The sequence below is a fragment of the Kitasatospora sp. NPDC004531 genome (genome assembly GCF_053602195.1).
Genome location: NZ_JBSGDD010000018.1, coordinates 1 through 57,671, shown reverse-complemented (window position 1 = coordinate 57,671; position 57,671 = coordinate 1). Strand labels below are relative to the sequence as shown.

Below are 57,671 nucleotides of genomic sequence, written 5' to 3'. Positions count from 1 at the left end.
TAGCCGACGCACAGGCAGTCGCCGCCGATGTACAGGTCGCCCTCCACCCCGACCGGGCACGGCTCCATGTCCTCGTCGAGGACGTAGTAGCGGGCGTTGTCGATGGGCTTGCCGTACGGGATGCTGCGCCACGCCGGGTCGATCTCCCGGACCCGGTAGTAGTTGGACCACACCGTGGCCTCGGTGGCGCCGCCCAGGCTGACGATCTCCGCGCCGGTGAACACCCGGCGGACCTCGTCCGGCAGCGACAGCGGCGTGTAGTCGCCGGACAGGAACACCAGCCGCAGCCGGTCGGCGCCCGGGAACTCGCGGTCCTCGCCGAGCAGCGAGGCGACCTGGTTGAGGGTGGTCGGCACCGAGTCCCAGTAGGTGATCGGCTCGGTGAGCAGCAGGTCCAGCAGCAGCTGCGGGTCGCGCTGCTGGACGGCGTCGGCGATGTACACGCCGCCGCCGCAGCCGAGCAGCCCGAAGATGTCGAAGACGGACAGGTCGAAGCCGAGCGAGGTGACGCACAGCACGACGTCGTCGGGGCCGAACGCGAAGGTCCGGTAGCACCAGTCGAGCAGGTTGTGCACCGGCCGGTGGGTGACGGCGACGCCCTTGGGCTTCCCGGTGCTGCCGGAGGTGAAGATGATGTACGCCGTGCTGTCGGGGCCGGCCACCGGCTGCGGGTCGTGGTCGGGGCCGGGCGCGTCGGCGTCGGCGAGCTCGACCGGGGCGACGCCGTCCGGCAGCGCCCAGCGCTCGGTGTCGGGGACGGTCACCACCAGCGAGCAGCCGGCGTCGGCGAGCATGCCGGCCACCCGGTCGGCGGGCAGCGCGAGCTCCAGCGGCAGGTAGGCGCCGCCCGCCTTGAGCACGCCCAGGACGGCGGCGACCATGACCGGGCCGCGCGGGACGCCGACGCCCACCACGGTCTCCGGGCCGACGCCGCGGTCCTTCAGGTCCCAGGCGATGCGGTTCGCCCACCGGTTCAGCTCGCCGTAGCTCATGGTGCCGCCGGCCCAGCGCAGCGCCGTGGCCCCGGGGCGGAGCGCGGCCTGCCGCTCGAACAGCAGGTGGACCGGGCCGGGGCAGTCGACCTGGCGGGCGGTGTCGTTCCACTCGACCAGGATCTTCCGGCGTTCGGCGGCGTCCGGGGCGGCGCCGGACGCCGCCGCGTCCGCGCCGCCGACGGTGGTCGCCGGGTCGGTGACGACCTCCTCGACGACGGCCGCGAAGCGGGCCGCGATGTCCTCCACCGTGGCGCGGTCGAACAGCTCGGTGGCGTACTCGATCTCGCCGACGACCGTCCCGGCGTCGTCGTCCGGCGCCAGGTTGAAGAACAGGTCGAACTTGGCGCTGTTGGTGGGCAGCGGCTCCATCGTCACGGTCACACCCGGCAGGTCCAGCCGCGGCGGGGTGTTGTTCTGCCAGGCCAGCACGGTCTGGAACAGCGGGTGGTGCGCGGTCGAGCGCTCCGGCCGCAGCAGCTCCACCAGCCGTTCGAACGGCACGTCCTGGTGGTCGTAGGCGGCGAGCGCCTTCTTGCGGACCTGCTCCAGCACCCAGTCGAAGGACCGGTCGGCGGTCAGGTCGACCCGCAGCGTCCAGGTGTTGACGAAGAACCCGACCAGGTCGCCGAGGGCCTCCTCGGTGCGGCCGGCGATCGGCGAGCCGACCGTCACGTCCTTGGCGCCGCTCAGCCGGTGCAGCAGCACCACCAGGGCGGCCTGCAGCACCATCGCGGTGGTGGCGCCGGTGGCGTGCGTCAGACTCTCCACCCGGGCGCGCAGCTCGGCGGGCAGGCCGACCGGGACGGATCCGCCGCGGAAGCTCGCCACCGCGGGGCGGGGCCGGTCCAGCGGCAGCGGGAGGGGCTTGGCGATGCCCTCCAACTCCGCGCGCCAGTAGGCGCTCTGCACCGACACGACGCTGTCCGGGTCGGTCTCGTCGCCGAGCATCTCCTGCTGCCACAGGGCGTAGTCGGCGTACTGGACGGGCAGTTCGGGCCAGTCCGGCGCGGCGCCGGCGACCCGGGCCCGGTACGCCGTCGAGACGTCGCGGGCCAGCGGGTCCAGCGAGCCGCCGTCGCCGGCGATGTGGTGGATCACCAGGACGACGAGGTACTCCTCGTCGCCGGTCTGCAGGACGCAGCCGCGCAGCGGCACGTCCGTCGACAGGTCGAACCAGCTGCCGGTCACCGACGCGATCACGCCGGGCACCCGGTCGGCGGCGACCCGGCCCCACTCCTTCCAGGGCAGTCGGATCCCGGCCGGGTCGAGGACCCGCTGGTAGGGCTGGCCGTCGCTCTCGCCGAAGACCGTCCGCAGGACTTCGTGGCGGACCATCACGTCGTGGAACGCCGCCCGCAGCGCGGCCAGGTCGAGCGGGCCGCGGCACCGCAGCAGCAGCGGGATGTTGTAGGTGGCGGAGGGGCCTTCGAAGCGGTTGATGAACCACATCCGCCGCTGCGCGTACGACAGGGGGAGCACGTGTCCTACCTTTCGGTCATTCTCCGCAGGGGCTTTCGGGTGGAGGCCGCCATCTCGTGCCAGCGATCGGTCAGCTCGGCGACGGTGGGGGCGGTGAACAGCAGTTGCATCGGGATGTCCACGCCCAGTTCGGCGCGGGCCCGGGCGACCAGGCGGGTGGCCGTCAGCGAGTGCCCGCCCAGGGCGAAGAAGTCGTCGTCGACACCGACCCGCTCGACGTCCAGCACTTCGGCGAACAGCTCGCACAGCGTCCGCTCGCGGGGCGAACGGGGCGCCCGGTACTCGTCGCCGCCGTAGTCCGGGGGGCGCAGCGCGGAGCGGTCGAGTTTGCCGTTGGGGGTCAGGGGGAGTTCCGTGAGCGTCACGAACGCGGCCGGGACCATGTAGGCCGGCAGCCGGTCCCTGACCGTCTCGCGCAGCAGCTCCGCGGTGGGCGGCTCGGCGCCGTCGGCGGGGACCACGTAGGCCACCAGCCGCAGGTCGCCGGGCACGTCCTCGCGGGCGATCACGGCGGCCCGGTGGACCGCCGGGTGGCGGGTCAGGACGTGCTCGATCTCGCCGGGCTCGATCCGGAAGCCGCGCAGCTTGACCTGGTGGTCGGAGCGGCCGAGGTACTCGACCTCGCCGTCGGCGGTCCACCGGGCGAGGTCGCCGCTGCGGTACATCCGGCTGCCCGGCGGCCCGTACGGGCAGGCCGTGAAGCGTTCCGCGGTCAGGCCGGGCCGGTCGTGGTAGCCGCGGGCCAGGCCCTCGCCGGCGATCCACAGGTCGCCGGTCGCGCCGGGCGGCACCGGGCGCAGCGCGTGGTCGAGCAGCAGGATCCGGGTGCCGGCGACCGGGCGGCCGACCGCGGGCGGCATGCCGGAGCGGCCGGGGACCGGCCGGGCGGCGGTGGCGTAGACGGTGGTCTCGGTCGGGCCGTAGAGGTTGGTGACCTCCGCGGCGTGCTTGCACAGGGTCTCGGCGAGGGCCGGCGGCAGGGCCTCGCCGGTGGAGATCACCCGCAGTCCGGTCAGGCAGCTCGGCGCGTGGGCGACCAGGCTCTGCCAGAGCGCGGGGGTGGCCTGCATGACGGTGATCCCGTGCTGTTCGACCAGGTCGAGCAGGGCGGCGGGCCGCACCAGGTCGTCCTTGCCGGCCAGCACCACCCGGCCGCCGGCGAGCAGCGGCAGGAAGAGCTCCAGCGCGGCGATGTCGAACGCGACGGTGGCGCAGGCCAGCAGCCGGTCCGCCGGCGTCAGGGCGAACCGTTCCCGCAGGCCGGTCAGCAGGACCGCCAGCGCGCCGTGCCGGACCACCACGCCCTTGGGCGTGCCGGTCGAGCCCGAGGTGTAGATGACGTACGCGGCGTGCTCGGCGCCCACCACCGCGCCCGGCCCGGCGGCAGGGTGTTCGGACGCGTCGGACAGGTCCACCCCCGCCAGCCGCTCCGCGTCCAGGACCAGCACCGGAGCGCTGTCCTCGACCACCGCCCGCACCCGGGCCGCCGGGTACTCCGGGTCCACCGGCACGTACGCGCCGCCGGCCTTCCACACCGCCAGCAGCGCCACCAGCAGATCGGTCGAGCGCGGCAGCAGCACCACCACCCGCGACTCCGGGCCGACACCCTGCCCGGCCAGCCAGTGCGCCAGCCGGCCCGAGCGCTCGTCCAGCTCCCGGTACGTCAACCGGTGGCCGCGGAACTCGACGCCGACCGCGTCCGGCGTCGCCGCCAGGCACTCGGCCAGCAGCTCGGGGACGGTCCGCCCGGGCGGCGGGACGGCCGTGTCGTTCCAGCCGTGCAGCACCTGCTCGCGCTCCGCGTCGGACAGCACGTCGAGCGCGGCGACGGTGGGCCGCCCGCCCGCCGCGAACTGCCGCAGCACCCGCGCCAGCCGGTCGGCGAGCGCCGCCACGGCGCTCCGCTCGAACACCTCGCGCCGGTACTGGAAGGAGATCCGCAGCAGCGGGTCGGCCGCCGCGATCACCGTCAGCGGGTAGTGCGGCGGGGCGTACGGGCGGATGCCCGTCACCACCGGGCCCGCGGCCGGGCGGTGCGAGCGGTCCACCGGGAAGGACTCGAAGACCACCAGCGTGTCGAACAGCGCGCCGAGCCCGGTCGTCCGCCGGATGTCGGCGAGCCCCAGGTGGTCGTGGTCCAGCAGCCGCGCCCGGGCGTCCTGCAGCCGGCCGAGCACCTCCGGGACGGCCTCGCCGACGGCGCACCGCACCCGCACCGGCAGCGTGTTGATGAACAGGCCGACCATGCCGTCCGCGCCGTCCAGCGTCGCGGGCCGGCCCGACACCGTGGCGCCGAACAGCACGTCGTCGCGGCCGGTGAGCTGCGCCAGCACCATCGCCCACGCGCCCTGCACCAGGGTGTTCGGGGTGACGCCCCACTCCGCGGCGCGGCGCGCCAGCCGGGTGGCGTCCTCGCCGTCGAGCGGCACGTCGAGCTGACCGCTGCCGGCCCCGGGCGCCTCGGGCACCGCGGCGGCCAGCAGGGTCGGCTCCGCGACCCCGGCCAGCTCCTCGGCCCAGGCGCCGGCGGACCGCGCCGCGTCCTGCTCCGACAGCCAGGCCAGGAAGTCCCGGTAGCCGTGCGGGCGCGCCGGCAGCGGGCCGTCGGCCGCGTACAGCTCCAGCAGCTCGCGTGCGATCAGCGGCACCGACCAGCCGTCGAGCAGCACGTGGTGGGCGGTGAGCGCCAGTTCGCCGCGGTCGGGGCCGAGGGTGACCAGGGTCAGCCGCAGCAGCGGCGGCCGGTCGGTGGCGAAGCGGGTCTCCCGTTCCTCGACCAGCAGCTCCTCCAGCCGGGCGGCGCGGTCCACCTCGCCGGTCAGGTCCAGGTGCCGCCAGGGCAGCACGACGTCCTCGACCACGACCTGCCGGGGCTCGCCGTTCGCGCCCGCGGCGAACGCCACCCGCAGGTTCGGGTGCCGGTCGAGCAGCGCCTGGCCCGCGGCCCGCAGCCGGGACGGGTCGAGGGGGCCGTCGAGCCGGAACACGAACTGGGTCTGGTAGTCCTCGGACGCGCTGCGCGCCAGCATCGTGTGGTACAGCAGGCCGTGCTGCAGCGGAGTGAGCGGCCACACGTCGCCGATGGGCCCGAACTGCCGCTGCCAGCCGTCCAGTTCGGCCTGCGAGACGGAGACCAGCGGCACGTCGGAGGGCGTCGGTCCGCGCCCGCCCGCCGCGATCAGGTCGCGCAGGCCGCGCAGCGCGGCGCACCAGCTGTCGGCCAGCGCGCGGACCTGGTCGGCCGTCAGCACGCCGGTGGCGAAGGTGAACAGGGCGGTCAGCCGGGCGTCCTCGCCGGCGCCCGTCACCAGGGCGTTCAGTTCGAGCGCGCTGGGCGCCGGCATGTCCGGGGCGGGCGCGGCGACCAGCTCGGGCCACTCGGGCGCGGGTGTCCAGCCGTCGCCCCGGCCGTCGAAGGAGAACCGGCCGAGGAAGTTGAAGCCGATGTCCTCCGCCGGGAAGGGCCGCAGCCGCGCCGCGGTGTCCTCGTTGAGGTAGCGCAGCAGGGTGTAGCCGATCCCCCGGTCGGGCAGGGCGCGCCGCTGCTCCTTCACCCGTTTCAGGGCGTCGCCGGCGGCCGGGCCGCCGGCGAGGGCGGCGTCGACGTCCACTCCGGCGAGGTCGAGGCGGACGGGGGCGACGGTGGTGAACCAGCCGGCCGTGCGGGACAGGTCCGCGCCCGGCACCAGCTCCTCCTGCCGGCCGTGCCCCTCCACCCGGACCACGGTCGCGCCGTCCGTGACGCCGCGCCGCCGGTGGGCCAGGGCGAGGACGAGCGCGGTGAGCAGGACGTCGTCGGCGCCGCTGCGGTAGGCCGCCGGGACGGCCGTCAGGATCGCGTCGGTGAGGTCGGCGGGGAGCTCGACGCGGACGGTGTCGGTGCCGGAGGCGAGGTCCCGCGCGGGGTCGAGCGGCCGGGAGCCGACCGGGGCGACGGGGGACGCCAGCAGCTCCTGCCAGAGCGTCACCTCCGCCGCCCGCCCGGGGCGGGCCGCCTCGTCGCCGAGCGCGCGCAGCCAGCGGCGCAGCGAGGTCCCGACCGGCGGCAGTTCGGGCGTGCGGCCCTCCCGGACCCGGCCCCAGGCGTCGGCCAGGTCGGAGAGCAGCACCCGCCAGGACAGCCCGTCGACGACCAGGTGGTGGGCGGCGACCAGCAGCCGCCCGGGCGCGTCCCCGGCGGCGCGGAACCAGACCGGCCGGAGCATCCGCCCGGCCCGGGCGTCGATCAGCCCGGTGGCGGCGGCGGCCTCGGCGCGCAGCAGGTCCTGCCAGGCCTCGCCGTCCAGGTCGCCGGGGCGGTCGACGACGCGGTCGAGGAGGGCGGCGGCGTCGACGCTGCCGGCCGGCAGCACCAGCAGGCCGTCGTCGGTCAGCCGGGAGCGCAGCACGTCGTGCCGGTCCAGGACGGCGCCCAGGGTGGCGGTGAGGCCGGGGAGGTCGATCCCGGCGGGCAGTTCCAGCACCAGCCACTGGGCGAGGCGGTCCAGGCCGGGGCCCCGCTCCGCGTACACCCGGGCCATCGGCGGCAGCGGCAGCAGGCCGACGCCCCCGCCCGCGAGCTCCTCGACGGCCGCCGGGGCGGTGTCGCGGGCCGCGGCCCGGGCGAGCGCGGCGACGGTGCGGCACTCGAACACGGTGCGCGGGCCGAGCAGCAGGCCGCCGGCCCGGGCCCGGGCCACCACCTGGATCGCCCGGATGCTGTCGCCGCCCAGGGCGAAGAAGTCGTCGTCGACGCCGATCCGCCGCACGCCGAGCACCTCGGCGAACGCGGCCGCCAGCAGGCGCTCCTCGGCGGTCCGGGGCGGCCGGTGGGCGCGGCCGGTGAGCTCCGGCTCCGGCAGCGCGGCCCGGTCGAGCTTGCCGTTGGCGGACAGCGGCAGCCGGTCCAGCGCGACGAAGACGGCGGGCACCAGGTGGGCGGGCAGCCGGGTCGCGGCGAAGCCGCGCAGTTCGGCGATGTCCAGGCCGGCGTGCAGGTCCCACTCGCCGGAGCGGTCCGGGACGACGTAGGCGACCAGCTGCGCGGCCGCGTCGGCGCCCCGGCCGGGCCGGGCGAGGACGGCCGCCCGGAGCACCCCGGGGTGCTCGGTCAGGGTGTCCTCGATCTCCTGGGGTTCGACCCGGAAGCCGCGGATCTTCACCTGCTGGTCGGCGCGCCCGGCGAACTCCAGTTCGCCCTCGGCGTTCCAGCGGGCCAGGTCGCCGGTGCGGTACATGCGTTGTCCGGGCTCCCCGAACGGGCAGGCCACGAAGCGCTCCGCGGTCAGCGCGGGGCGGCCGTGGTAGCCGCGGGCGAGCCCGGTGCCCGCGATGTACAGGTCGCCGAGGACGCCGGGCGGCACCGGCCGCAGCCGCTCGTCCAGGACGTACAGCTGCGTGTTCCGGATGGGCCTGCCGATCGGGACGGTCCGCGTGCCGGGCCGGTACTGCCAGGCGGTGACGTCGACGGCGGCCTCGGTCGGCCCGTACAGGTTGTGCAGCGGCACGCCGAAGACGCGGTGGAACCGGGCGGCCAGCTCCGCGGGGAGCGCCTCGCCGCTGCACACGACGCGGCGCAGCGCCGTGCAGGCGGCGGCCCGCCGCTCGGTGACGAACTCGGCCAGCATCGACGGGACGAAGTGCGCGGTGGTGACGCCGGCCCGCTCGATCAGCTCCGCCAGGTAGTCCGGGTCGCGGTGCCCGTCGGGCCGGGCGACGACCAGGGTGGCGCCGGTGATCAGCGGCCAGAAGAACTCCCAGACGGACACGTCGAAGGAGGCGGAGGTCTTCTGCAGGACCCGGTCGGAGCCGTCCAGCCGGAGGTGGTCCTGCATCCAGCGCAGCCGGTTGACGATCGCCTCGTGGGTGATGACCGTGCCCTTGGGGCGTCCGGTCGAGCCCGAGGTGTAGATCATGTACGCGGGGTGCTCGGGCCGGTGCGGGGCGAGCAGCACGGGCCCCTCGCCGAGCGGGAGTTCGTCGACCAGCAGCCGCGGGAGGTCGGTCGGGGGCAGCCGGTCGGCGGTGCCCCCGACGGTCAGCAGCAGGGCCGGCGCGGCGTCGGCGAGCATGAAGGCGGTCCGGGCGGCGGGGTAGTCCGGGTCGACGGGGACGTACGCCGCGCCCGCCCGCAGCACGGCGACCAGGGCGACGACCAGCTCCGGCGAGCGCGGCACCGCGACGGCGACCAGGCGTTCCGGACCGGCGCCGTGCCCGGCCAGCAGGTGGGCCAGCCGGCCGGAGCGCTCGGCCAGTTCGCGGTAGGTCAGCGCGGTGTCCTCGAAGGTCACCGCGACGGCGTCGGGGGTGGCGAGGGCCTGCCGGTCGAGCAGGTCGGTCAGGGTGGCGGGCGGCGCGTCGACGGCGTCCCCGGCGCAGTGCGCGAGCAGCGTGCGGCGCTCGTCCGGGTCGAGGGCGGAGACCGTGCCGACGGGGGTGCGCGGGTCGGCCATGGCCGTCCGCAGGAAGGTGGTGAAGCGGGCGGCGAGCCCGGCGAGGTCCTGCTCGTCGTAGTCCGCGCGCGGCGCGTCGAAGCGCACGTACAGGTCGCTGTCGGGGGTGCCGTCGGTGTAGACGCACACCATCACCTCGTCGATCATGCCGAAGGTGCCGCCGGCGAAGCGGCCGGTGGCGCCCGCCAGGTCGAGCGCCCGCACGGCGGGCAGCACGTTGACGACGGCGCCGAACGGGCTGCGGGTGTCGGCGGTGCGGCCGCCGGCCCGCTTGATCAGGGAGATGTCGTGCCGGGCGTGCCGCAGCACCCGGCGGCGGTCCTCGGCGAGCGACGCGGCGAGCCGCACGAAGTCCGCGTCGGGGTCGACCCGGACGCGCAGCGGCACCCGGTTGGAGAGCAGCCCGAGGGAGTGCCGCAGCGCGCCGACGCGGTGGTTGACGGTGATGGTCAGCAGCTGCTCGGACCGGCCGCACATGTGCCGCAGGAACGCGGTCGCGGCGGCGGTGATCAGATCGGGCACCGAGGTCCCGGTCGCGGCGGACGTCAGGTCCCAGGCGGCGCGTTCGGCGGCGGGGACGGTCACCGTGCGGGTGACCAGGTGCTGCGGCGCGGTGAGGCCGTCCCAGTACCCGGCCTCGGCGGCGGGCGCGCCGGCGGCCGGGCGGACGCCGGTGGGCAGCGCGGCGGCGGGCAGGTCGCCGGCCAGGTAGTCGCGCCAGAACCGTTCGGCGTCGGCGAACCGGGCCGACGCCCGGTAGGCGGCGTCCTTCGCCGCCGCGGTCCGCGGCGGGTTCAGCCGGGCCGCCGGCACCGGGGCGCCGGCGGCCAGCGCGCGGTGGATCTCGGCGATCCGCCCGGACAGCAGGGTGAGGACGCCGAACGCGTCGGTCAGGACGTGGTGGAAGACCAGCACGAGCAGGTGGCGGCGGGGGGCGAGCCGGATCGTGCCGATCCGCAGCAGCGGCTCCCGCGCCGGGTCGAAGGGGCGGCGCACCAGGTCGGCGACGATCGCGCGGGCCGCGTCGGCGGGGTCGGCGCGGTGGCCGACGTCCGCCCGGAACGGCTCCCACGCCGAGAGGTCCCGGGCGAGGGGCCGCAGCCCGTCCTCGTCGCGGAGGAAGGCCACCTGCAGGGCCTCGGCCTCCGCGACCGCGGTCCTGAGGGCGGTGGCGAGCAGGCCGGTGTCCAGGTCGCCGTCGATGTCCCACAGAGTGGCCACGTTGTTCGGTGCGTCCGGAGTGAATTCCTGCGCGAGCCACATGGCTTCCTGCGCGGATGTGACGTCGGTACAACCCATCCCGAAGCCCCCCACAATGACGGTCTCCCAGCAACACGGTCTTTCGCCGCATCCCTGCCGATACTTGTCGCGGCCATGTAGGCAATCAAGCGGGGTGAAAGATGTTGGCTAGAGATCGTGCGGCTCGCCGGGGCGTCGATTCGCGGCGTTTTCGCCACCCTTGCGCCCGGCTGCGCACCGGACGAGGGCCGCAACACGGGGTTAACACGCCCGAAATACTCAGGTCACAGCGCCCGGCGGGCCACCCGCCGGCGGGACGGTTCGCGGGCGGCGGTGGCACGATCCGGCCGCCCCGCGGCAGTTTTGTCATATTCCGGCGGCATATGTTTTCGGACAGATTTTCGGCCAGCGGGCTCCGGAACCCGTCCGGGACCCGCCGCCCGCCGCTACGCCCGGTGCACGTTCCCGCGCAGCCGGCGGAGCTCCGGGAACGGCCGGGTGAGCCGGCGGGCGAGGAAGTCCGCGCCGCTCGACCCGCCGGTGCCGCTCTGCTCGCCGACCATCTTCGACACCAGCGCCAGGTGCGCGACCTTCCAGTGCCAGTACGCGTTCCCGATGTCCACCAGGGCTTCGGCGAGCCGGTGCGGCACTCCGGCCTCCACGCCGAGCCGGCACACCTCGGGCACCGTGCGCCCGTGGTACTCGGCCGCCGCCGCGAACGCCTCGTACAGGCTGCCCCGGTGGTGGTCGCCGCCCAGCAGCGCGGTCAGCCGCCGGAACTGCGTGGACTGGGCGCCGCTCGCCGTGTCCAGATAGGGCCGGAACTCCGCGAAATACCGCAGCGGAAGTCTCTCCAGCACCAGCAATTGCTGCTGCAGCACCCGCAGCACCTCGCCGGCCCGCAGCAGGAATTCCAGCCCGATTTCCAGGTCGTGCGCGTCGCAGGGCGGCATCAGCGCCTCCGCGGCGGCGTCCAGGTCGGACCCCAGCTGCTTGAGCCAGAGTTCACTGGCCTGGTGGGTGATGATGAAGAACTGCTCCGCCAGGACGACCGAGCGGCTGGAGGCCGGTGGGGTGCGCGGTTCCTGGAGCGAAAGCAGAGTTTCCATCCGGAGATAGTCCGCATACGTCAAAGGACTCATGTGCGCCCTCCTCGGGAAAGGTGATCGACCGACCGCCGCCGGCCCTGTCACAACGTGCGGCGACGTGCATTCCCGAGCATCTCACGGAACTTTTCTCCGCCCGCCGGGGAGAAAGACCTGGGCAATAAATCCCCGGCGCCGGCGGCGCCGTTGTCACGATTCCGGCATGACCACCACGACCGAACCGGACCTGACCGACCCGACCACCTTCGTACGGCACGACGTGCACGCGTTCTGGCGCGAGGTGCGGGCCACCCGGCCCGTGTACTGGCACCCGGGAGACCCCGGGTTCTGGGTCGTCGCCCGGCACGCGGACGTGCTGGCGTGCTACTCCGACGCGCGTGCGCTGAGCTCCGGCCGCGGGACGGTGCTGGACGTGCTGCTGAGCGGCGGCGACTCGGCGGGCGGCCAGATGCTCGCGGTCACCGACCGGCCGCGCCACCGCGAGCTGCGCAGCCTGATGCTGCGGGCGTTCTCCCCGCAGGTCCTGGGCCCGGTCCGGCAGAAGGTGCGGGAGCGGACCGCGCGCCTGATCGGCGCCGTCGCCGGCCGGGGCGAGTTCGACTTCGCGGCGGAGGTCGCCGAGCACGTTCCGATGCAGACCATCTGCGACCTGCTGTCCGTCCCGGCGGCGGACCGCGAGAGCCTGCTGGGCTGGAACAAGCTGGCGCTGTCCGCCGAGGACGCCGACTCCGACCGGCTGGACTCGCTGGAGGCCCGCAACGAGATCATCGGCTACTTCATGGACCTCGCCCGGCACCGCCGCGGCGCCCCCGGCGACGACGTGGTCAGCATGATCGCGACGGCGGAGGTCGGCGGCGCCCCGCTGACCCTGGAGGCCGTCGCGCTGAACTGCTACAGCCTGGTGCTCGGCGGCGACGAGTCCTCCCGGGTGTCCGCGATCTGCGCGGTGAAGGCGTTCGCCGAGCACCCCGAGCAGTGGCGGGCGCTGCGCGACGGGTCGATCGGCGTCGACACGGCCGTCGAGGAGGTGCTGCGCTGGGCCACGCCCGCCCGGCACTTCGCCCGCACCGCGACCCGGGACACCGTGATCGGCGGCCGGCGGGTGCGGGCGGGCGACATCGTGACGATGTGGAACACCTCCGCCAACAACGACGAGGAGGTGTTCGACCGGCCGGAGCGCTTCGACCCGGCCCGCACGCCCAACAAGCACCTCTCCTTCGGCCACGGCCCGCACTTCTGCGTCGGCGCGTTCCTCGGCCGGGCGGAGCTGCACGCGCTGCTGAGCGCGCTGATCGGGTCGGTGTCCGGGATCGAGCTGTGCGGCGAGCCCGCGCCGATCTACTCCAACTTCCTGAACGGTTTCAGCAGCCTGCCCGTCGCGTTCCGCTAGGCCGTGTATCGAAACTTGGCCCTTGGCTATGAATGATCATGGTCTATGAGGCGTGGAGATCTCACGGACGAGCAGTGGGCGGTACTGGAATCGTTGTTGCCGATAGGGCCCGGGAGGGGACGGCCACCCGTCTGGTCTCGGCGGCGACTGATCGACGGTATACGGTTTCGGGTTCGGACCGGAGTTCCGTGGCGGGACGTGCCTGTTGAGTACGGGCCGTGGGGTCGGGTCTACGACCTGTTTCGCCGGTGGCAGCGGGACGGTACCTGGCACCGGATCCTCACTCGGCTCCAGGCAATTGCCGATGCGAGAGGTGCGATCGTGTGGGACCTGAGCGTCGATTCCACCGTGTGCCGCGCCCATCAGCATGCGGCCGGAGCCCGTAAGCATGGCGACCTGCAGAAGGAACCGCCGGGCGGGATCTTCGCAGAGCCCTGTGACCATGGACTGGGGCGCTCGCGCGGCGGGTTCACCACCAAACTGCACTTGGCTGTAGAGCAGGGCCAGAAGGCCATGTCGATCGTGGTCACGGCGGGACAGCGCGGTGACTCGCCTCAGTTCGAACGTGTGCTGGAGAGAGTACGTGTGCCTCGTATGGGACCGGGCCGACCGCGTGTCCGTCCCGATCGCGTACGAGCGGACAAGGCCTACGCCTCGCGCCGAAACCGCGCCTATCTGCGTCGACGTGGAATCCGCTGCACCATCCCGGACAAGGCTGATCAGGCACGAAACCGGCAGAAGCTCGGCTCGCGCGGTGGCCGGCCACCCGCCTTCGACCCGGCTGACTACCGTGAGCGTCATGCGGTCGAGTGCGGGATCAACCGGCTCAAGAGAAACCGCGCCGTCGCCACGCGGTACGACAAGCTCGCGGTCCGCTACGAAGCGACCGTATTGATCGCAGCTGTGAACGAGTGGCTTTGACCCAGCGGGTCTGGCCGCGGTGAGGGCGGAGGCCAGTTCGTCGGTGCCGCCGTCAAACCTCGGCACAGCGGCCGGGTGTCGGCGGGCGGGTCGGCGTCGACGGCTGAACGGCGGCGGGAGTTCAGCCGTCGACGGTGCGGGGCCGACCGCGCGGGGCGTGTCGGTCAGGCGGTGTTCTTGCTGACGAAGGCGGCGATGGCGTCCTCCATCTGCCGGAGACCGGGGTCTTCGAGGGGGTAGTGACCGGCGCCTTCGAGCATGACGGTGTCGACGGGGACCTTGGTGATGCGGGACAGGACGGGCACGCTGAGGTGGTGGGGGGTCCAGCGGTCCTCGGCCGGCTGGGTGAGCAGGACGGGGCAGGCGTCGAACTCGGGCGGCTCGACGACGGGGGTGTAGGTGGCGTAGCTGTCGAGGAAGCGGACGCTGACCCAGTTGGCGGCGGAGGTGGGGTCCTTCATGAGGACCTTCATGGCCTCCGGGTCGTTGGCCAGGGCGGACATCTTGGACGCCAGGCTCATCGGGTACTTGGCGGAGGCGGCGGGGGTCTTGGCGATCAGGCCCATGAGGGGGACGCCGGCGCGGGCGGTCAGCTTGTCGTGGGAGGTCTCGTCGCGGACCTGCTGGTCGCGCTGGTCGAGGAAGGTCATGCCGACGATGCCGCGCAGGGTGTCGCGGGGGGCCTTGGCGGCGACGTGGTAGGTGAGCATGCCACCGGCGCTCAGCCCGTAGAGGACGATGGGGCGGTCGTCGCGGGACTGCTCGTACGCGAGGAAGTCGACGACGAGGTCGACCCAGTCGTCGTAGGAGGGGGTGGTACCGGGCTTGACCTTGGTGAGGCCGTAGCCGAGGTTGTCCAGGGCGACGGTCTCGAAGCCGCGCCGCGCCAGCGGTGCGCCCAGGATCAGCGACATCTGGCGGCCGTTGGTGCCCACGCCGTGGTGCAGGACGACCTTCGCCTTCGCCTCCGGGTTGCGGTAGCGGTCGAGGTGGACGCGGTTCCCGCGCCAGTCCCAGTACTCCTCCTCGGGCGCGGTGGCGTCGGTCAGCCGCAGGCGCTCGGGCAGGAACTGCTGGAGGTCGCGCCACGCCTGCTGGTCGCGGTAGTAGTCGGGGGCGGGGGTGCTGTGCATGAGGGTGCGCCTTTCGGGCGGGGCCGGCCCGTGCGGGTCAGCCGGGGGTGGACGTGGTGGAGGCGAGGGCCCCGCGAGTGATCATCCGCACGCCGGTCAGCAGTTCGTCGCGGACGGCGTCGGCGTCGCGCAGGTCCTCCTCCAGGCCGCGGGTGAAGGTGAGCAGCACGGCAGCGGCCTGCCGCGCGCCGTCCCCGGCGGCCTGGGCGAGGGTTGATGTGAGGAGTGCGGCCAGGTGGTCGGTGTAGGCGGTGACCAGACCGGGGGCCTGGGCGGTGGCCGCGGACAGCAGCTCCTGGGCATGGGCGGGGCTGTCCTGCCAGAGCCGAATGGCGACCTCCAGCTTCACCGTGAGGACGGCGAGGACCGTCTCCTCCGCGGTGGCCGCCGCCTCGGCCGCAGCATCCGAAGCGGCGGTGGCCCGCTCCAGCAGGGACCGGACGACCTTGACGATCGCCTCCTCCTTGCTCCCCACGTACTTGTAGACCGTCGGGCGCGACAGCTGCGCCTCCTCGACGATGTCGGAGACCGTGGTGCGGCGGTAGCCGTTGCGGCAGAAGCAGCGGTACGCGGCGTCGAGGACGAGCTGGGAGGTGGGGACCTTCGGCATGCCTACAAAGTTAACACCAGAGCGCAAATGTGTAAAGCTGGAGGTGCCTCCGAACCCTCCGCACGAAAGGCACCATCGTGGACAAGCGCAGAATCCTCCTGCTCGGAGCGACCGGCTTCACCGGCCGCCGCGTGCTGCGCGAGCTGCTCGCCCGCGGCGAGGAGCCGACCCTCGTCGGCCGCAGCCGCGCGAGGATGCTCACCCTGGCCGAGAACCTCCGGGCCGATCTGGACGTCATCGAGGCCGACGCCACCTCGGAGGCCGACCTCGCCGGCGTCTTCGAGCCCACCGACGTCGTCGTCTCCACCGTAGGACCTTTCGCCCGGCTCGGCCTGCCCGCTGTCACCGCCGCGGCCCGGACCGGGGCCCACTACCTCGACTCCACCGGAGAACCCCCCTTCATCCGGCAGGCGTTCGCCCTGGACGCCGTCGCCGCCGCCAGTGGCGCGAGCATCGTCCCGGCCTTCGGCTACGACTACGTCCCCGGCAACCTCGCCGGCGCCCTCGCCCTCACCCGTGCGGGCGAACGGGCGCGCCGCATCGAGATCGGCTACTTCCTCACCCGCTCCGGCCACGGCGACGAGACGCGCTACCGCAGCACCCTGCGCGACGCCTTCACCCTCACCACCGGTGGCACCCGCGCCTCACTCGTCGGCTCCGCCGTCGAGGACGCCTTCGCCTACCGTCGCCCCCGCACCGGCGGCCCCGCCCGCCTCACCACCGAGCACACCGGCGCCCGCCTGCTCACCTTCCGCCACGCGGGCATCACCCGGGCGGCCCTGACCGTCGGCGGCTCCGAGCACCTCGGCCTGCCCGAGGCCTTCCCCCACCTCGACAGCGTCGACGTGGGCATGGGCTGGTTCGGCCGGTGGACCCGCCTCGTCCGGGCCGGCACCCGCCTCGCCGCACCCTTGCTGCACACCCCCACGATCCGTGGCGCCGTCACCAAGCTCTCCGACCGCCTCCCCGGCTCCGCGCGCGAACCCGACCCCGACGGCCGGGCCCTCGTCATCGCCACCGCCCGCGACGCGGCAGGCCGTCCCCTGGCCACCACCGCCCTCACCGGCCCCGACCCCTACGAGATGACCGCCTCCCTCCTCGCCTGGGGCGCCAGCCACGCTGCCACCCCCGGCGCCGCCCTCACCCCTGGCGCCCACGGCCCCGTCACGGCCTTCGGACTCCGGACACTCCGCCACGGCGCCACGCAGGCCCGCCTGCACGAAACCGAGCACACAGCCATACGAGGTAGGGGACGAAGGACAGCAGGATGACGCTTTCGAAACACGACCTAGCCGGCCGTCAGCCGGCTCTCGACGGCCGCGGCGAGTTCGCCGATGGTCGCCGTCTCCAGCACGGTGCGGATCGGCAGCGCGACCCGGAACCGCTCGCGGAGCCGGACGGCCAGCCGGGTCGCCTGCACGGAGTGCCCGCCGAGGTCGAAGAAGTTGTCGGCGGGTCCGGCGTCCGGGATGTCGAGGACGTCCCGGACGATCGCGCAGACCACGGCCGCGCAGTCGTCCGCCCCGTCCGCCTCCGGCTCGGGCCGTCCGTCCGTCCGCGCCTCGGGCTGCGGCAGGGCCGCCCGGTCGATCTTGCCGTTGGCGAGGGTCGGGAACCGGTCCAGCACGGTGATCCGGGCGGGCACCATGTGGGCGGGCAGCGACCCGGCGAGGTGGGCGCGCAGCTCGGCGGGCTCCGCCGGGGCGGTGACGGTGACGTAGCCGACCACGTGGGCGTCGGCGAGTTCGCCGCGCACCACGGCGACGGCGACGTCCACCGCCGGGTGGGCGGCGAGCCGGGTCTCGATCTCGCCGAGTTCGACACGGAAGCCGCGCAGCTTCACCTGGCCGTCCGCGCGGCCCGCGAAGTACAGCTCGCCGTCCGCTCCGCGACGCCCCCGGTCGCCGGTGCGGTACATCCGGCTGCCGGGCGGCCCGAACGGGTCGGCGACGAACTTCACCGCGGTGGCGGGGAACCGGTCGAGGTAGCCGCGGGCCAGGCCGCTGCCCGCGATGTACAGCTCGCCCTCGGCGCCGGCCGGCACCGGCCGCAGGCGCTCGTCGAGCACCCGCACCCGGTTGCCGACCCACGGCACGCCGATCCCGACGTCCCCGCCCTCGCGGACCGGCCCGCCGACGGTCGCGCCGACGGTCACCTCGGTGGGGCCGTACCCGTTGAACATCCGCCGGTCGCGGGCCCACTTGCGCACCAGGGTGGGGGTGCAGCTGTCGCCCGTCGACATCACCGTCCCGCCGAGCAGGACGTTCTCGGCGTCGGTCTCGCTGAGCGCCACCGGCGGCAGCACCGCGTGCGTGACGCTGTGCTTCAGCAGGGTGTTCCACAGCGGCTGGCCGGGCAGCAGGTCCTCGGCGGGCGCCATCACCAGGGCCGCGCCGGACAGCAGGGCCAGGGTGATGTCCCAGAACGCGGCGTCGAAACTGATCGACGCCCACTGCAGCACCCGGTCCCCCGGGCCGGCGTTCAGGACGGCCGCCTGGGTGGCGGCCAGGTCGCGCACCCCGTCGTGCGGCACGGCGACGCCCTTGGGCGTGCCGGTCGAGCCGGAGGTGTAGATGACGTACATCAGGTGCTCGGGGCGCAGCTCGGCGCGGCGCTCGTCCGGCGCGACGTCGTGCCCGGGCAGGGCCTCGCAGGCGGCGCGGAACTCCGGGTCGTCCACCACGAGTTCGGCCGGCCCCGCGGCGAGCGGCGGCACCGACGCGGAGCGCAGCAGGAGCACCGGCCGGGCGTCGGCGAGCATGAACGACAGGCGTTCGGCCGGGTAGCCGGGGTCGAGCGGGAGGTAGGCGCCGCCGGCCTTGAGCACCGCCAGGACGGCCACGATCAGGTCGTTCGACTTCGGCATCGCGACCGCGACCAGCCGGTCCGGGCCGACGCCGTGCGCGATCAGCGCGCGGGCGAGCCGGTTGACCCGGGTGTTCAGCTCCGCGTAGCCGAGGGTGCGCTCCTGGTCGATCAGGGCGGGCTCCTCGCCCCACCGGGCGACGGTTGACTCGAACAGGGCCGGGACGGTGTTCAACTGCGGTCAGCTCCTTCGGCAGGCTCCCCGGTCGACGGCGGACCCAGTCTCCGGCGCGCCGCCCGGGCGGCCCGGCGAATCCTTCCGGTCTCTGTCAGGCGGACAGCAGGGCGACGTACCCGGACAGCCGGGCCGCCGCGTCGAGCATCGACACGCCGCGGGCGGTGAGCCGGCGCCGCCAGTCGTCGAGGGCGTCGGACAGCGCGTCGGTGCCGCCGACCGTGCGGACCTGCTCGACCACGGTGCGGATGTGCTCCAGCGGGTAGCCGCCGCGCCGGAGCAGGTGCGTCAGCTCGGCGTCCCGCACGTCGGCGGCGTCGTACGCGCGGTGCCCGGTGACGGGCGCGCGGGTGGGGGAGAGGATGCCCACCGCCTCCCAGTTGCGCAGGGTCGCCGCCGTCACCCCCAGGCGGCGCGCCAGCTCGCCGATGCTGAGCGGCGCGCGGCCGGCCGCGGGGCGCGCGGCAGGTCCGGCGGGGTCGGCGGGGCCAGTGGGTCCGGCGGCTCCGGCGGTTTCGGCGGCTCCGGCGGCGAGGTGCCGCACCGCCTGCTCCACCGCCTCCAACGTGCTCCGGTCGCGCAGCAGTTGGGCGTGGCCGCGGTGCACGGCGGTCAGCGCGCCGTCCAGGTCGCCCGTGTTGAGCAGCCGCATGATCTCCCCGCCCAGCGCGTACCCGTACGCCTGGACCAGCGCCAGGTAGGCCCGCAGCGCCGCCGCGTGCGTCGTCGTGTAGGTGCGGTAGCCGGCCGGGGTGCGGCCGGCGGGCGGGAGGAAGCCGCCCTGCTCGTAGTTGCGGACGGCCTGGGTGGAGATGCCGTGCTCACGGGCCAGGTCGAACGGGCGCAGGTACATCACGGTTTGAGACTTTAGCCCAGCGAAATCCCGGGACTTCCGGCCCCGGCTTTCAACCGAGTTTGCAGGTATACGCTCGATGTCCAGGAACCGGGACGTTCCGGAACTCGTCACCACGTCGCACGACGAAGGCGGGCCGCGCCCGCCACACGGGAGGGACACCATGACTGCCGGAGCAGAGCCGCACACCCAGCCGCCCGCGCCGATCGCCGCCGACAGCCACGACATGATCCGGGTGCAGGGGGCGCGGGAGAACAACCTCAAGAACGTCCATGTGGAGATCCCCAAGCGGCGCCTGACGGTGTTCACCGGGGTCTCCGGGTCGGGCAAGAGCTCCCTGGTGTTCGACACCATCGCCGCCGAGTCGCAGCGGCTGATCAACGAGACGTACAGCGCCTTCATCCAGGGCTTCATGCCGACCCTGGCGCGCCCCGACGTCGAGGTGCTCGACGGGCTGACCACCGCGATCCTGGTCGACCAGCAGCCGATGGGCACCAGCCTGCGCTCCACCGTCGGCACCGCCACCGACGCCGGCACGCTGCTGCGGATCCTGTTCAGCCGGCTCGCCGAGCCGCACATCGGCACCCAGAAGGCGTTCGCGTTCAACGTCGCCTCGGCGGAGGCGTCGGGCGTGCTGGTGGTGAACGGCAAGAAGATCGAGAAGGGCTTCAGCGTCGTCGGCGGCATGTGCCTGCGCTGCGAGGGCATCGGCTCGGTCTCGGACATCGACCCGGCCCAACTGTTCGACGACAGCAAGTCGTTGGCGGGCGGCGCGATCACCGTCCCCGGCTGGAAGCCGGACGGCTGGGTGGTGCAGTCGTTCATCGAGTCGGGCTTCTTCGACCCGCGCAAGGCGATCCGCGACTACACCGAGCAGGAGCGGCACGACTTTCTGCACCGGGACCCGACCAAGGTCAAGGTGAAGGGCGTCAACACCACCTACGAGGGCCTGATCGCGCGGGTGCGCAAGTCCTTCCTGTCCAAGGACAAGGAGGCGCTCCAGCCGCACATCCGGGCGTTCGTGGAGCGCGCGGTGGCGTTCTCCGCCTGCCCCGAGTGCCACGGCACCCGGCTCAGCGAGACCGCCCGGTCCGCGAAGATCGACGGCGTCAGCATCGCCGACGCCTGCGCGATGCAGATCAGCGACCTCGCCGAGTGGCTGCGCGGCCTGACCGACCCGTCGGTCAACACGCTGCTGACGGTGCTCGGCCAGACCCTCGACTCGTTCGTGCAGATCGGCCTCGGCTACCTGTCGCTGGACCGGTCCTCCAGCACGCTGTCCGGCGGTGAGGCGCAGCGCGTCAAGATGGTCCGCCACCTGGGCTCGGCGCTCACCGACGTCACCTACGTCTTCGACGAGCCGACGGTGGGCCTGCACCCGCACGACATCCAGCGGATGAACGACCTGCTGCTGCGGCTGCGCGACAAGGGCAACACCGTGCTGGTCGTCGAGCACAAGCCGGAGACCATCCTGATCGCCGACCATGTGGTCGACATCGGTCCGTACGCCGGCACCAAGGGCGGCGAGGTGGTCTTCACGGGCTCGGTGGACGGCCTGCGGGCGAGCGGCACCGTCACCGGGCGGCACCTGGACGACCGGGCCGCGGTGAAGCCGTGGGTGCGCGAGCGCACCGGGGTGCTGAAGGTGCGCGGCGCGAACTCGCACAACCTGCGCGACGTCGACGTCGACATTCCGCTGGGCGTGCTGACCGTGGTCACCGGTGTCGCGGGCTCCGGCAAGAGCTCGCTGATCCACGGCTCGGTGGCGGGCCGGGGCGGTGTGGTGACGGTGGACCAGGCGCCGATCAAGGGCTCGCGGCGCAGCAACCCGGCCACCTACACCGACATGCTGGAGCCGATCCGGAAGACCTTCGCGAAGGTCAACGACGTCAAGCCGGCGCTGTTCAGCCCCAACTCGGAGGGCGCCTGCCCCGGCTGCAAGGGCGCGGGCGTCATCTACACCGACCTGGCGATCATGGCCGGGGTGGCCACCACCTGCGAGGAGTGCGAGGGCCGGCGCTTCCAGAAGTCGGTGCTGCAGTACCGGCTCGAAGGCAAGGACATCAGCGAGGTGTTCGCGATGCCGGTGGCGGAGGCCGCCGAGTTCTTCCGCCGCGGCCAGGCCCGGACGCCGGCCGCGTACGCCGTCCTCGACCGGCTCAACGAGGTCGGCCTGGGCTACCTCAGCCTCGGCCAGCCGCTCACCACGCTCTCCGGCGGCGAGCGGCAGCGGCTGAAGCTCGCCGGCCACATGGCCGGGACGGGCAGCGTCTACATCCTGGACGAGCCGACCAGCGGCCTGCACCTGGCCGACGTCGAGCAACTCCTGGGCCTGCTCGACCGGTTGGTGGACGACGGCAAGACGGTCATCGTGGTCGAGCACCACCAGGCGGTGATGGCGCACGCCGACTGGATCATCGACCTCGGCCCCGGCGCCGGCCACGACGGCGGCCGCGTGGTCTTCGAGGGCACCCCCGAGGACCTGATCGCCGCCCGCTCCACCCTGACGGGCCAGCACCTCGCCGCGTACGTCGGCCGCTGACCGTCCCACCTGCGCGCCCCCGGTCCCCCTCCCCGGAGGACCGGGGGCGTTCGTCCGCCCCCGCCCGCCCCACCGCGCGACCCCGGCCCCGAACGCGGTGCCCTGCGGCAGGCCCGGGGAGAGTCTGGCGCTCTTCTTTCACCTGCTCCTCCTCTCCGCGCGGCGGCGGCCAGAATGCGAGTTCGGCGGACGCCGCCCGACGGAAGGGACCAGACCGATGACCTCGCACTCCGACCCGAGCACCGTCATCGTGGGCGCCGGCCCCGCCGGGCTCACCGCGGCGCTCGGCCTCGCCCGCTACCGCCACCCGGTGACGGTGGTGGACAGCCCCGGGCCCGCCCGCAACGCCGCGTCGGCGGGCGTGCACGGGCACCTCGGCCTGGACGGTGTCACACCCGCCGAGTTCCGGGCCCGGGCCTGGCGCGAACTGTCGCGGTACAAGACCGTCGAGCGGGTGGAGGCCGACGCCGAGAGCGTGACGCCCGCCCCGGACGGCGGCTTCCGGGTCGCCCTCGCCGGCGGCGAGACGCTGCAGGCCGGCGCCGTCGTGCTGGCGACCGGCGTCGTCGACGTCTTCCCGGAGGGCGTCGACGGCTTCGCGGAGTGCTGGGGCCGCAGCGTCATCCACTGCCCGTTCTGCCTCGGCGAGGAGAACGCCGGCGGGCGCTGGGCCACCGTCGCGGAGGGCCCGGAACTCGCGGCCCTCTCGGCCGTCAGCTTCCGCGCCTGGAGCGCGGACACCGTCGCGATCTGCCCGGAGTCCATGCCCGGCCTGGAGGCCGCCCGCGCGACCGCCCGGGCCGGCGGCGGCGATGTCGTCGCGGGCACCGTCCGCCGCCTGCACCACCGTCAAGGCGCGCTGCACACCGTCGAGTTGGACGACGGCCGGCTGCTGGAGCGGGACACCCTGGTGTGGACCCCGCGGCAGCGGCAGCAGCCCCTGGTGCAACAGCTCGCCGAGCAGCTGCAGTTGACGGTCGACGACGCCGGCTTCCTCACCGTCGACGCCTTCCAGCGCACCAGCGCGCCCGGCCTGTACGCGGCCGGCGACGTGGCCGCCCGCTGGAAGCAGTCCGTCACCGCCTCCGCCGCCGCGGGCGCCGCGGCCGCCGACGCCCTGCACATGGCTGCGCTGCTCGGCGCCGCCCAGCCGTGACAGAAGTCCGCAAGAGACCCGGAACCCGCTGGGGTGACGACGCCACCATGACACCCATGACTGAACCCGCCGACGCCCCCGACGTGATGACCGAGGTCTTCGACGCCGTCTACCGGGGCGAGAGCCCCTTCGGCAAGGTCCCGCCGTGGGACATCGGAGCGCCCCAGCCCGCGTACGTCGCCCTGCAGGAGGCCGGACTGATCACCGGCGCGGTGCTCGACGCGGGCTGCGGCACCGGCGAGGACGCCCTCCACCTGGCGGCCAGGGGCTACCGGGTGACGGGCCTGGACCTGGCCCCGACGGCGATCGCCATCGCCCGCGACAAGGCCGCCGCGCGCGGGCTCGACGTCGTCTTCGAGGTCGCCGACGCGCTCCGACTCGACGGCTGGGAAGGGCAGTTCGACACCGTCATCGACTCCGGCCTGGCCCACACCTTCGAGGGCGAGCGGCTGGCCGCCTACGCGGCGGCGCTGCACCGGGCCTGCCGCCCGGGGGCGGTGGCGCACATCCTGTCGATCAGCGACCGCGGCTCCCGGGAGATGCAGGCCCGGCTCGCCGAAGCCGTCGAGGGCATCCCGGCGCCGCTGCCCGAGGACCAGCAGCCGGCCGACCTCAAGCGCTCCGCCGAGCACCTGCGGGCCGGGTTCGCCGACGGCTGGACGGTCGAGTCGATCGACGACGCCCGCATCCGCGGCATCGTCCCGACCACGTCCGAGCTCCACGACGGACACGCCTGGCTCGGCCGCTTCCGCCGCAACTGACCACCGAGGCCCCCTGGGAAGGCGAGGAAAGATGAAGCTCCGCGTGGGCAAGTGGCTGCGAACCGTGGCGTCCTCGCCGGTCGCCCGGGCGGCCGCACGCGCACTCCCGCCGGCCGCCACCGGGCCGACCCGGCGGAACTGGACGGGCGCCGCCCGCACCGCCTACCGGTTCGGCGTCGTCTACGGCGGCCTGTACTGCCTGACCAGCCCGCAGATCTACCTGGCGCTGCGCGGCGGCGGCATGGGACGGCAGCAGCAGGCCGCCGACGCCTGGGCCGACCGCTGGGAGCTCCGCCCCGCCCGCAACTGGATGGCCACCCGGGTGCTGCGCCGGGAGCTCGGCACCCGCTTCGCCGGCGGCGACGACCCGCACACCTGGGCCGGGCAGCTCTGCTGGCTCGCGGGCGCCGCCGCCGTCACCCCGCTGTGGTCCGCGCTGGACCGCAACCGCACCGAGTGCGCGACGCTCGACAGGTGGGTCCGGCCGGCCCTCCGGTTCTGCCTCGCCGGGCAGATGTTCTCCTACGGCGCGGCCAAGGCCGTCCCGCTCCAGTTCCCGCAGCTGCCGCCGTCCAAGCTGGTCGAACCGGTCGGCGACCTCAGCCCGATGGGCCTGCTGTGGGCGCAGACCGGCTCCTCCACGCCCTACCAGATGCTGCTCGGCGTCGCGGAGATCGCCGGCGGGCTGCTGCTCGTCGTCCCGCGCACCGCCACGCTCGGCGCCCTGCTGTCGGCCGCCGAGATGGCCCAGGTGCTGCTGCTCAACCTGACCTTCGACGTCCCCGTCAAGGTCCACTCCTTCCAACTGACGCTGCTCGCCCTGCTGCTGCTCGCCCCCCAGGCCCCGCGGCTGGCCGGCGCCCTGCTCACCGAGGCCCCGGTCCCCGCCGCCGCCTCCACCGACCTGTTCCGCTCCCGGTGGGCGAACCGACTCGCCACCGCCGCGCAGGTCGGCGCCGGGCTCTGGCTGCTGGGCGCGCAACTGCGCAACGACTGGTCGTTCTGGAGGAACCACGCCGGCGGCCGCCCCAGGCCCGAGCTGTACGGCCTGTGGGACATCGCCGGATCCACCGTCGACGGCGAGCCGCGCCCCGCCACCGCGGCGGACGGCCGGCAGTGGCGGCGACTCGCCGTGGACTCCGCCGACGCCGTCGCCATCCAGTACACCGACGACTCCCTCGACCACTGCATGGCGGCGATCGACGCCGACGCCGGCACCCTCGCGCTGACGAAGATCGCCGACCCGAAGTGGCAGGTGACGCTCACCTTCCGACGGACCGGCGACGACCTGCTCGCCCTGGAGGGCGACGTCGACGGCTGCCGCCTGCGCCTGCGACTGAGCCGCCGCGACCTCGCCGCCTTCCCCCTGGTCGGTCGCGGCTTCCGCTGGATCCAGGACACCTCGTACCTGCGTTAGGAGAGCGACGGATGGCGACGCTCGCCGCCCGCGTACGCGGCCCCGTGCTGCTGCCCGGCAGCCCGGGGTACGACGAGGAACGGTCCGGCTTCCAGACCGGGTTCCGGCACCGCCCGGCCCTCGTGGTCGGCGCCGCCTGCGCCGAGGACGTGCGCGCCGCCGTCCGGTTCGCCGCCGAACGCGGGCTGCCGATCGCCGTGCAGTCCACCGGGCACGGCATCGTCACCGCCCTGGACGGCGAGGGCGTCCTCATCACCACCCGCCGGATGAAGGGCGTCACCGTGGACCCGGCGGCCGGCGCCGTCCGCGTCGAGGCCGGCGTGGTGTGGGGCGAGGTGGTGGAGCGGGCCGCGCCGTACGGTCTCGCCCCGGTCAGCGGCTCGGCCCCGCACGTCGGCGTGGTCGGCTACCTGCTCGGCGGCGGCGTCGGCCTGCTCGGCCGGCAGGCCGGCTGGGCCAGCGACCACGTCCGGGCCTTCGACCTGGTCACCGCCGACGGCGCGCCGCGCCGGGTCACGGCCGACTCCGACCCCGACCTGTTCTGGGCGCTGCGCGGCGGCTGCGGCAACTTCGGCGTCGTCACCGCCGTGGAGACCGCCCTGGTGCCGGTGGCCCGGCTCTACGGCGGCGGCCTCTGGTTCGCCGCGGACCGGCCGCTCGACCTGCTGTGCGCCTACCGGGCGTGGACGTCGACGCTGCCGGACGAACTCACCTCCTCCATCGGCCTGTTGACGGTGCCGCAGGCGGCGGACCTCCCCGAGCCGCTGCGCGGACGCTACGTCGCCCACGTCCGGATCGCCTTCACCGGCCCCGCCGGGGCGGGGGAGCGGCTGGTGGCGCCGCTGCGCGCGCTCGGCCCGGCGCTGGTCGACACCGTTCGCGAGATGCCGTACACCGACACCGCCTCCATCTACCAGGACCCGCGCGTCCCGCACGCCTACTTCGGCGGAAACGTCCTGCTGCGCGACCTCGCCCCGGAGGCGCTGCGGGCCGTCGTGGCGGTGGCGGGCCCCGGCGCGGCCGTGCCCTGCATGATCGACATCCGCCACCTCGGCGGCGCCTTCGCCCGCCGCCCCGCCGACCCGGGCGCGGTCGGCGGGCGCGACGCCGCCTACCTGCTGCGGCTGTCGACCGGCGGCGCGGCCGCCCCGTCGAGCGCGGCCCGGCCCGTCCACCACCGCCTCTGGGAGGAGTTGAAGCCGTGGACGGTCGGCTGCAGCCCCAACTCGATCTACAACGACGGCGCCCCGGAGCCGGAGGAGCAGGTGCGCGAGCTGTTCGCCGCCGCGGACTTCGAACGGCTTCGGCGGGTGAAGACGCGGCACGACCCGGACAACCTGTTCCGCTTCACCCACAACATCCCACCACTTGAAGGACATTGACGGATCGTCAGGCCGAAGACCCGGTCGGGGCGAGCAGGGTGTGCAGGGAGCGGTTGTGGTGGCGCAGCCAGGCGCGGTAGGCGGGGTTGGCGCTGGCCAGGTCGAGGTAGGCGCGGCAGAGGTCGACCCAGAGGCCGTCGAGGGCCGGGCCGCCGACGGTGTCGGGGCGCCAGGCGAGCAGGAGCCGGACGGCGAGCGGGTCGCCGTGGACGGGCCGCAGGACGGTGCCGGGGCCGGGCGGGGAGGTGGGCTGGCAGGGGCGGACGGCCTCGCCGGAGGCGACGAGTTCGGCGGCGGTGGCGTTGTCGCGGACCTGGACGACGCGCGGGTCGAGCCCCGCCTCGGCGAAGACCCGGCGCAGTGCGGCGTACTCGTGGTCGGCGGTGGGGTCGACCATCCAGGTGTCGTCGGCGAGGTCGGCGAGGCTGACCACCGGCCGCCCGGCGGCGGGGTGGGTCTCGGAGAGGGCGACGAACTGCGGTTCGCGGGCGACCAGCACCCGCTGCTCGGTGCCGGTCGGCAGGTGCAGCGGGAAGCCCTCGCTCTCGTGGACGAAGGCGATGTCGAGCTGTTCGACGGCGACCAGGTGGATCAGGGCGATCGCCGAGATGTCGATGTGGATGGTGGTGTCGGTCTCCGGGAGCCGGTCGTGGATGCGGCGCAGCCAGGCGGGGACGGCGCGGCTGCCGACGCTGCCGATCCGCAGCGGCCGGCGGCCGGTGCCGGCGGCCTCGGCGCGGGCGGCGGCGACCAGGGCGTCCAGCTCGGTGATCACCGGCCGGGCGCGGGAGAGCACCGAGTGGCCGAGCGCGGTGGGGCGGCTGCCGGTCTGTTCGCGGGTGAACAGCCGTCCGCCGATGGCCCGTTCGATGCGGTGCAGCTGGGTGGTGAGCGTCGGCTGGGTCATGCCGAGTCGACGGGCGGCCTTGCGGACGCTGCCGGTGTCCGCGATCGCGCACAGCACCCGCAGGTGTCGGACGTCGAGCTCCATCACGGGAGCATAGCCAGGCGCCCGCGACCTGCCAAGAGCATGTCAAGCGTATCCCAATCGGCCGCCAAGTCGGGCGCTGCGCAAGGGTATTGAACCGAGCTATCGCCGGTTGCCATCTCCGCTCCCCGGCCGCCCTGCCCCAAGCTCGGTGCAACAACTCGTCACCGCGTCCCGGCCGGCCACCCCCAGGCCCCGGGACCCGCGAAATGGAGTCCCCACATGAACCGCTCCATGACTGTGCTCGCCGCCGCCCTCGGGCTGGTCCTCGCGGCCGGCACCGCCGCCGTGCCCGCCGCCGCGGCCACCCCCGCCCAGGGCTACACCCCGTCCGCGAGCGTGGCCGCCAACTCCTCCGAAGACGCCAACAACAAGGCGTTCTTCGAGGCCGTGATGAAGTCGGCCCGTGCCAAGCAGGCCGCCAACCCGTACCTGCTGGCCGTCACCGTCACCTACGACGCCAGCCAGGCGCCGACCTTCCGCACCGTGATATCCCAGAGCGCGTCCATCTGGAACTCCTCGGTCACCAACGTCCAGCTCCGCTCCGGCACCAACGCGGACTTCCGCTACTACGAGGGCAACGACTCGCGGGGCTCCTACGCCTCCACCGACGGCCACGGCCGCGGCTACATCTTCCTCGACTACGCGCAGAACCGGCAGTACAACTCGACGCGCGTCACCGCCCACGAGACCGGCCACGTGCTCGGCCTGCCCGACCACTACTCCGGCCCGTGCAGCGAGCTGATGTCCGGCGGCGGCCCCGGCACCTCGTGCACCAACCCGTACCCGAACGCCACCGAGCGCAGCCGGGTCAACAGCCTCTGGCTGTACGGCGTGGCCGCCGGCTGACCCGCAGGCCTTCGGCAGAACGCACCGCTGGACCCCCGTCGCGCATCCGTCGGCGGGGGTCGGCGGCGCTCCCCGAACTCCGTGGGGCGGAACGGGAGTTACCGGTCCAGGTGGGCGGTGAGGACGAAGTTGTCGACCGCCGGGGTGTCGTCCGGCCTCTCCAGGCAGGTGAGGACCACCAGGCGGCCGGGGACGTCGGACCAGAGGTCGGCGGCGTCCGGGAGGTCGGCGATCGGGACGACGGCGGCGCCGTCGACGACGTAGCGGGCGCCGCCGACCTCGATCTCGGCGCCGGGGGCGACCGTGGAGGCACCGGTGTCCAGGGCGAACAGGTAGTTGCCGGGGCCGGTCGCGCCCCGACGCAGGGAGTGCATGGCCACGTACACGGTGCCGCCGCCGGGGTCCGCGGGGGTGCCGAGATTGGCGATGCGGTAGGCGGAGGCGAAACCGGGGGGCACCACCGAGCCGCCGACCTCGTTCATCGTCCCCAGCGGGACGTCGAGCCCGACCGACGGGACGACGAACCGGCCCGCGCCGTCCGGCCGCGCGTCCTGCCCGCGCTGCTGCTCCGGGGGCAGCGCCGGGTCCGGGTCGAGCCGGACGGGCCTTCCGGTCATGTCCGTGCCCGTCAACTGCTCGACAGGAAAGGCTTGTTGGCGGGGGGCCAGGGCGTGGTGGAGGAGCAGTCCGGCGCCGAGCAGGGCGGTGGCGGCCAGCGCGGCGGCGGCCGGGAGCGCCGTCGGGCGTCGGCCGGGGGCGTGGCGGTTCGTGCTCATGGGCATCGCTCCTCGGAACAGGAGTGCCCGCCGGCCCCTCGTTCGGGGCCGGCGGGCGTGGTCGGGCCGACTGCGTCAGCTGCGGCCGCTCCTGCGCAGCAGGACGAAGGCGGCCAGTCCGGCGGCGGTCAGCAGTGCCGCGCCGGTGATCGGCCAGGTCGGCGCGGTCGCGACCGGCTCGACGGGCGAGCCGCCGGTGTGCACCACCGGGCCCTCCTCGGGGTGGTGGCCGGGTCCGTGGGTCGGTTCCGGAGTCGGGGTGGGTGTCGGGGTGGGCGGGGGAGCGAGCTGCGCGATCGGCAGGCTGGTGCCGGCCGGCCCGGAGGTGAGCGTGGCCCCGTCGGGCAGCAGGCCGGAGGCGGTGGCGGTGTTGCGCAGGGTGCCGCCGCCGGCGATGTCCGCCTCGGTGACCCGGTACGTCGCGGTGCAGTGGGTGGACGCCCCGCCGACGAGGGTGCCGCCCAGCGCCACGGGGGCGCAGGTGACCGGGCCGAGCGTCCCGCTGCCGGAGAAGCCGGAGTCGTCGATCGCCAGCGCGGCCAGCGGCACGTTGCCGGTGTTGACCACGTCGAAGCCGTACGTCACGACGTCGCCGGCCGCCGCGAGCGCGTCGATCGGCTGCCCGTCGGCGTCGGTGGCGGTCGCGGTCTTCGCGAGCGACAGGCCCGGCGCCGGGGCCTCGACGACGATGGTGTACTCGCGGGTCGCGGTGCCGTCGACGGGGTCGGAGACCTGCGCGGTGAACGTGTAGCTGCCCGCCGCGGTGGGGGTGCCGGTGATCGTCCCGTCCGGGTTCAGCGTCAGCCCCGGCGGGAAGTCGCCGGCCGCCACCGTCCAGGTGAGCTGCGGGTTCGGGTTCTCGGTGACCGCCTCGATCACGTCCGTGTACGGGACGCCGACGGTGCCGTCGCGCAGGTGCTCGGTGATGATGCACGGCGGCTGGGTCAGGCCGCCGAACAGGTTCTCGTTCCAGCCGGAGAAGGTGTTGCAGATCAACGTGGTGGTCGCGGCGGCGCCGGAGTAGCCCGCCATGCCGAACCCCCAGAAGTCGCGCAGCGGCGGCTGAACGGGTGAGCGGCTGAGATCGTTGTAGGAGATGACGATGTTCGTACCGCCGGTGACGTTGATGCCGATGTCCGCGCCGTTCGGGCCGGTGATCGTGTTGTGATCGACCGTCAGGTTGTTCGCGGTGAACAGCAGCATCCCGGTGGAGCTGCTCGTCGAGTTGTCGGCCGTGTACGTCACCACGGTGTTGCCGGTGAAGGTGCCGCCGGAGTTGAAGTACTGCACCGAGTTCTGCGCGATGTTGCCGGTGACGGGCGGCGCCGGCAGCGGAACGGTCATGTCGGGCGGGCCGAGCGTGGAGCCGGTGACGTTCATGGTCGCGCTGCCGTTGGCGGTCAGCCCGTTCTTCTGGAAGTCCGTCACGCGGACGCCGGTGACCGTGACGGTCTGCGGGCCGCCGCTGGTGGCGTCCACCATGATGCCCTGGCCGAAGTTGTACGTCTGGTGCCGGGTGATCCCGGTGACCGTCACGTTCGACACCGACCCCGACGCGGACAGGAACCTGATCCCGAAGTACGCCGCGTTCGTGGTGGCGTCACCGGGTGCCCTGGGCAGGTAACTGCCCTGCACCGTGAGGTTCTTGACGTCCATGGTGGCGCCGGCGTTGCTCACCACCGCGCCCAGCAGCGGATTCGCGAGCGAGGTGTCGTTCGCGGTGATCGTATGACCGGCGCCGTCCAGGGTGAACCCGTCCGGGACGGTGAGATTGTCCGTCGTGACGCAGTCCCCGGTCAGCGTGATCGTGCTGCCCGAGGTGGTCGACGCCGTGCACACCGTGCGGATGTCCACCGTCGCCGCCGAAGCGGGAGGCACCACCATCCACACCGCAGACCCCGCCAGCGCGGCCCCGGCAAGAACGCTCAAGCATCGACGCGGGCCGGACCTCCGCCCCGACGGGTGAGTGGAACGGGCAGCGGTGCCCGAATATGACGCTCCGACAATCATCATGTGACAACCTCCCCGAGGAGGCTAGAACCCGGACAATCCCCCCATCCACCAACACTCCGGACACCGCCCCGCCCTCTACTCGTTCGCCGCACCCTCCGAACGCCCCGCTCGATCAACGTCCCGTCCGGACCCGCTACCCAGGTGCGAGCAGGCCCCTCGCCGTCGGCTCAGTGATCCGGGGGGCTCAGCCGATCGGTCCCGTCGTCGTGGGGGGCGCTACCGTCGGTTCGAGCAGGGACAACGTTCGTTGCTGCGCATCGAGGCCGACGCGGATGCCGAGCGGCATCGGCAGGTTGGGGCCGGCATGGCCGAACTCGACGTTTCCCAGGACCGGGACATCGCGGTCGCCGAGGACGTCGAGGACGATCTCGGGCAGGGTGGGGGACGCGCCGGGCTCCAATCCAGCGATCTCGCGCGGAACGCCCACGACCATGCCGGAGATCCGATCGAGGATGCCGCTGTGTCGCATCACCTGCAGGTAGCTCCACACGTACGAGGCCTGGCCGCCCATCTCCTCCCAGAACAGCACCGCGCCGTCGAACGATTCGAGCGGCAGCGCGAAACGCGTCGCCTGCGCCAGCACGATGCGGTTGATCACCCCGCCGATCAGCCGGCCTTCGACACGACCGGGACGCCAGCACTCCCACGACGGGCTCGCGGGCAGGGCACCGATCGCCTCGGTGCCGGTCAGCAACCTGGCGTAGAGCGTCTCGAGTTCCGCCCGGCGCGCCGCGGGCGCGGACTGCCAGTGTCCGCCGAAGCCGGGGACGGCCATGTCGGCATGGAACCCGACCAGGCCCGTGCGCGCATGGAGCACCAAGTGCAGCAGCGAGATGTCGCTGTAGCCGAGGATCGGCTTGGGGTCGGCCCTGATCGCCTCGACGTCGATCAGGTCGAGGTAGCCGAGCGCCGTCTGGCCCCCGTCACTCGCCACGATCGCGCGCACCTCGGGATCACGCAGAAGGCCGTTGAGCTCCCCGGCGATCTCCGCCGGCGTGGCCGCGCTCCACCAGTGGCGGCGGCCTGCTTCAAGGAGCGGAGCCCGACGGACGCGGAAACCCATCCGCTCGAACAGCTCCACCGTCCGCCGGACGTGGGGCTCGTAGACGGCCGGCAGCGGGCCGGACAGCGAGGCGATGACCACGAGGTCTCCGGGCCGCAGGGCACGCGGTCGAAGCAGTGGGGGCCGGACAGAACCAGTCATGGCGTCAGTCTCGCCGGTGCCCTTCGCGGGGTCACGCGACTTTCGCCGGCCCTCCGCCCCCGACCGGCCCGGTGGGCTAGGGGAGCAGGGTGGGTGTGGGGTCGTGCGGGGTGGTGAGGCGGCGGAGGAAGGCGAGGACGCCGGTGGTGCCGGTGGCGTAGGGGAAGGCGGGGGCGGTGAGGGTGGGGTCGGGGAAGACGGGGTGGTGCGGGGGGCCGGCGGTGCGGGTGAGGAGGAGGGTGGCGACGGTGGTGGCGGCGGTGTGGAACTCCTCGGCGGTGGGGGCGAGTTCGAGCATCAGGTGGCCGACGCCGGCCAGGCCGCAGCAGTGGGTGACCAGGGGCATGCGGGGGGCGATGGTCAGGCAGGTGCGGGCGCACTGTTCGGCGAGGGTGCGGTGGCCGGGGTCGGCGAGGACGGCCGCGGCGCGGGCCAGGACGGTGCCGATGCCGGCCAGTCCGCGGCACCAGGAGCCGTAACGGCGGGTGGCCGCAGGGTGGTTGGCGGCGGTGATGATCGCGGGGGTGTCGGCGGCGAGCCGCGCGCAGGCGACCTCCGCGTGGCCCAGGGCGGCCGGGTCGCCGGTGGCGCGGGCGTATTCGAGCAGGAAGTAGGCGATTCCGGCGGTGCCGTGGGCGAGGCCGTGCGCGAGGGCGGCGTCGCCGGGGCGCGGGTCGGCGGTGGGGGTGAGGCGGGCGCGGCCGGTGGTGAGCAGCTCGTGGCAGGCGGTGGCGACGGCGAGGTGGCGGGTGTCGTGGCGGGCGAGGCGCAGGTGTCCGAGGCCGATGCCCGCGATGCCGTCGATCAGGTCCGCCTCGGGCGGGCCGCTGCCGTCCGGGCCGTGGGTGGGCAGGGCGACGGTGGCGGCGGGTGGGCGGCCGGCGGCGGTGAGGAAGAGGTCGACGCCGGTGCGTCCGGAGTACAACCCCGGTGCCAGCGTGCGGGTTTGGCGCTCCGTCCAGTCGGCGAGCGCGGTGACGGCCTCGGCGGCCTTGGGGCGGTCGAGGTGGTGCAGGAGTTCCAGGCCGAGGCCGGCGCTGCCGCCGTAGAGGTCGATCGGGGTCGGGACGGCCGTCCGGGCGGAGAGCTCGGGGTCGGCGATCCGGTGGGCCTCGGCGATGCAGTACTCGGCGGTGCGGTCGAGGATCTCGGCCAGCAGGTCGGCGGAGAGGTGCTCCAAGATACGTGCGGGGGAGGCGAGTTGCTCGGCTCCGTGGCGCAGGTGATGCGCGCCCGCCGTGCGGACGCCCGCGTCCGGGTCGGTCAACTCGGCGATCAGTGCACGGACTTGGCCGTTCGTGGAGCCGGGGAGGGCGAACTCCAGGGCGGCGAGGGTGCGTTCGCGGTTGACGGCCGGGTCGGGGTCGAGGACCACCGGGTCCATGCCGGTGGCCGCGAAGTACAGCGTCATGCCCAACGCGTAGTAGTCGTCGGCGGGTTGGGGTGCCGCGCCGGGGCGGACCACGGGGTCGCTGTAGCCGGGGGTGGAGCCGGCGGGGCCGGTGCCGCGGACGGCGCTGGTGCCGAAGTCGATCAGGTGACGACGGCCGTCGGGGGCGAGGACCACGTTGTTGGGTTTGAGGTCGCGGACGACCACGGCCTGCCGGTGGGCGCCGTCCAGGATCCGGAGCAGGTCGCGGGCCAGTGGGAGCACGGCGCGCGGGCCCGATTCGGCTTCGGCCCAGGGGCCTTGGGTCTGGACGTCGCGGCGCAGGTCACGGTCGCCGCAGTCGGTCATCACGAGGTACTCGTCGTCGCGGTGCCGGAAGTAGTCGAGCGCGCGCGGCACGCCGGGGGTGTCCGCCAGCAGGGCGAGGACGGCGTGTTCGTGGCGCAGGCGGTCGCGGGTGTCGGCGCCGGACTCGTCCTCGGCGACGTACGCGCGGGCCTGCTTGACCACCACGGGCCGGCCGGTGGACCGGTCCAGGGCGCGGTAGACGTTGCCCTGCGGCTTGCGGGTGATGCCGCCGGTGACGCGGTAACGGCCGCCGCCGAAGCCGGAGTCGGCCGCCGCCGGTGCGGCCGGGGCGAACGGGTCCTCGGCCCACGGCGGGCATCGGTAGACGGTGCCGGCCAGGCCGTCGAAGACGCGGCCGTCGGGGCCGGTCATCACGGATTCGAGGCGTCCGCTGCGACCGGTGCGGTACTCGCCGGTGAACGGGCCGTACCGGTAGTACACCGGGGCGTCGGGGTCCAGGCGGCGGTCGCTGACGATCTGCGGGCCCCGGTGGCCGCGCAGTGCGTCGACCAACGCGCGGGCGAGCGGCCGGAGTTCGTCCGGCGCGGGGTAGAGGGTGAGCGCCTTGCCGACCGAAGCGGCGTTCTTGGTACCGGAGTTGAGCGCGCGCAGGGTGTCCGGGTCGCGGGCCCACTTGGCGTGGCAGACGTGCTGCTCCAGCAGCGGCAGGACGGCGGCGGTGACGGCGTCCAGGGTGCTGGGGCGGGCGGAGATGTGGAGCTTCCAACCGTGCTCCATCGCCGGCATCCGCGGATCGTGCAGGTACGACCAGATGTCGTCGGACCAGGCGCGGCGGCCGGCGATGGGCGCGGTCACCGTCAGCGGTCGCAGGCGATGCGGGTGGTGGCGGTGACCCACGGGTCGGCGAGACAGGCCGTGGGGTCGTGGTCGGCGCGGTCGTCGTCCTCGAAGACGAGGATCTCGTCGTCGACCAGCAGCGGACCGGCGTCGCGGATCTCGGTGAGGGTGGCAACGGGCATGTGACGCCTCCAGGTCGTGTGGTGCCTGCGGCGGCCGCCGCGGATCGGGCGGACGCCGTGGACCGCTCGGCCCGGTGGGGCCGAACTCCCGGAGCATGAAGGTAGGGAGGATCAGTGAAGCTGACAAGGGGGCGTGGCCCGCCTATTTCACCGTTCGCACACAAGCGGGATGTTGCGCAGCCGAACCGGGCGGAGGGATCAACTCCGCCGGGAGCAAGGCGTGTTGTGACCCTCCGTGGCCGGCGGGGGGCAGGTTTGGCTCGGGCGTCGGGCGTCCACCAGGCGGAGCCGCCGAGCGGCGGCGGCGCGGCGGGCACCGTCGGTAGCCGCACGGCGGTCGCGTCGAACGGCAGCCGAGCAGCGTTGTGTCGAGTCGCGTCGAGCGGCTCAGGTGTCGAGTCCGGACGTCCAGGCGCGCTGCTCGGCGGTGTCCGGGACGGCGAGGTCGCGGGCGTGGGCGATGCGCGCCCACGCGGTGTCGGCGTCCAGGCCGTCGAGGATCAGGACGGCGGCGGCCAGCAGTGAGGACCGGCCGATGCCCGCCCGGCAGTGGAACACCAGGTGTGCTCCGGCCCGCAGGCGGACGGTCAACTCGTCGAGGGTGGGGCGGACTTGGGCGTGGGAGGGGGTGGTGTAGTCCGGGATCGGCAGGCTGTGGAAGCGCAGGCCGGCCGCGGCCGCGAGCTCCGGTTCGGCGGTGAGGCCGAGCTCGGCGCATTCGGGCGGGGTCAGGGCGCTGACCAGGTCGGTGACGCCGTCGGCGGCGAGCGCGGCCAGTTCGTCCGTGAGCCAGCCGCCGCCGCGCGGGCGCGCCATGGTGCTCAGGCGGCCGGGGCCGGGACGTTGGACGGTGAACAGGGTGGGACGCATGGCGGGTCGACCTCTCGGTTCGAAGGGGCGGGCCGCCGACGGGCTGTGCGGCGGCGCGGAAGCGGGCTCGGCGTCGGACGGCCGGAAGCCGGGCGCGCGCGAAGGGGAGCCGGAACGGTCGACGGCTCGGCGCGGAAGGAAGGCGCGGCTGCCCCGACGGTAGCACCGCACCGGTTGCCCGCAGTGACCGCGTAACGCCTGTGACGTGTGCGACAGATGAGTTTGTATCAGCTTTGTGCGGTGCTATGTTCGGGCGCGGAACACCAATGCGATCTCAAGGGGGGAGATCATGCGTCGACGCGTGATCCGTACTGCCGCAGCGGGCCTGCTGGCCGCCGCCGCCACGATCGGCCTGGTGCCGACCGCGCAGGCGGCCGACCCGGTGCCGACGTCCAAGTGCGTGATACCGAACGACCCGTGGCCGGGCTCGACCGAGATGTACGCGGGGCAGGAACTGCGGTCGGGCGGCAGCCTGCTGGCCAAGGACAACAAGTCGGTCCTGGTGATGGAGGCCGACGGCAACCTGGTGTTCTACCTGGTCAACTCCACGGGCGGGCCGAAGCACGCGATCTGGAGCAGCGGCACCTCGGGCCACCCGGGCGCGTACGCGACCATGCAGAAGGACGGCAACTTCGTGGTGTACCAGGCCGGCGGCAGCGCCGAGACCGGCGGTGCGCTGTGGGCCTCCAACACCACCGGCCAGCTCGGCGGCTACCTGGTCATCTACCCGGGCGGCACGCTCAGCGTCCACACCAACGGCGGCAAGGGGTGGAGCACCTACACCTTCGAGGAGCCGTCGGCGTTCTGCCCGGGCGTCCAGGGCTCGGTCGGGACGCTGGTCTCGGGCAGCTGGGCGCAGTCCGCGTCGGTCTGGCTGGTGCTCCAGCAGGACGGCAACATGGTGATGTACCGCAAGCGCGACGACAAGGCGATCTGGTCCTCCGGCACCTGGGGCAACCCCGGCGCGATGGGGCGCATGCAGGCGGACGGCAACCTGGTGCTGTACAAGCCCGCGCCGCAGCTGGTCGACGCGATCTGGTCCACCGGCACGTTCTGGAGCCCGGGCGCCTACGCGCTGCTCCAGGACGACGGCAACTTCGTCATCTACCGCAGCGGCGGCGGCCCCGGCACGGGCGGCGCGATCTGGTCCACCGGCACCTACGGGCAGTAGCGGCCGCAGCGCAGCACCGCAGGAGCGCCGTCCCGGCCCGGGGCGGCGCTCCTCCCGTTCTGCTCGACTGCCCCGCGCGGCAGGGGGACGGCTCAGCGGGCGCCGAGCAGGTGCTCCAGGGCGAGCTGGTCGAGGCGCTCGAACGCCATGCCGCGTTCGGCGGCCGCGGTGACGTCGAAGCCCTCGAAGGCGGAGCGGTCGGCGAGCAACGCGGCGAGGCCGTCCTCGGCGGTGGGGCGGGCGAGCTGGTCGAGGCGGGCCGCGTCCAGGGCGGCCCGGACCTCGGGGTCGGCGCGGAAGGCGAGGGCGCGCTCCTTCAGCAGCAGGTAGTTGCGCATGCAGCCGGCCGCCGACTCCCACACGCCGTCGAAGTCCTCGGTGCGCGGCGGCTTGAAGTCGAAGTGGCGCGGACCCCGGTAGCCGGCCGACTCCAGCAGGTCGACCAGCCAGAACGCCTGGCGCAGGTCGCCCGCGCCGAACCGGAAGTCCTGGTCGTACTTGATGCCCGACTGGCCGTTCAGGTCGATGTGGAACAGCTTGCCCGCCCACAGGGCCTGCGCGATGCCGTGCGGGAAGTTGAGGCCCGCCATCTGCTCGTGGCCGACCTCCGGGTTGACGCCGACCAGCTCGGGGCGCTCCAGGCGCTCGATGAACGCCAGCGCGTGGCCGATGGTCGGCAGCAGGATGTCGCCGCGCGGCTCGTTCGGCTTCGGCTCGATCGCGAAGCGCAGGTCGTAGCCCTGCTCGACGACGTACTCGCCGAGCAGGTCGAACGCCTCCTTCAGGCGGTCCAGCGCGGTGCGGACGTCCTTGGACGCGCCGTGCTCGGCGCCCTCGCGACCGCCCCAGGCGACGTACACCGTCGCGCCGAGCTCGACGGCCAGGTCGATGTTGCGGATGGTCTTGCGCAGCGCGTAGCGGCGCACGTCGCGGTCGTTGGCGGTGAACGCGCCGTCCTTGAACACCGGGTGGGTGAACAGGTTGGTGGTGGCCATCGGCACCCGCAGGCCGGTGGCGGCCAGGGCGGCCGAGAACCGCTTGACGACCGCCTCGCGCTCGGCCTCCGAGGCGCCGAACGGAATCAGGTCGTCGTCGTGGAAGGTCACGCCGTACGCGCCGAGGGCCGCCAGCCGCTCGACCGTCTCGACCGGGTCCAGGGCCGGGCGGGTGGCGTCGCCGAACGGGTCGCGGCCCTGCCAGCCGACCGTCCACAGGCCGAAGGTGAACTTGTCGTCGGGGGTGGGGGTGAGCCGGCTCATCGCGTCTCCAAACGCTGGGGATCGACCGAAGGGGAATCGACCGGGAACGACGGAAGTGTATTCGTCATGCCGGAAGACAAATTAATATGGGTCGGCCCGGGAGGGAAGCCCGCAGGCCGCGGACCGCAGACAGGAGCACGCCCATGGCACACCCGCAGGTGGTGATCGGCGTCGACAGCTCGACCCAGTCCACCAAGGCGCTGGCCGTCGACGCCGACACCGGAGACGTCCTCGGCGAAGGCCGCGCCCCGCACCGCGTGGACTCCCGGCACGGCGGCCAGGAGTCCGACCCCGAGCAGTGGTGGGACGCCCTCGAAACCGCCGTCGCCGCCACCGGCTGGGCCGACCGCGCCCGCGCCCTGGCGATCGGCGGACAGCAGCACGGACTCGTCACGCTGGACGCCGCCGGCCGCCCCGTCCGGCCCGCACTGCTCTGGAACGACGTCCGCTCCGCACCCCAAGCAGCCGAGCTGGTACGGGAGTTCGGCGCCGACTGGTGGGCCGCCGAACTCGGCAGCGTCCCCGGCGCCTCGTTCACCGCCGCCAAGTGGGCCTGGCTGCGCGCCAACGAACCCGCGAACGCCGACCGCACCGCAGCCGTCCGCCTCCCGCACGACTACCTCACCGAACGCCTCACCGGCAACGCCGTCACCGACCGCGGCGACGCCTCCGGCACCGGCTGGTGGACTCCCGACGGACCGCACCCCGCCGTCCTCGCCCGGATCGGCCTCGACCCCGCCCGGCTCCCCGCCATCGCCCCCGCCGGCACCGCCGCCGGCCGGGCCCGCCCCGGCGGGCCGCTGCGCCCCGGCACCCCGATCGCCACCGGCACCGGCGACAACATGGCCGCCGCCCTCGGACTCGGCCTCACCGCCGGCACCCCCGTGCTCAGCCTCGGCACCTCCGGCACCGTCTACACCGTCGCCCGCACCCGCCCCGCCGACCCCACCGGCACCGTCGCCGGATTCGCCGACGCCCTCGACGGCTGGCTGCCGCTCGCCTGCACCCTCAACTGCACGCTCGCCGTCGACCGGATCGCCGCCCTGCTCGGCCGCGACCGCGAGGACGTCGAACCTGGCGGCACCGCCACCCTGCTGCCCTACCTCGACGGCGAACGCACCCCCGCCCTCCCGTACGCCGCCGGACTGCTGCACGGCCTGCGCCGCGACACCACCGCCGGGCAACTCCTCCAGGCCGCGTACGACGGCGCCGCGTACTCGCTGCTCGCGGCCCTCGACGACGTCCTCGCCGTCGACGCACCGGCCCCCGCCGACCCGGCGCAGCCGCTGCTGCTGATCGGCGGCGGCGCCCGGGGCCGCGCCTGGCAGGACACGGTGCGCCGACTCTCCGGCCGCCCCGTCCAACTCCCCGCCGCCCGCGAACTGGTGGCCCTCGGCGCGGCCGCGCAGGCCGCCGCGCTGCTCACCGGCGAGCCCGCGGACGCGATCGCCCGCCGCTGGGGCACCGCCGACGGCCCCGTGCTGCCCGCGCTCGAACGCGACGACGCGGTGCTCGAACGGATCGCGACTACCATTTCGCAGACGGCGGCCCTGCAAGGCGGCGGCCACCAGCAGTGACGGCCACCAGCCGTGACGACGGCCGCCGGAGACGGCGGCCCGCAGTGACGACAGCCGGCAGTGACGACAGCCGGCAGTGACGACGGCCCGGGCGGCGGCGGAGCGGAGAGGGAACGAACGTGGCAGCGGACGGGCGGCAGCCGGCCGGGAGCGACCGCGCGGCGCGGCGCGGCCCCGCCTCCCAGCAGGACATGCGGCGGCAGAACCTCGCCCTGGTGATGCGGACCGTCGCCGAGGCGCACCCGCTGTCGCGCGCCGACGTCGCCGGGCACACCGGACTGACCCGCACCGCCGTCTCCAGCCTGGTCGACGAACTCATCGCCGGCGGGCTGCTGCTGGAGGGCGAGCTCGCCCGCAGCGGCCGGGTCGGCCGACCCGGCCGGGCGCTGGTGCTCAACGACGGCGGACCGGCCGGGCTGGGCCTGGAGGTCGGCGTCGAACACCTCAGCGCCTGCGTCCTCGACCTGCGCGGCGACGTCCGGGTGGAGCTCCACCGGCCCGCGCCGAACGCCGGGCGGTCCGCCGGCGACACCCTCGCCGAACTGGCCGAACTCGCCGCCCGGGCCGAGACGGAGGCCGTCGCGCTCGGCCTGCGGGTGGTCGGCCGGATGCTCGCCGTGCCCGGCAGCGTGCGCGTCCCGCCCGACGGCCGGCCCGGGCACCACCTCGAACACGCCCCCAACCTCGGCTGGCACCACCTCGACGTGCCCACCGCCTGGCCCGGACCCGGCGCCGCGCCCGCCATCGAGAACGAGGCCAACCTCGGTGCGCTCGCCGAACTCTGGCAGGGCGTCGGCTCCGGCACCTTCGTGCACATCTCGGCGGGCGAGGGCATCGGCGGTGCACTCGTCCTCGACGGCCGGCTGTTCCGCGGCGTCCAGGGCTTCGCCGGCGAACTCGGCCACCTCACCGTCCGCCCCGACGGCCGCCCCTGCTCCTGCGGCGCCCGCGGCTGCCTCGAACCGTACGCGGGACTCGCCGCCGTGCTGCGCTCCTCCGGCCTGACGGTCCATCACTCCGCCGACGCGGTCACCGAGTTGGCGCGCGGCGCCGAGGCCGGCGACCCCGCCGTGCTGCGCGCCCTGCGGCACGCCGGCACCGCGCTCGGCACCGCGCTCGCCGCCACCGTCCACCTGATCGACCCGGCCACCCTGGTCCTCGGCGGCGCCTACGCCGACCTCGCGCGCTGGCTGCTGCCGCCGATGCGCACCGAGCTCGCCGCCCTGATCCGCGTCCGCCCCTGGCCCGACGACGCCCTCCGCGCCTCCCCCCTCGCCCGCCGCGGCCCCGCCCTCGGCGCGGCCCTGACCACCGTCCACCGCCTGCGCACCGACCCGGCCTCGCTCTGGCAGCCCGCCGCCGGACGAGCGGCCGCGCGCTCGGCCAACTCCTGACCGCGCCAGGGTTGTTCGTAGCATGGAGCGGCAGCGGATCGAGGGGGCCGGGATGACCGAGTGGGACTGTGTGGCGGAGCGGCGCGAGTTCCGCGAGTGGGAGCTCGCCGAGCGGGACGGGGTGTCGGACGCGGCGTACCGGGGCGACTGGCCGGCCGTGCTGGCCGCCGCAGCGGCGTCGCCCCGGGCGGCCAACCAGCGCCGCACCGGCGGCCGGAGCGGCTGGACGCCGCTGCACCAGGCGGCCTGGCACGGCGCCCCGCCCGGGGTCGTCCGGCAGCTGGTGGAGGCCGGGGCGTGGCGGACCCTGCGCTCGACGGACGGGGAGCGGCCGGTGGACATCGCGGCCCGGCAGGGCCACGGCGAGCTGCTGCCGCTGCTGGAGCCGGCGCCCCTGCACCCGGTGGGGGAGCGGGAGTTGCGGGCGATGGAGCACTTCCTGCACGCCCTGATCCGGGTGACCACCGAGGAGTACGGCGTCAAGGTCGCCATCGTCCTGCCGCAGGTCGCCGTGCTGACCGAACTGCCGGACCCGCAGCTGTCGTTCACCGTGTGCGGCATGTACGGCGGCTTCGACGTCCGGCTGGAGGAGGCCGCGACCGCGCCCCGCCTGAGCGTGCACAGCCACAGCCGGATGGGTGCCGGCCGGGGCCGCACCAGCCACATCACCGCGGACGGCTGCGTCCTGGTCGACAACGGCTGGTAGCCGGCGTCGAGGAGTGGTTCCGGTGGCCGGGCGTGGTGCTGGGCGGGGCCCGGCCACCGGGGTCTGGGGCAGCGAAAATTTCGAGCGCGGGGCGAATGTTGTGGACGGGGCGCGGACGACGGTAGGGGAGCGGGCGGGGCGGCGTCAACGGGTGGGCGGCGGGGCGGTGGAGGCGCGGACGACCAGGGTGGTGGCGAGGTCGATGCGGGTGGCGGCGGGGTGCCGGCCGCGGCCGAGGTCGACGGCGAGGCGGGCGGCGGTCTCGGCCATCTCGACCAGCGGCTGGCGGACGGTGGTGAGCGGCGGCCCGACCCAGCGGGCCAGCGGCAGGTCGTCGAAGCCGACCACGGAGAGGTCCTCGGGGACGCGCAGGCCGAGTTCGCGGGCGGCCTCGTACACGCCGAGGGCCTGCAGGTCGTTGCCGGCGAAGATGGCGGTGGGCCGGTCCGCACGGGTCAGCAGGGTGCGGGCGGCGGCGTAGCCGGCCTCGTGGTGGAAGTCGCCCTCGTGCAGGAGCCCGGGGTCGACGGGCAGCCGGGCGGTCTCCAGCGCGGTGCGGTAGCCGTCGACGCGGGCGCGGCTGCACATCATGCCGGACGGGCCGGAGATCATCGCGATCCGGCGGTGCCCGAGGTCGAGCAGGTGGCGGGTGGCGGCCAGGCCGCCCTGCCAGTTGCCGGTGCCCACGGCGGGCACCCCGGCGGCGGGGTCGCCGGCCGGGTCGAGGACGACGAACGGGATGTCGCGGCTGGTGAGTTGGTCGCGCTGGGCGGCGTCCAGGTCGGACAGCACCAGCACCACCCCGGCGGGCCGGCGGGCGAGCACGCCGTCCACCCAGGTCTGGCCCGGGGTGAGGCGTCCGGCGGACTCGGACAGCACGATGCTGAGGCCCTCGGCGCGGGCGACGTTCTCCACGCCGCGGATCACCTCCACCGCCCAGGCGCTGTCGAGCTGGTGGAAGACCAGGTCGAGCAGCCGGGACGGCGGCGCGGTGGTGCGCCGCCGCTGGTAGCCGGTGCGGCGCAGGATCTCCTCGACCTTGGCGCGGGTGGCGGGCGCCACGTCGGCCCGCCCGTTCAGGACTTTCGAAACTGTCGGCGCCGAAACGCCGGCCGCCCGGGCGATCTCCGACAGGGTCGGCGCGGGGTCGGGTTCGAGTTCAGCGGCGCTCATGGCACGGATAGTAGCGCCCCCGGGTGACCGGGCGGGGTGGTGTGCGAACGGTGGTCCGGTTCGGTCGGAGGCCTTGACGCGCTCCGCGGGCCGCCGTAGCTTCCTCGCAATATTCGAATGATGAGCGAAACATTCGAATGCGTCGGCGGGCCGGCCCAACGGCCCGGTGCGGCGCGAGGATTCGCAGATCAGCGCCACCGCCGCCCCGGTCGGCGCAACTGTGCAAGGCACCGCCGGCACCACTGTTCCCGAAACTTTCGAGCCGCTCCCTGCCCCAGGAGGCCGCACCATGTCCGTCCGCAGACGCCTGCCCGTCGCCGCGCTGGCCGCCGCCACCGCGTTCGCCCTGCTCACCGCCTGCGGCAGCGGCGGCTCGGGGAGCAGCGGCGGCGCGCTGACCTGGTGGCACAACGGTACCCAGGACCCGTTGAAGACCGTCTGGGACCACGCGGCCGCCAACTACCAGCAGGCGCACCCCGGTTCGAAGCTGGACGTGGTGCCGCTGCAGAACGAGCAGTTCCCGACCAAGGTCCCGCTGGCACTGCAGTCCGACAACCCGCCGGACATCTACTTCAACCAGGGCGGCGGCCTGCTCGCCACCCAGGCGCAGTCCGGACGGGTCGCCGACCTGACGGCGCTCACCGCCGACTGGATCAAGGAGCTGGGCCCCGCCGCGCAGGGCTGGGCCGCCGACGGCAAGCAGCTCGGCGTCCCCTACGACTCGCACGTGGTGGGCTTCTGGTACCGCAAGGACCTGTTCGGCAGGGCCGGGATCAGCCAACCGCCCACCACCGTCGAGGAGTTGAAGGTCGACATCGGCAAGCTGAAGGCGGCCGGGCTGACCCCGATCGCGCTCGGCGGCAAGGACCGCTGGCCGGACGCCTTCTACTACGACTACTTCGCCGTCCGCGAGTGCGCCGTCGACACCCTCAAGTCCTCGATGAAAGCAGCCAAGTTCACCGACCCGTGCTTCACCAGGGCCGGCCAGGACGTGCTGGACCTGATCGCGCTGAAGCCGTTCCAGGAGGGCTTCAACGGCACGCCCGCCCAGCAGGGCAGCGGCAGTTCGGCCGGCCTGGTCGCCGCCGGGCAGGCCGCGATGGAACTCCAGGGCGACTGGAACCCGAGCGTCATGCAGGGCCTGGCCGCCGACCCCTCCTACAAGGACCAGCTGGGCTGGTTCCCGTTCCCGGCGGTGGCCGGGGCGGCCGGCGACCCGAGCGTGGCACTGGGCGGCGGCGACGGCTTCTCGTGCACCGTCGAGCGCGCCGCCGACTGCGCCCAGGTGCTCAAGTACCTGACCAGCGCCGAGGTGCAGAACGAACTGGTCGGCTCCGGCGCGGCCACCATCCCGGTCAACCCGGCGGCCGTCGCCGCCATCAAGGACCCGGTGGTCAAGCAGATCTACGACTACAACGCGAAGGCGAGCTACGTGCAGGTGTACTTCGACGTCGCCCTGCCCACCGCCGTCGGCCAGGCCCTCAACGACGCCGCCGCGGACCTGTTCGCGGGCAAGGGCGACGCCGGCTCGGTGGCCCGCGCGGTGAACGCGGCGGGCTGAGCATGAGCACCGTCGAGGAGCGGGCCGCCGCCCCGGCCCGCCCCACCGCCCGGGCCCGCCGCCGTCCCCCGCGCCGCCGCACCAGCGCCCGCACCCGGGCCGAACTCGCGCTGCTGCTCGGCCCCGCGCTCGCCCTGTTCGCGCTGTTCGTGCTGGTGTCGATCGCCGCCGCCGTCTACTACAGCTTCTTCGACTGGAACGGCTTCGGCCCGCCCAGTCGGACGGTCGGACTCGCCAACTACCGCAAGGCGCTGGCCGATCCGGTCTTCCAGGGGGCGATCCGGCACAACGTGGTCTTCGCGCTGCTGTCGGTGGCCGTCCAACTGCCGCTCACCGTCGCCCTCGCGCTGCTGCTGAACGGCCGTCTGCGCGGCCGGGCCGTGCTGCGGCTGATCGCCTTCACCCCGTACGTGCTCTCCGAGGCGATCACCGCCGTCGCCTGGCTGGTGATGCTCCAGCCCGGCGGCGCCGTCGACCAGGCCCTGCGCTCGGCCGGCCTCGGCGGGCTGGTCCACCAGTGGCTGGCCGACCCCGACCTGGTGCTGTACACCCTGTTCGCGGTCTCCACCTGGAAGTACCTCGGGTTCGGCATCATCCTGTTCCTCGCCGGACTCCAGGGCGTGCCGACGGAGTTGCGCGAAGCCGCCGCCCTGGACGGGGCCACCGCCTGGCAGACCACCCGCAAGGTGGTGCTGCCGCTGCTCGGCCCGACCGTCCGGATCTGGATCTTCCTGTCGGTGATCGGCTCGCTGCAACTCTTCGAACTGGTCTGGATCATGACCCTCGGCGGCCCCGCCGGCTCCTCCGCCACCATGGCCACCTACGTCGTCGACCGGGGCTTCCGCCGCTACCAGTTCGGCTACGGCAGCGCCGTCGCCGTGGTGCTGTTCGCCATCTGCTTCGCCTTCGCGCTCGCCTACCAGCGGTTCGCGCTGCGCCGCGACACCGACGGCGCCCTCACCGGAAGGGTGGAGTGATCCCCGTGGACCGCCAACCGGCCCTCTCCAGACGGACGTTGGCCCTCTCCGGCCGCTACCTCGCGGCGCTGCTGGTGGCCGGCGTGACGCTGGTGCCGCTCGCCTTCGTGGTGCTCGGCGGCTTCCGCACCAACGCGCAGCTGAACGCCGACCCGACCGGACTGCCGCACCCCTGGGTGCTCGACAACTACCGCAAGGTACTGGGCTCTTCGGTGTTCTGGCGGCTGATGGGCAACAGCGCCCTGATCGCCGTCACCGCCACCGCGCTCACCTGCACCCTCGGCGCGATGGCGGGCTACGCGCTGGCCCGCTACCGCTTCCGCGGCCGGGAGGGCGTCCACACGCTCTTCACCGCCGGGCTGCTCTTCCCGCTCGGCGTGGCCTCCCTGCCGGTCTACCTGCTCCTGCGCCAACTCCACCTGCTGGACAGCTGGTTGGGCGTGGCACTGGCCGAGGCGGCGTTCGGGCTGCCGGTGACGATCGTGATCCTGCGCCCGTTCATGGCGGCGGTCCCCGGGGAACTGGAGGACGCGGCCGCCGTGGACGGCTGCACCCGGCTCGGCTTCCTGTGGCGGATCATGCTGCCGCTGGCCCGGCCCGCGCTGGTCACCGTCGCCGTGCTCGCCTTCCTCGGCTCCTGGAACGGCTACCAGCTGCCGATGCTGGTGTTCAACGAGCAGTCGCACTTCACGCTGCCGCTCGGCGTCGCCGCCTTCCAGTCGCAGTACTCCCAGGACACCGCCGGCATCCTCGCCTACACCGCGCTGTCTATGCTGCCCGCGCTCGGCTTCTTCGTGTTCGCCGAACGCCGCATCGTCGGCGGCATGGCAGGCGCCGTCAAAGGCTGAGCGCGCACCGGACGCCAGGCCCGCACCAGCCCCCCACTACCGAGCAGCGGAAGGAAACCAGCCGCCCGATGACGAACCGACCCGCACCGGCCGCCACCGACCCGCGCCCCGACGGGCCCTGGCGCGACCCCGCGCAGGCCCCGCACCTCCGGGTCGAGGACCTGATGGGGCGGATGACCCTGGAGGAGAAGACCGCCCAGCTGTACGGCGTGTGGGTCGGCGCCGACGCGGGCGGCGACGGCGTCGCACCACACCAGAACGAGATGTGCGACCCGGTCGATCTGAAAGCGCTTTCCGCACACGGTCTCGGCCAGCTCACCCGCCCTTTCGGCACCGCCCCCGTGGACCCGGCCGTCGGCGCGCTCGCGCTGGCCCGCGCCCAGCGGCAGCTCGCCGACGCCGGACGGTTCGGCATCCCCGCCGTCGCCCACGAGGAGTGCCTGGCGGGCTTCACCGCCTGGGGCGCCACCGCCTACCCGGTGCCGCTCGCCTGGGGCGCGACCTTCGACCCCGCGCTGATCACCGAGATGGCCAGCCGCATCGGCCGCGACCTGCGCGCGGTGGGCATCCACCAGGGCCTCGCCCCCGTCCTCGACGTGGCCCGCGACCTGCGCTGGGGACGCGTCGAGGAGACCATCGGCGAGGACCCCTACCTGGTCTCCACCATCGGCACCGCCTACGTGCGCGGACTGCGCTCCGCCGGCGTCCTCGCCACCCTCAAGCACTTCGTCGGCTACTCCGCCTCCGCCGGCGCCCGCAACCTCGCCCCCGTCCGGGCCGGGGCGCGCGAACTCGGCGACGTGCTGCTGCCCCCGTTCGAGATGGCCCTGCACGAGGGCGGCGCCGACTCCGTCATGCACTCCTACGCCGAGATCGACGGCCTGCCGGTCGCCGCCGACCCCGCGCTGCTCACCGAACTGCTGCGCGACACCTGGCAGTTCGACGGCACCGTGGTCGCCGACTACTTCGGCATCGGCTTCCTGGAGACCCTGCACCGGGTCGCCGCCGACCGCGCCGACTCCGCCCGGCTCGCGCTCACCGCCGGCGTGGACGTCGAACTGCCCACCGTCCGCGCCTACGGCGACGCTCTGGTCGAGGCCGTCCGCGCCGGGCGTATCCCCGAGCGGCTGGTCGACCGGGCACTGCGCCGGGTGCTGCTGCAGAAGTGCCGGCTCGGCCTGCTCGACCCCGGGTGGAGCCCGCTGCCGTCCGCGCTGCCCGCCGACTGCGGCACCGACACCGCGCCCGAGGACGTCCGCGGCAGCATCGACCTCGACCCGCCCGCCAACCGGGCGCTGGCCCGGCGGATCGCCGAGCAGTCCGTCGTGCTGCTGGCCAACCCGGACGGCGTGCTGCCGATCGCGCCCGGCACCCGCCGGATCGCCGTGGTCGGGCCGCGCGCCGACGACCCGTTCGCGATGCTCGGCTGCTACTCCTTCCCCAGCCACGTCGGCACCGGCCACCCCGGGGTGCCGATCGGCATCGAGATCCCCACCGTGCTCGACGCACTGCGCGCGCAACTCCCCAATGCAGAGGTGGAGTTCGCGGCTGGATGCGAGGTGGACGGCGCCGACCGGGGCGGGTTCGAGCAGGCCGTGCGGGCCGCCGCCGGGGCCGAGCTGTGCGTGGCCGTGGTCGGCGACCGGGCCGGCCTGTTCGGGCGCGGCACCTCCGGCGAGGGGTGCGACGCCGCCGATCTTCAACTGCCGGGAGTGCAGGGCGAGTTGATCGACGCCCTGGTGGCGACCGGCACCCCCGTGGTGCTGGTCCTGCTGACCGGCCGCCCCTACGCGCTCGGCCGCTGGCACGGGCGGTGCGCCGCGACCGTGCAGGCGTTCTTCCCCGGCGAGGAGGGCGGTCCGGCCCTCGCCGCCGTGCTCACCGGTGCCGTGAACCCGTCCGGCCGACTGCCCGTCAGCGTGCCGCGCGAGCCCGGCGGCCAGCCGTGGACGTACCTGCAACCGCCGCTCGGCCTCGCCAACGGCGTCAGCAGCCTCGATCCGACGCCGCTGTTCCCGTTCGGCCACGGCCTGTCGTACACCGCCTTCGAGTGGACGCCGGAGCCCGCTCCGGTGCCCCAACTCCCCACCGACGCGGGCACGGAGATCGCGCTCACCGTCCGCAACGGCGGCGACCGGGCCGGCACCGAGACCGTCCAGCTCTACCTGCACGACCCGCTGGCCCGCACCACCCGGCCCGACGCCCGCCTGATCGGCTACGCGCGGGTGCCGCTGGAGCCCGGCGAGAGCCGACGGGTGCGCTTCCGCTTCCACGCCGACCTGGCCTCGTGCACCGGCCCCGACGGCCGCCGGACGGTCGAGCCCGGCGAACTCCGGCTGCGGCTGGCCGCGTCCAGCGCGGACGTCCGCCACACCGTGGTGCTCGAACTCACCGGCCCCGAACGGGAACTGGACCACCGGCGGCGGCTGAGCTGCCCCGTTGCCGTCGAATGAGCGCCGAACCGGCACACTTGACCCCATGAGCACCGTCACCCACGCCGTCACCCCCGCTGATCTCGACCGGCCGACCGGCCCCGAGGCGCTCGCCGCCGGGCAGGAGGAGCTGTTGGACGCCCTCAACGAGGCCGTCCGGCGGCCCGAGCTCTTCGGGGGCACGGCGGCCGTGGTCGAGCTGCTCGACGCGCTGGCCGCCGTCGACCCGCAGCCCGAGCGTGGGACGGCCTGGCTGCCCGACGCCGTCACGCGCACGGTCTCCACCCTGCTGCGGGACAGCTTCGCCGAGGCGGACCCGCCGCTGGTCGCCTCCCAGTACGGCGAGGACGCCCACCGGCGGGGCTGGCTGCGGCTGGACCGGACGCTCGGCGAGCAGGAGCTGGGGGAACTGCTGGACCGGGTGCTGGACTGGGCCGAGGACAAGCGTCAACTGGCCGACGTGCTCGCAGAGTTCGGCGAGCCCTCGGTGGTGTACGGCGACATCGCGCCGGAGGCCCCGAAGACCCTGTGCTACGCCGGCGAGGACCGCGACGCCCCGATCGGTGCGTTCCACTTCGGCGCGGGCGGCGTGCTGTACGCGGTGCGGATCGGCGAGAACCTGCTCGGCGACTGGGCGCTCACCCCGGCGGGCAGCCGGCTGTTCCAGTGACCGCGCGGGCCGGCGGCCGCGGGGCGGCGGCACCGGGCGGACGGGTCAGTGCCGGTGGGCCAGCGACCAGGCGGCGACGCCGACCCGGTTGTGGGTGGCCAGTTTCCGCTGCACGGCGGCCAGGTGGTGCTTGACGGCGGCGGGGGAGAGGAGCAGCTCGGCGGCGATCTCGGCGTTGCTGGCGCCGTCCGCGACCAGCACCGCGATCTGCCGCTCGCGCGCCGTGAGCGTCTCGCGTGGCGCCTGCTGGGACGGCACCGGCGGGGCGTAGTGCCGCAGCAGCCGGAGCGTCGACTGCGGGCTGATCAGGGTGTCGCCGGCCATCGCGGCGCGGATCGCCTCGGCGAGCAGCGCCGGGCTGGAACGTTTCAGCAGGAAGCCGGTGGCCCCGCTGCTGAGCGCCGTGTGGACGTACTCGTCGAGGTCGAAGGTGGTGGCCACGACCACCCGCAGCGGGTCGGCGACGTCCGGGCCCGCCAGCTGTCTGGTGAGGTCCAGGCCGTCCAGGTGCGGCATGCGGATGTCCGCGAGCACCACGTCCGGCCGGAGCCGGCGGGCGAGTCGCAGCGCGGTGCGGCCGTCGGGCGCCTCGGCGACGACCCGGATGTCCGGCTGGCCGTCGAGGACGACCCGGTACGCGCTGCGGATGTCCTCGCGGCCGTCGGCGAGCAGGACGCGGATGGTCACGAGGTCTCCGCGAGAGAGGTCGAGACGCTTCCGCCGACCCGCCGCCCGCCCGGCCCGGATCGCCCCGTCCTGGTCCGCTCCCGCGTGCTCGCGGCCACCCCCATGTCCCCGTTCATGTGATCACCTTAGGGGGCGCGGGCTTCGGGGCGGGTGTGCGGATCGGCACACCGGGCGTCGGGGCACCGGCGGCCAGGGGTTGGAGTGACGCGCCGTCATGGCCCGCGCGAAGAACGGGGGTGGACGAACTTTGGCTGTTTCTGGTGCAGCCGGGAGCGGGTGGCCGGCCCGATACTGCTGGGCATGAACGGAACGGCAGTTTCCCGGCTTTTCGCCGCACTCGCCGCATGTGCGACCAGTGCCTCCCTGCTGGTGGCCGTCCAGGCCGCTCCCGCCGCCGCCGAGGTGTTCTGCGGCACCCACTCGGTCGACGGTGCGATCTGGACCGAGTACACCCAGGCGCCCGGCGTGCGGGACGCCCTCGGGTGTCCGACCAGCGACGAACTCGGCCTGCCCGACGGCGTCGGCCGGCGGCAGGTGTTCGAGCGCGGATCGATCTACTGGAGCCCGAGCACGGACGCGCACGCCGTGTGGGGGCTGATCGGGCAGGAGTGGGCCGACCACGGCTGGGAGGGCGGCTACCTGGGCTACCCGCTCACCGACGAGTTGAAGAACCCGGACGGCATCGGCGTCCGCCAGCAGTTCCAGGGCGCCACCGTCTACTGGTCGCCCGGCACCGGCGCGCACGCGGTGCACGGCAACATCGGGTGGTGGTGGGGGCAGTACGGCTACGAGCGGGGCACGTACGGCTACCCGACCAGCGACGAGTACGCCGCCGGGCACGTGGGCGGCAACGTCGAGGACAACAACGGCGTGCGGCAGGACTTCCAGTTCGGCAAGTACCTGCTGTGGAGCGGCGGCCAGGCCGACGCCTTCGAGTCCTGCCAGAGCGCGTGCATCGGCTACGGCGGCACCACCAACAGCAAGTGGGTGGTGAAGACGGAGGTCTACGTCAACTGGACCGACAGCCGCTTCACCTCCGTCCACGTCACCCCGACGGCCGCCGCGTTCAAGACCGTGCTGGGGACGGACGACGCCGCCAGCGACGTGAACGAGGACTGGCGGCAGGTCTGGTCGAACACGCGGATGTTCCCGGGGGCCACCCAGACCGCGCAGAACTCCACCTACCAGCAGCTGCTGTGCCACGCCGAGTTCTCCTACCCCAACACCAGCGGCGGCCACTTCGGCGGCCCCACCTGGGACTTGGAGACCTGGCGGCCCGAACTCACCGGCAGCAACGACACCAAGCTGAAGAAGATGCTCGCCTCGAAGTGCAACTGGGACACCGACTCGTAGGACCGTCGGCGGTGCGGCAGGACGGCGCATTAACAAGGGAGAACTTCGGGGCGAACAGACTCGGCCGGGGAGGGATTCCACTTCCGGACATCGTCCGTGCACACATAGCGTTCGCGGCGTGACGATGTGCGTCCGGTTCGGGTCCGAGCCGGACGCCTCGCCATGCGGTGGCGCGGCCGGGGACGGGCCTCGGGCCGGCGGAGACCCGGGGGTGGCGGGCGGTGCGTGGGGAGGGCCTGTTCACGGAGCGGGCACCGAGCGGACGGTTCCAGTGGCAGTTGAAGGCGATGAACGGGCGGGTGGTGGCGGTGTCCTCCTCCGTCTACGACTCGGCCGTGGACGCCGAGCGGGCGTTCGCCGAACTGGTCGCGCTGGGGCCTGCGTTGGTGGCGCGGATCACCCACGTGCGCGGTGGGCCGGGCTGGACCTGGGTGGTGCCCGGGGTGCGCGGCAACCCGCTGGTCAAGTCCAGCAGGGCGTACGAGCGTTACGCGACCTGCCAGAACGCGTTCCGCCGGTTCGTGGCGCTGCTGGCCCGGCTGTCCGAGGAGGCCGCGGTGGCCGGCGGTGCGCCCGGGGCCGGACGGTGAGCGGGGTCGAGCCGTCCCGCGGGCCGCGCCTGGTGCCGCTGCGCGGCGCGGACGGGCGGGCCGGATGGTCGCTGGTCGCCGCGAACGGGCGGCGGCTGGCGGCGGCCGTCCGCGGCTACCGTTCCGAGCGGGAACTCGCCCTCGGCGTCGCGGAGTTGATGGCGGAACGGGCGGCGCTGCGGTTCGTGCTGAGCCAGCGCGAGGACCGGCAGTGGACCTGGACGGCCTACCTGCCGGCCCGCTCCACCCGGGCCGGCGCGGGCGGCGGCGAGGCGGTGGCCCGCAGCGCCCGCGGCTACCTACGGCGCGACCAGTGCCGGCAGAGCGTGACCGGCTTCCTGCAGGGCGTCGAGCACGTCCAGCGCCACCGGCGAACGGCCGGGAACCCCTGGTGAGTTCAGGGCCTTCCCGGTCGCCCGAGGGGTTCGTGCACGTCCGGCCGGGATCGGTGGTGCGGGGGTGAAGCGGAGATGACCGAGATGCCCCCGTGAGCACACCTGGAGAAGAACGTGTTCATGGCGAGGAGGAAGGGTGAAGGGCCGCCAAAGCGCCTGCTGACCAGGGCAGTTGGCGTTGGCCGACGAGGGCGGACGGCGGGGCGGGGGAGCCGGGGGAGGCTTCCGGGGGACGGCCGGCGGCCGCGAGGATCACTCCCGCCGGGTAGCCGCGGAGCTCCCCGGTACCGGACCCCGCCCGGTCCGGTCCAGCGAGGCACGATCCCCCTCGGAGGAAGAGGACCATGCGTCACACCGCTGCCAAGGCGCTCGCGGCCGTTGCGGTCACCGCCGCCCTGACCACCGTCGCCGCCGTTCCCGCCATGGCGGACCCGGCCGTCACCCCCGCCGCCAAGGACATCGTGGGCGTCGGCTCGGACACCACTCAGGCGCTGTTCAGCAAGTTCTCCACCGACTACAACGCCACCATCCCGGCCACCGACACCACCACGCCGCGCCTGTACAGCTGGGACGCCACCGGCACCCCCAGCAGCATCACCCCGAAGACCGGCGGCTCCACCATCCCCCGCCCGAACGGCTCGGGCGCCGGCATCGGCGCGCTGAACACCACCACCAACACCACCCTGGACTTCGCCCGCTCCTCCCGCGCGGCCCAGCCCACCGACCCGGCGACCTTCGACTTCGTCGCCTTCGCCAAGGACGCGGTCACCTGGTCCGCCCCGGCCGGCGGCCACGCCCCGACCAACCTGACCACCGCGAACCTGGTCGACATCTACACCTGCGTGAAGACCGACTGGTCGCAGGTCGGCGGCACCGCCGGCACCATCAAGCCGTACCTGCCGCAGTCCGGCTCCGGCACCCGCTCGTTCTTCCTGCAGGCCATCGGCAACATCACCCCGGGCGCCTGCGTCACCACCGGCCCGGAGGAGAACGAGGGCACCGACCCCGTCTTCACCAACCTCGACAGCGTCTTCCCGTACTCCGTCGGCCACTACGTGGGCCAGCTGAACGGCCACGGCGGCGGCAGCGACCTCCCCGGCACCCTGACCCTGCGCAGCGTCAACGGCGTCAACCCGCTGACCAGCACCAACACCCTGAACCCGGCGTTCGCCGGCGGCAGCTACGGCCGCGTCCTGTTCAACGTGCTGCGGGACGGCGACTACACCGCCAACACCACCCAGGGCAACGCGCTGCGCGCCATCTTCGGCCCCACCGGCTGGATCTGCGGCACCGCCGGCCGCGCCGACATCGCCAGCTACGGCTTCCTGAACCTGCCGGCCACCGGCTGCGGCGCGATCATCCACTGACGCACCGTCAGAATCCGCCAACAACAGCACACTTCGCCGCCCGTCCCGCAGCCACCGGGGACGGGCGGCGTCCCCTTGGCGGCACACCCGCCGTGCACGACGCACCCCGCACCGCCAGAACCCCGCACCACCCGAAAACCGCACCGCAGGACCCCGCACCACCAGAACCCCGCGCGACCAGAACCCCGCACCCCCGTTCCGAAGGAGCCACGATGTCCCGCACGTTCGCCCGGATCGCCGCCGCTGCCGCCGGCCTCGCGCTCGCCGTCACCGCCGCCTCCGCGACCACCGCCTCGGCCGCGCCGGCCGCCGGCAACGCGGTGATCCACGAGAGCAACGCGTTCTTCCAGCAGGCCGCCCAGGCCGGCATCGTGGCCGTCCCGCTGCCCACCGCGACCGCCGGCTACGACCCGAGCACCGGCCTGTCGGCGAGCTTCCCCGTCACCGACGGCTCCGGCAGCCTCGCCGAGTTCTGGGGCTCCATCCGGTTCGGCGGCGGCCTGCTGTTCGTCGACGCCCGCACCGGCAGCGCGATCGCCTTCCGCCAGCTGGCGTTCTCCTCCGAGACCTACCAGGTCACCGGTGTCCCGGACGGCTCCACCACCCCCGTCGCGCTGTTCGCCCCGGCCGGCGAGACCGTGGTCACCCGCAGCGGCGCCACCCAGAACCTGTCCGCCACCTCGCTGGCCGTCGACCCGGACGGCGCGCAGTACCTGGACGGCAAGCTGCACACCTCCTTCTTCACCGCGGGCCAGAGCGTCGGCAGCTTCACCGTCAGCTACACTCCCGCGTCCTGACCCATCCGCACCTTTCGCACCGCCTGCCCCACGGGGGCGGGCGGTGCGCGCGTATCCGGACACTGACGGCACATCAATTCGCTTGATTCGAGCACTAATTGGGGTCTCGTACACCTGGTGGACAGCATCCGGTCAGACGCCACTGGCCGAATATCGTCGGAGCCGCCGAACGCCGCCGCTCCGCTCCCTGTCCTCCGTGCGTGCCTGCTCCGGTGCGCCCGTCGCCGGAAGGTGCTGTGCCGATGAGAGTGCGCCCGTCAGGGCCCAGAACCGGATTCCGCCCGTGGCGGGCCTGGCTGGCGGCCGTGTTGACCTGGACGCTGGGCGCGGCCGCCGTGCTGCTGCCGCTCGGCGCCACCGGCGTCCCGCAGGCGCAGGCCGCCGCCGGGACGACCGTCCCCGGCCCGCCCCGCTGGGACCCGCTGAACTGGAGCACCGGCCCGGCCGGCTCCGTCACCGTCACGCCGACCAGCGGCCTCGGCAACCAGGTGCTGCACGTCAGCTGGAGCGGCTTCACCACCACCGTGGACGCCGACTTCCAGCCCGTCCCCGTGGTGCTCAACCCGCACGGGAACTCCGGCTTCGACAAGGTCGCCCGCTACCCGGTGCGGGTCTACCAGTGCCGGGGCGAGGACCCGAAGATCACCGACTGCTACGGCTCCAGCCTGTACAACGCCGACCCCGCCAAGGGCTTCCAGCAGCCGTTCCCGGCGCCCGGCACCACCACGCCCGAGTTCCCGTCCAACATGGTGATCGCCGCGACCCGCCCGGACGGCAGCGGTGAGGCCGACATCGAGGTGTGGACCGCGCAGCAGAGCCAGACCCTGGGCTGCGACCCCACCCACAAGTGCTCGCTGGTGATCGAGGCGAACTACGGCGGCGACTCGATCGGCGCCTACCAGTGGCCGGCCGGCGAGATCAACTGCGACGACCACTCGGCGGACTCCGACGGCCTGTTCAACACCGCCAGCGACAACGTGGTGGCGGTGGAGAACACCGGCGGCAGCCGCTGGGCCAGCGGCGAGGCCTGCGCCTGGAAGAACCACGTGGTGGTGCCGCTGAGCTTCGGCCCGACCCCGGCGGCCTGCGCCGCCAAGAACGCCGACTTCTCCGCGATCGGCCTGGAGATGGCCGACCGCGCCGTCCAGCAGTGGCGCACCGGCCTGTGCCAGGGCAACGACCCGCTGACCGTGCAGTACACCTCCGGCGGCGGCGAACCGCAGGCCCGCTCGGCGTTCCTGCGCCGCTCCGGCGGCGACATCGCGCTCACCTCGGTGCCCGACCGCGACCCGCCGACCCGCCCCTACACCTACGCGCCGCTCGCCAACAGCGCCATCTCGGTGGTGTTCCTGGTCGACGACGGCGACAGCCACCGGCAGATCCGCACCCTGAAGCTCAACCAGCGGCTGCTCGCCAAGATGCTCACCCAGAGCTACCGGCTCAGCGCCGACGACCGGACCGACAGCGTCAAGGGCAACCCGATCTGCCTGTTCACCGACCCCGAGTTCCTCGAACTCAACCCCAGCGGCGACCACGGCCCGACCTGGCCGAGCTGCCTGGCCGGCGGCACCTTCGCCGCCACCGCCCCGATCGTCGTCGGCGGCACCACCGACCTGGTCACCCGGCTGACCGGCTGGATCGCCGCCGACCCGGCCGCCGCCCAGTTCCTCCAGGGCGCCCCCGACCCGTGGGGCATGCACCTCGACACCAAGTACCTGCGCTCCAGCTACCCCGGCTTCCCCGTCGACGCGCTCCAGCCGCAGGACTTCACCGGCCCGCCGGACCGGTCCAACTGGAAGCAGTACGAGTGGAACCCGGTGCTCGGCGGCCTCGGCCAGGTGCTGCGGATGGCCCTGGAGGTCCGGCCGTCCTGCCTGAACCCCGACGAGGTCCAGGGCCAGCACGCCAAGTGCATCAGCCAGGACAACGGCAAGCGCGCCCTGTTCGCCATCATGGACGCCGGCCAGGCCCAGGCGATGAGCCTTCCCGAAGCCCAACTCCCCAACCCGGCAGGCGGGTTCACCACCCCGACGATCGGCGCCATGCAGGCCGCCGTCGCCGACATGCCCGTCGACGCCGCCACCGGCACCCAGCAACTCCCGTACGGCGACGCCGACTCGGCGTACGCCAAGGACCCGAAGGCGTACCCGCTGACCATGGTGCAGTACGCCATGCTGCCCACCCAGGGCGTCGCCAAGGACAAGGCGGAGGCCATCGCCCGCTTCGTGCGCACCGTCACCGACCCCGCCAAGGGCCAGATCTACGGCCGCAACCCCGGCCAACTCGCCGCCGGATTCGCCGGGCTGACGAACAGTCAGGTCGCCGCGGCGAAGTCCGCGGCCGGACACGTCGCCGCCCAGGACAGCGCCCTGCCCGGCAACCAGACCGCACCCGGCGCCGGCAACGGCCCCGGCGGTGACGGCGGCGGGAACGGGGGCGCGGCCGGCGGTACGGGCGGCAACCCCGCCGCCGGCGGCGGCCTCCTGCCCGACGGCGCTCCCGCCGACGGCGCGGCGCCCGGCGACACCCCGCCCGGCAGCAGCGCCAAGCCTAGCGGCAGCGCCGGACCCACCCTCGGCGCGGCGGCCGCCACCCGGTCCGCCGCCGCCGACCGGGCCGGCCTGGCCCGCCTGCTGCTGCCCGTCATCCTCGCCACCGGAGCCGTCCTGCTGGTCGGCGGACCCGTCGCGCTGTTCCTGAACGGCACCCCCGCCGGCGCCGAGGCCAGCCCCGGCTGCGCCCGCCGTTCCCGGCGATCGCCGGCCTGTACGCCTGCCCGACGGTGGTCAACAACGTCGAGTCGATCGCCTCGGTGAAGCCTCGGTGGGCGGGTCGCGCGGG

41 protein-coding genes (1 of these 41 running past the window's edge) are annotated in these 57,671 nt (G+C 74.0%); 24 read left to right on the top strand and 17 right to left on the bottom strand.

Annotated features, from left to right (window positions below; translation table 11 throughout):
- The 3 genes from ACWEMJ_RS10970 to ACWEMJ_RS10960 form a co-directional block, all read right to left on the bottom strand.
- Positions 1 to 2,474, bottom strand: the start of a protein-coding gene (locus ACWEMJ_RS10970; RefSeq protein ID WP_452136686.1) for an amino acid adenylation domain-containing protein. Its footprint begins 6,976 nt before the window's first position; 2,474 of the gene's 9,450 nt are visible here — the first part of the coding sequence; it begins with the start codon at positions 2,472 to 2,474; its stop codon lies off the left edge, out of view.
- A gap of 5 nt (positions 2,475 to 2,479) precedes the next feature.
- The gene (locus tag ACWEMJ_RS10965; protein ID WP_452136685.1) at positions 2,480 to 10,204 is read right to left on the bottom strand and encodes an amino acid adenylation domain-containing protein; all 7,725 of its coding nucleotides are present in this window, start codon (positions 10,202 to 10,204) and stop codon (positions 2,480 to 2,482) included.
- Positions 10,205 to 10,590: 386 nt separating this feature from the next.
- Positions 10,591 to 11,286, bottom strand: coding sequence for a tryptophan 2,3-dioxygenase family protein (locus tag ACWEMJ_RS10960; protein WP_452136684.1), 696 nt, complete (start codon positions 11,284 to 11,286; stop codon positions 10,591 to 10,593).
- Between the two features lie 166 nt (positions 11,287 to 11,452).
- Between ACWEMJ_RS10960 and ACWEMJ_RS10955 the strand changes: the two genes are divergently transcribed.
- Complete coding sequence (locus tag ACWEMJ_RS10955) at positions 11,453 to 12,640, top strand: cytochrome P450 (RefSeq protein WP_452136683.1); 1,188 nt, start codon at positions 11,453 to 11,455, stop codon at positions 12,638 to 12,640.
- Positions 12,641 to 12,685: 45 nt separating this feature from the next.
- On the top strand, positions 12,686 to 13,561 hold the full coding sequence (locus ACWEMJ_RS10950) for an IS5 family transposase (protein WP_452136682.1): 876 nt from the start codon (positions 12,686 to 12,688) through the stop codon (positions 13,559 to 13,561).
- Positions 13,562 to 13,725: 164 nt separating this feature from the next.
- Here the strand turns inward: ACWEMJ_RS10950 and ACWEMJ_RS10945 are convergent, their stop codons facing one another.
- Together ACWEMJ_RS10945 and ACWEMJ_RS10940 are read right to left on the bottom strand one after the other, a co-directional pair.
- On the bottom strand, positions 13,726 to 14,694 hold the full coding sequence (locus tag ACWEMJ_RS10945) for an alpha/beta hydrolase (RefSeq protein WP_452136681.1): 969 nt from the start codon (positions 14,692 to 14,694) through the stop codon (positions 13,726 to 13,728).
- Positions 14,695 to 14,731: 37 nt separating this feature from the next.
- Entirely contained in the window at positions 14,732 to 15,304 is a 573-nt protein-coding gene (locus ACWEMJ_RS10940) for a TetR/AcrR family transcriptional regulator (RefSeq protein WP_452136680.1), read from the bottom strand.
- 77 nt (positions 15,305 to 15,381) lie between these two features.
- Here ACWEMJ_RS10940 and ACWEMJ_RS10935 point away from each other — a divergent pair, with 77 nt between their 5' ends.
- Positions 15,382 to 16,575, top strand: coding sequence for a saccharopine dehydrogenase NADP-binding domain-containing protein (locus ACWEMJ_RS10935; RefSeq protein WP_452136679.1), 1,194 nt, complete (start codon positions 15,382 to 15,384; stop codon positions 16,573 to 16,575).
- Positions 16,576 to 16,592: 17 nt separating this feature from the next.
- Here ACWEMJ_RS10935 and ACWEMJ_RS10930 read toward each other — a convergent pair whose 3' ends face one another.
- Positions 16,593 to 18,344, bottom strand: a complete 1,752-nt coding sequence (locus ACWEMJ_RS10930; protein WP_452136678.1) for a non-ribosomal peptide synthetase — start codon at positions 18,342 to 18,344, stop codon at positions 16,593 to 16,595.
- Positions 18,345 to 18,438: 94 nt separating this feature from the next.
- On the bottom strand, positions 18,439 to 19,197 hold the full coding sequence (locus ACWEMJ_RS10925; RefSeq protein WP_452136713.1) for a TioE family transcriptional regulator: 759 nt from the start codon (positions 19,195 to 19,197) through the stop codon (positions 18,439 to 18,441).
- 163 nt (positions 19,198 to 19,360) lie between these two features.
- Between ACWEMJ_RS10925 and ACWEMJ_RS10920 the strand changes: the two genes are divergently transcribed.
- The 5 genes from ACWEMJ_RS10920 to ACWEMJ_RS10900 all read left to right on the top strand — a co-directional run bounded on the left by ACWEMJ_RS10920 (position 19,361) and on the right by ACWEMJ_RS10900 (position 26,455).
- On the top strand, positions 19,361 to 21,739 hold the full coding sequence (locus tag ACWEMJ_RS10920) for an ATP-binding cassette domain-containing protein (RefSeq protein ID WP_452136677.1): 2,379 nt from the start codon (positions 19,361 to 19,363) through the stop codon (positions 21,737 to 21,739).
- Positions 21,740 to 21,956: 217 nt separating this feature from the next.
- Positions 21,957 to 22,895 (top strand): NAD(P)/FAD-dependent oxidoreductase, encoded by a 939-nt coding sequence (locus ACWEMJ_RS10915; RefSeq protein ID WP_452136676.1) that lies wholly within the window; start codon positions 21,957 to 21,959, stop codon positions 22,893 to 22,895.
- Positions 22,896 to 22,951: 56 nt separating this feature from the next.
- On the top strand, positions 22,952 to 23,656 hold the full coding sequence (locus ACWEMJ_RS10910; protein ID WP_452136675.1) for a class I SAM-dependent methyltransferase: 705 nt from the start codon (positions 22,952 to 22,954) through the stop codon (positions 23,654 to 23,656).
- A 31-nt stretch (positions 23,657 to 23,687) separates the two neighbouring features.
- Complete coding sequence (locus ACWEMJ_RS10905) at positions 23,688 to 25,073, top strand: hypothetical protein (RefSeq protein WP_452136674.1); 1,386 nt, start codon at positions 23,688 to 23,690, stop codon at positions 25,071 to 25,073.
- Between the two features lie 11 nt (positions 25,074 to 25,084).
- Positions 25,085 to 26,455 carry an FAD-binding oxidoreductase gene (locus ACWEMJ_RS10900; RefSeq protein ID WP_452136673.1) on the top strand — a complete coding sequence of 457 codons (1,371 nt, stop codon included), beginning with the start codon at positions 25,085 to 25,087 and terminating at the stop codon, positions 26,453 to 26,455.
- A 7-nt stretch (positions 26,456 to 26,462) separates the two neighbouring features.
- Here the strand turns inward: ACWEMJ_RS10900 and ACWEMJ_RS10895 are convergent, their stop codons facing one another.
- Positions 26,463 to 27,446 carry a LysR family transcriptional regulator gene (locus ACWEMJ_RS10895; protein ID WP_452136672.1) on the bottom strand — a complete coding sequence of 328 codons (984 nt, stop codon included), beginning with the start codon at positions 27,444 to 27,446 and terminating at the stop codon, positions 26,463 to 26,465.
- 219 nt (positions 27,447 to 27,665) lie between these two features.
- On the opposite strand from ACWEMJ_RS10895, the gene snpA reads away from it, so the two are divergent.
- Positions 27,666 to 28,292: a snapalysin gene (gene snpA / locus ACWEMJ_RS10890; RefSeq protein WP_452136671.1), complete on the top strand. Its 627-nt coding sequence runs from the start codon at positions 27,666 to 27,668 to the stop codon at positions 28,290 to 28,292.
- Positions 28,293 to 28,390: 98 nt separating this feature from the next.
- Here snpA and ACWEMJ_RS10885 read toward each other — a convergent pair whose 3' ends face one another.
- The 6 genes from ACWEMJ_RS10885 to ACWEMJ_RS10860 all read right to left on the bottom strand — a co-directional run bounded on the left by ACWEMJ_RS10885 (position 28,391) and on the right by ACWEMJ_RS10860 (position 35,873).
- On the bottom strand, positions 28,391 to 29,068 hold the full coding sequence (locus ACWEMJ_RS10885; protein ID WP_452136670.1) for a class F sortase: 678 nt from the start codon (positions 29,066 to 29,068) through the stop codon (positions 28,391 to 28,393).
- Between the two features lie 75 nt (positions 29,069 to 29,143).
- On the bottom strand, positions 29,144 to 30,997 hold the full coding sequence (locus ACWEMJ_RS10880; protein ID WP_452136669.1) for a right-handed parallel beta-helix repeat-containing protein: 1,854 nt from the start codon (positions 30,995 to 30,997) through the stop codon (positions 29,144 to 29,146).
- A gap of 268 nt (positions 30,998 to 31,265) precedes the next feature.
- Complete coding sequence (locus ACWEMJ_RS10875) at positions 31,266 to 32,285, bottom strand: S66 peptidase family protein (RefSeq protein ID WP_452136668.1); 1,020 nt, start codon at positions 32,283 to 32,285, stop codon at positions 31,266 to 31,268.
- A gap of 76 nt (positions 32,286 to 32,361) precedes the next feature.
- Complete coding sequence (gene lanL, locus ACWEMJ_RS10870; RefSeq protein WP_452136667.1) at positions 32,362 to 34,839, bottom strand: class IV lanthionine synthetase LanL; 2,478 nt, start codon at positions 34,837 to 34,839, stop codon at positions 32,362 to 32,364.
- Between the two features lie 2 nt (positions 34,840 to 34,841).
- Positions 34,842 to 35,003: an SflA family class IV lanthipeptide gene (locus tag ACWEMJ_RS10865; RefSeq protein WP_198520389.1), complete on the bottom strand. Its 162-nt coding sequence runs from the start codon at positions 35,001 to 35,003 to the stop codon at positions 34,842 to 34,844.
- A 387-nt stretch (positions 35,004 to 35,390) separates the two neighbouring features.
- Positions 35,391 to 35,873 (bottom strand): protein-tyrosine phosphatase family protein, encoded by a 483-nt coding sequence (locus ACWEMJ_RS10860; protein ID WP_452136666.1) that lies wholly within the window; start codon positions 35,871 to 35,873, stop codon positions 35,391 to 35,393.
- Positions 35,874 to 36,162: 289 nt separating this feature from the next.
- On the opposite strand from ACWEMJ_RS10860, the gene ACWEMJ_RS10855 reads away from it, so the two are divergent.
- Positions 36,163 to 37,044, top strand: coding sequence for a hypothetical protein (locus tag ACWEMJ_RS10855; RefSeq protein ID WP_452136665.1), 882 nt, complete (start codon positions 36,163 to 36,165; stop codon positions 37,042 to 37,044).
- Positions 37,045 to 37,136: 92 nt separating this feature from the next.
- On the opposite strand, the gene xylA is transcribed toward ACWEMJ_RS10855, so the two are convergent.
- Positions 37,137 to 38,303, bottom strand: a complete 1,167-nt coding sequence (gene xylA, locus ACWEMJ_RS10850) for a xylose isomerase (RefSeq protein ID WP_452136664.1) — start codon at positions 38,301 to 38,303, stop codon at positions 37,137 to 37,139.
- A gap of 143 nt (positions 38,304 to 38,446) precedes the next feature.
- On the opposite strand from xylA, the gene xylB reads away from it, so the two are divergent.
- The 3 genes from xylB (at position 38,447) to ACWEMJ_RS10835 (ending at position 41,980) form a co-directional block, all read left to right on the top strand.
- A complete protein-coding gene (gene xylB, locus ACWEMJ_RS10845; RefSeq protein WP_452136663.1) occupies positions 38,447 to 39,880 on the top strand; it encodes a xylulokinase in 1,434 nt (477 codons plus the stop codon).
- Positions 39,881 to 39,999: 119 nt separating this feature from the next.
- Positions 40,000 to 41,274, top strand: coding sequence for an ROK family transcriptional regulator (locus ACWEMJ_RS10840; protein WP_452136662.1), 1,275 nt, complete (start codon positions 40,000 to 40,002; stop codon positions 41,272 to 41,274).
- A gap of 52 nt (positions 41,275 to 41,326) precedes the next feature.
- On the top strand, positions 41,327 to 41,980 hold the full coding sequence (locus tag ACWEMJ_RS10835; protein ID WP_452136661.1) for an ankyrin repeat domain-containing protein: 654 nt from the start codon (positions 41,327 to 41,329) through the stop codon (positions 41,978 to 41,980).
- A gap of 144 nt (positions 41,981 to 42,124) precedes the next feature.
- On the opposite strand, the gene ACWEMJ_RS10830 is transcribed toward ACWEMJ_RS10835, so the two are convergent.
- Positions 42,125 to 43,153, bottom strand: a complete 1,029-nt coding sequence (locus tag ACWEMJ_RS10830; protein ID WP_452136660.1) for a LacI family DNA-binding transcriptional regulator — start codon at positions 43,151 to 43,153, stop codon at positions 42,125 to 42,127.
- A 289-nt stretch (positions 43,154 to 43,442) separates the two neighbouring features.
- Between ACWEMJ_RS10830 and ACWEMJ_RS10825 the strand changes: the two genes are divergently transcribed.
- The 5 genes from ACWEMJ_RS10825 (at position 43,443) to ACWEMJ_RS10805 (ending at position 49,641) form a co-directional block, all read left to right on the top strand.
- Positions 43,443 to 44,714, top strand: a complete 1,272-nt coding sequence (locus tag ACWEMJ_RS10825; protein ID WP_452136659.1) for an extracellular solute-binding protein — start codon at positions 43,443 to 43,445, stop codon at positions 44,712 to 44,714.
- A 2-nt stretch (positions 44,715 to 44,716) separates the two neighbouring features.
- Positions 44,717 to 45,691 carry a carbohydrate ABC transporter permease gene (locus ACWEMJ_RS10820; RefSeq protein ID WP_452136658.1) on the top strand — a complete coding sequence of 325 codons (975 nt, stop codon included), beginning with the start codon at positions 44,717 to 44,719 and terminating at the stop codon, positions 45,689 to 45,691.
- Positions 45,692 to 45,696: 5 nt separating this feature from the next.
- The gene (locus ACWEMJ_RS10815) at positions 45,697 to 46,539 is read left to right on the top strand and encodes a carbohydrate ABC transporter permease (RefSeq protein ID WP_452136657.1); all 843 of its coding nucleotides are present in this window, start codon (positions 45,697 to 45,699) and stop codon (positions 46,537 to 46,539) included.
- Positions 46,540 to 46,607: 68 nt separating this feature from the next.
- On the top strand, positions 46,608 to 48,992 hold the full coding sequence (locus ACWEMJ_RS10810) for a beta-xylosidase/alpha-l-arabinosidase (RefSeq protein WP_452136656.1): 2,385 nt from the start codon (positions 46,608 to 46,610) through the stop codon (positions 48,990 to 48,992).
- A gap of 25 nt (positions 48,993 to 49,017) precedes the next feature.
- The gene (locus ACWEMJ_RS10805) at positions 49,018 to 49,641 is read left to right on the top strand and encodes a hypothetical protein (RefSeq protein WP_452136655.1); all 624 of its coding nucleotides are present in this window, start codon (positions 49,018 to 49,020) and stop codon (positions 49,639 to 49,641) included.
- A 45-nt stretch (positions 49,642 to 49,686) separates the two neighbouring features.
- Here ACWEMJ_RS10805 and ACWEMJ_RS10800 read toward each other — a convergent pair whose 3' ends face one another.
- Positions 49,687 to 50,328, bottom strand: coding sequence for a response regulator (locus ACWEMJ_RS10800; RefSeq protein WP_452136654.1), 642 nt, complete (start codon positions 50,326 to 50,328; stop codon positions 49,687 to 49,689).
- Between the two features lie 300 nt (positions 50,329 to 50,628).
- On the opposite strand from ACWEMJ_RS10800, the gene ACWEMJ_RS10795 reads away from it, so the two are divergent.
- The 6 genes from ACWEMJ_RS10795 to ACWEMJ_RS10770 all read left to right on the top strand — a co-directional run bounded on the left by ACWEMJ_RS10795 (position 50,629) and on the right by ACWEMJ_RS10770 (position 57,646).
- Positions 50,629 to 51,681, top strand: a complete 1,053-nt coding sequence (locus tag ACWEMJ_RS10795) for a DUF2599 domain-containing protein (RefSeq protein WP_452136653.1) — start codon at positions 50,629 to 50,631, stop codon at positions 51,679 to 51,681.
- Positions 51,682 to 51,902: 221 nt separating this feature from the next.
- Positions 51,903 to 52,271 (top strand): DUF1508 domain-containing protein, encoded by a 369-nt coding sequence (locus tag ACWEMJ_RS10790; protein WP_452136652.1) that lies wholly within the window; start codon positions 51,903 to 51,905, stop codon positions 52,269 to 52,271.
- Positions 52,268 to 52,666 carry a hypothetical protein gene (locus tag ACWEMJ_RS10785; protein ID WP_452136651.1) on the top strand — a complete coding sequence of 133 codons (399 nt, stop codon included), beginning with the start codon at positions 52,268 to 52,270 and terminating at the stop codon, positions 52,664 to 52,666. The genes ACWEMJ_RS10790 and ACWEMJ_RS10785 overlap by 4 nt, the downstream gene beginning before the upstream one ends.
- 344 nt (positions 52,667 to 53,010) lie before the next feature.
- Positions 53,011 to 54,033 (top strand): substrate-binding domain-containing protein, encoded by a 1,023-nt coding sequence (locus tag ACWEMJ_RS10780; protein WP_452136650.1) that lies wholly within the window; start codon positions 53,011 to 53,013, stop codon positions 54,031 to 54,033.
- Between the two features lie 212 nt (positions 54,034 to 54,245).
- Positions 54,246 to 54,830 (top strand): hypothetical protein, encoded by a 585-nt coding sequence (locus tag ACWEMJ_RS10775; RefSeq protein WP_452136649.1) that lies wholly within the window; start codon positions 54,246 to 54,248, stop codon positions 54,828 to 54,830.
- 305 nt (positions 54,831 to 55,135) lie between these two features.
- Positions 55,136 to 57,646, top strand: a complete 2,511-nt coding sequence (locus tag ACWEMJ_RS10770; protein WP_452136648.1) for a hypothetical protein — start codon at positions 55,136 to 55,138, stop codon at positions 57,644 to 57,646.
- Positions 57,647 to 57,671: the final 25 nt, after the last annotated feature.

Coding starts and splice junctions, on each gene's coding strand:
- ACWEMJ_RS10965 (WP_452136685.1), bottom strand. CDS start 10,204: ATGGGTTGTACCGACGTCACATCCGCGCAGGAAGCCATGTGGCTCGCG.
- ACWEMJ_RS10960 (WP_452136684.1), bottom strand. CDS start 11,286: ATGAGTCCTTTGACGTATGCGGACTATCTCCGGATGGAAACTCTGCTT.
- ACWEMJ_RS10955 (WP_452136683.1), top strand. CDS start 11,453: ATGACCACCACGACCGAACCGGACCTGACCGACCCGACCACCTTCGTA.
- ACWEMJ_RS10950 (WP_452136682.1), top strand. CDS start 12,686: ATGAGGCGTGGAGATCTCACGGACGAGCAGTGGGCGGTACTGGAATCG.
- ACWEMJ_RS10945 (WP_452136681.1), bottom strand. CDS start 14,694: ATGCACAGCACCCCCGCCCCCGACTACTACCGCGACCAGCAGGCGTGG.
- ACWEMJ_RS10940 (WP_452136680.1), bottom strand. CDS start 15,304: ATGCCGAAGGTCCCCACCTCCCAGCTCGTCCTCGACGCCGCGTACCGC.
- ACWEMJ_RS10925 (WP_452136713.1), bottom strand. CDS start 19,197: ATGTACCTGCGCCCGTTCGACCTGGCCCGTGAGCACGGCATCTCCACC.
- ACWEMJ_RS10920 (WP_452136677.1), top strand. CDS start 19,361: ATGACTGCCGGAGCAGAGCCGCACACCCAGCCGCCCGCGCCGATCGCC.
- ACWEMJ_RS10915 (WP_452136676.1), top strand. CDS start 21,957: ATGACCTCGCACTCCGACCCGAGCACCGTCATCGTGGGCGCCGGCCCC.
- ACWEMJ_RS10910 (WP_452136675.1), top strand. CDS start 22,952: ATGACTGAACCCGCCGACGCCCCCGACGTGATGACCGAGGTCTTCGAC.
- ACWEMJ_RS10905 (WP_452136674.1), top strand. CDS start 23,688: ATGAAGCTCCGCGTGGGCAAGTGGCTGCGAACCGTGGCGTCCTCGCCG.
- ACWEMJ_RS10900 (WP_452136673.1), top strand. CDS start 25,085: ATGGCGACGCTCGCCGCCCGCGTACGCGGCCCCGTGCTGCTGCCCGGC.
- ACWEMJ_RS10895 (WP_452136672.1), bottom strand. CDS start 27,446: ATGGAGCTCGACGTCCGACACCTGCGGGTGCTGTGCGCGATCGCGGAC.
- snpA (WP_452136671.1), top strand. CDS start 27,666: ATGAACCGCTCCATGACTGTGCTCGCCGCCGCCCTCGGGCTGGTCCTC.
- ACWEMJ_RS10885 (WP_452136670.1), bottom strand. CDS start 29,068: ATGAGCACGAACCGCCACGCCCCCGGCCGACGCCCGACGGCGCTCCCG.
- ACWEMJ_RS10875 (WP_452136668.1), bottom strand. CDS start 32,285: ATGACTGGTTCTGTCCGGCCCCCACTGCTTCGACCGCGTGCCCTGCGG.
- ACWEMJ_RS10865 (WP_198520389.1), bottom strand. CDS start 35,003: ATGCCCGTTGCCACCCTCACCGAGATCCGCGACGCCGGTCCGCTGCTG.
- ACWEMJ_RS10860 (WP_452136666.1), bottom strand. CDS start 35,873: ATGCGTCCCACCCTGTTCACCGTCCAACGTCCCGGCCCCGGCCGCCTG.
- ACWEMJ_RS10855 (WP_452136665.1), top strand. CDS start 36,163: ATGCGTCGACGCGTGATCCGTACTGCCGCAGCGGGCCTGCTGGCCGCC.
- xylA (WP_452136664.1), bottom strand. CDS start 38,303: ATGAGCCGGCTCACCCCCACCCCCGACGACAAGTTCACCTTCGGCCTG.
- xylB (WP_452136663.1), top strand. CDS start 38,447: ATGGCACACCCGCAGGTGGTGATCGGCGTCGACAGCTCGACCCAGTCC.
- ACWEMJ_RS10835 (WP_452136661.1), top strand. CDS start 41,327: ATGACCGAGTGGGACTGTGTGGCGGAGCGGCGCGAGTTCCGCGAGTGG.
- ACWEMJ_RS10830 (WP_452136660.1), bottom strand. CDS start 43,153: ATGAGCGCCGCTGAACTCGAACCCGACCCCGCGCCGACCCTGTCGGAG.
- ACWEMJ_RS10825 (WP_452136659.1), top strand. CDS start 43,443: ATGTCCGTCCGCAGACGCCTGCCCGTCGCCGCGCTGGCCGCCGCCACC.
- ACWEMJ_RS10820 (WP_452136658.1), top strand. CDS start 44,717: ATGAGCACCGTCGAGGAGCGGGCCGCCGCCCCGGCCCGCCCCACCGCC.
- ACWEMJ_RS10810 (WP_452136656.1), top strand. CDS start 46,608: ATGACGAACCGACCCGCACCGGCCGCCACCGACCCGCGCCCCGACGGG.
- ACWEMJ_RS10805 (WP_452136655.1), top strand. CDS start 49,018: ATGAGCACCGTCACCCACGCCGTCACCCCCGCTGATCTCGACCGGCCG.
- ACWEMJ_RS10795 (WP_452136653.1), top strand. CDS start 50,629: ATGAACGGAACGGCAGTTTCCCGGCTTTTCGCCGCACTCGCCGCATGT.
- ACWEMJ_RS10780 (WP_452136650.1), top strand. CDS start 53,011: ATGCGTCACACCGCTGCCAAGGCGCTCGCGGCCGTTGCGGTCACCGCC.
- ACWEMJ_RS10775 (WP_452136649.1), top strand. CDS start 54,246: ATGTCCCGCACGTTCGCCCGGATCGCCGCCGCTGCCGCCGGCCTCGCG.